The 55,742-nt window shown below is 56.9% G+C and carries 54 protein-coding genes (1 of these 54 running past the window's edge); 22 read left to right on the top strand and 32 right to left on the bottom strand.

The features are described 5' to 3' along the window. Positions 1–183, bottom strand: the 5' portion of a protein-coding gene (locus ACE3NW_RS09260) for a GIY-YIG nuclease family protein (protein WP_374282669.1). 147 nt of this gene lie to the left of the window's left edge; 183 of the gene's 330 nt are visible here — the first part of the coding sequence; the start codon lies at positions 181–183; its stop codon lies beyond the left edge, outside the window. 17 nt (positions 184–200) lie between these two features. After that, a complete protein-coding gene (locus ACE3NW_RS09255; RefSeq protein WP_374282666.1) occupies positions 201–773 on the bottom strand; it encodes a hypothetical protein in 573 nt (190 codons plus the stop codon). A 170-nt stretch (positions 774–943) separates the two neighbouring features. Between ACE3NW_RS09255 and ACE3NW_RS09250 the strand changes: the two genes are divergently transcribed. Continuing rightward, positions 944–1,618 carry a tetratricopeptide repeat protein gene (locus tag ACE3NW_RS09250; RefSeq protein WP_374282665.1) on the top strand — a complete coding sequence of 225 codons (675 nt, stop codon included), beginning with the start codon at positions 944–946 and terminating at the stop codon, positions 1,616–1,618. A 241-nt stretch (positions 1,619–1,859) separates the two neighbouring features. Further along, positions 1,860–3,956 (top strand): methyl-accepting chemotaxis protein, encoded by a 2,097-nt coding sequence (locus ACE3NW_RS09245; protein WP_374282664.1) that lies wholly within the window; start codon positions 1,860–1,862, stop codon positions 3,954–3,956. 123 nt (positions 3,957–4,079) lie between these two features. Here ACE3NW_RS09245 and recJ read toward each other — a convergent pair whose 3' ends face one another. From recJ to ACE3NW_RS09210, 7 genes are all read right to left on the bottom strand, one after another. Then, a complete protein-coding gene (gene recJ / locus ACE3NW_RS09240) occupies positions 4,080–5,813 on the bottom strand; it encodes a single-stranded-DNA-specific exonuclease RecJ (protein WP_374282662.1) in 1,734 nt (577 codons plus the stop codon). A 4-nt stretch (positions 5,814–5,817) separates the two neighbouring features. After that, complete coding sequence (locus tag ACE3NW_RS09235) at positions 5,818–6,663, bottom strand: tetratricopeptide repeat protein (protein ID WP_374282660.1); 846 nt, start codon at positions 6,661–6,663, stop codon at positions 5,818–5,820. Between the two features lie 19 nt (positions 6,664–6,682). Continuing rightward, complete coding sequence (pyrF, locus tag ACE3NW_RS09230; RefSeq protein WP_374282683.1) at positions 6,683–7,387, bottom strand: orotidine-5'-phosphate decarboxylase; 705 nt, start codon at positions 7,385–7,387, stop codon at positions 6,683–6,685. A 120-nt stretch (positions 7,388–7,507) separates the two neighbouring features. After that, positions 7,508–8,116 carry a guanylate kinase gene (gmk, locus tag ACE3NW_RS09225; RefSeq protein ID WP_374282658.1) on the bottom strand — a complete coding sequence of 203 codons (609 nt, stop codon included), beginning with the start codon at positions 8,114–8,116 and terminating at the stop codon, positions 7,508–7,510. Next, the gene (locus tag ACE3NW_RS09220; protein ID WP_291333140.1) at positions 8,116–8,370 is read right to left on the bottom strand and encodes a DUF370 domain-containing protein; all 255 of its coding nucleotides are present in this window, start codon (positions 8,368–8,370) and stop codon (positions 8,116–8,118) included. Before ACE3NW_RS09220 ends, gmk begins: the two co-directional genes overlap by 1 nt. 2 nt (positions 8,371–8,372) lie before the next feature. Next, complete coding sequence (locus ACE3NW_RS09215) at positions 8,373–9,254, bottom strand: YicC/YloC family endoribonuclease (RefSeq protein WP_374282656.1); 882 nt, start codon at positions 9,252–9,254, stop codon at positions 8,373–8,375. A gap of 115 nt (positions 9,255–9,369) precedes the next feature. Then, positions 9,370–9,630: a zinc ribbon domain-containing protein gene (locus ACE3NW_RS09210; RefSeq protein ID WP_374282654.1), complete on the bottom strand. Its 261-nt coding sequence runs from the start codon at positions 9,628–9,630 to the stop codon at positions 9,370–9,372. A gap of 290 nt (positions 9,631–9,920) precedes the next feature. On the opposite strand from ACE3NW_RS09210, the gene ACE3NW_RS09205 reads away from it, so the two are divergent. Further along, the gene (locus ACE3NW_RS09205) at positions 9,921–10,502 is read left to right on the top strand and encodes a DJ-1/PfpI family protein (protein WP_374282652.1); all 582 of its coding nucleotides are present in this window, start codon (positions 9,921–9,923) and stop codon (positions 10,500–10,502) included. 146 nt (positions 10,503–10,648) lie between these two features. Here ACE3NW_RS09205 and ACE3NW_RS09200 read toward each other — a convergent pair whose 3' ends face one another. After that, on the bottom strand, positions 10,649–12,163 hold the full coding sequence (locus ACE3NW_RS09200; RefSeq protein ID WP_374282650.1) for a MiaB/RimO family radical SAM methylthiotransferase: 1,515 nt from the start codon (positions 12,161–12,163) through the stop codon (positions 10,649–10,651). Between the two features lie 59 nt (positions 12,164–12,222). On the opposite strand from ACE3NW_RS09200, the gene ACE3NW_RS09195 reads away from it, so the two are divergent. After that, positions 12,223–13,362, top strand: coding sequence for a M15 family metallopeptidase (locus ACE3NW_RS09195; RefSeq protein ID WP_374282648.1), 1,140 nt, complete (start codon positions 12,223–12,225; stop codon positions 13,360–13,362). Positions 13,363–13,485: 123 nt separating this feature from the next. Here ACE3NW_RS09195 and pgl read toward each other — a convergent pair whose 3' ends face one another. The 5 genes from pgl to ACE3NW_RS09170 all read right to left on the bottom strand — a co-directional run bounded on the left by pgl (position 13,486) and on the right by ACE3NW_RS09170 (position 17,890). Continuing rightward, positions 13,486–14,232, bottom strand: a complete 747-nt coding sequence (pgl, locus tag ACE3NW_RS09190) for a 6-phosphogluconolactonase (protein ID WP_374282646.1) — start codon at positions 14,230–14,232, stop codon at positions 13,486–13,488. Between the two features lie 121 nt (positions 14,233–14,353). Further along, positions 14,354–15,412 carry a translation initiation factor IF-2 gene (locus ACE3NW_RS09185; protein WP_374282644.1) on the bottom strand — a complete coding sequence of 353 codons (1,059 nt, stop codon included), beginning with the start codon at positions 15,410–15,412 and terminating at the stop codon, positions 14,354–14,356. Positions 15,413–15,417: 5 nt separating this feature from the next. Further along, entirely contained in the window at positions 15,418–16,170 is a 753-nt protein-coding gene (locus ACE3NW_RS09180; RefSeq protein ID WP_374282641.1) for a class I SAM-dependent methyltransferase, read from the bottom strand. Positions 16,171–16,389: 219 nt separating this feature from the next. Then, positions 16,390–16,770 carry a RidA family protein gene (locus ACE3NW_RS09175; RefSeq protein ID WP_374282639.1) on the bottom strand — a complete coding sequence of 127 codons (381 nt, stop codon included), beginning with the start codon at positions 16,768–16,770 and terminating at the stop codon, positions 16,390–16,392. A 175-nt stretch (positions 16,771–16,945) separates the two neighbouring features. Continuing rightward, positions 16,946–17,890, bottom strand: a complete 945-nt coding sequence (locus tag ACE3NW_RS09170; protein WP_374282637.1) for a bile acid:sodium symporter family protein — start codon at positions 17,888–17,890, stop codon at positions 16,946–16,948. Positions 17,891–18,373: 483 nt separating this feature from the next. Here ACE3NW_RS09170 and ettA point away from each other — a divergent pair, with 483 nt between their 5' ends. Both ettA and ACE3NW_RS09160 read left to right on the top strand, forming a co-directional pair. Beyond that, complete coding sequence (gene ettA, locus ACE3NW_RS09165; RefSeq protein ID WP_374282635.1) at positions 18,374–20,056, top strand: energy-dependent translational throttle protein EttA; 1,683 nt, start codon at positions 18,374–18,376, stop codon at positions 20,054–20,056. Between the two features lie 158 nt (positions 20,057–20,214). Next, positions 20,215–21,741 carry a DUF4139 domain-containing protein gene (locus ACE3NW_RS09160; RefSeq protein ID WP_374282633.1) on the top strand — a complete coding sequence of 509 codons (1,527 nt, stop codon included), beginning with the start codon at positions 20,215–20,217 and terminating at the stop codon, positions 21,739–21,741. Positions 21,742–21,819: 78 nt separating this feature from the next. Here ACE3NW_RS09160 and ACE3NW_RS09155 read toward each other — a convergent pair whose 3' ends face one another. The 3 genes from ACE3NW_RS09155 to ACE3NW_RS09145 all read right to left on the bottom strand — a co-directional run bounded on the left by ACE3NW_RS09155 (position 21,820) and on the right by ACE3NW_RS09145 (position 24,813). Beyond that, positions 21,820–22,476, bottom strand: coding sequence for a LysE family translocator (locus ACE3NW_RS09155; RefSeq protein ID WP_374282631.1), 657 nt, complete (start codon positions 22,474–22,476; stop codon positions 21,820–21,822). 26 nt (positions 22,477–22,502) lie between these two features. Then, the gene (locus tag ACE3NW_RS09150) at positions 22,503–23,381 is read right to left on the bottom strand and encodes a helix-turn-helix transcriptional regulator (RefSeq protein WP_374282629.1); all 879 of its coding nucleotides are present in this window, start codon (positions 23,379–23,381) and stop codon (positions 22,503–22,505) included. Between the two features lie 103 nt (positions 23,382–23,484). After that, positions 23,485–24,813, bottom strand: a complete 1,329-nt coding sequence (locus tag ACE3NW_RS09145; protein ID WP_374282627.1) for a molybdopterin molybdotransferase MoeA — start codon at positions 24,811–24,813, stop codon at positions 23,485–23,487. Between the two features lie 527 nt (positions 24,814–25,340). Between ACE3NW_RS09145 and ACE3NW_RS09140 the strand changes: the two genes are divergently transcribed. The 9 genes from ACE3NW_RS09140 to ACE3NW_RS09100 all read left to right on the top strand — a co-directional run bounded on the left by ACE3NW_RS09140 (position 25,341) and on the right by ACE3NW_RS09100 (position 35,412). Continuing rightward, positions 25,341–26,252, top strand: a complete 912-nt coding sequence (locus ACE3NW_RS09140) for a formate dehydrogenase accessory sulfurtransferase FdhD (RefSeq protein WP_374282625.1) — start codon at positions 25,341–25,343, stop codon at positions 26,250–26,252. Between the two features lie 31 nt (positions 26,253–26,283). Next, positions 26,284–27,051 (top strand): 4Fe-4S dicluster domain-containing protein, encoded by a 768-nt coding sequence (locus ACE3NW_RS09135; RefSeq protein ID WP_374282623.1) that lies wholly within the window; start codon positions 26,284–26,286, stop codon positions 27,049–27,051. Between the two features lie 83 nt (positions 27,052–27,134). Further along, a complete protein-coding gene (locus ACE3NW_RS09130) occupies positions 27,135–29,243 on the top strand; it encodes an aldehyde ferredoxin oxidoreductase (protein ID WP_374282621.1) in 2,109 nt (702 codons plus the stop codon). Positions 29,244–29,256: 13 nt separating this feature from the next. Then, complete coding sequence (locus ACE3NW_RS09125; RefSeq protein WP_374282619.1) at positions 29,257–30,288, top strand: hypothetical protein; 1,032 nt, start codon at positions 29,257–29,259, stop codon at positions 30,286–30,288. 96 nt (positions 30,289–30,384) lie between these two features. Next, a complete protein-coding gene (gene hmcB / locus ACE3NW_RS09120; protein ID WP_374282617.1) occupies positions 30,385–31,386 on the top strand; it encodes a sulfate respiration complex iron-sulfur protein HmcB in 1,002 nt (333 codons plus the stop codon). Beyond that, complete coding sequence (gene nrfD, locus ACE3NW_RS09115; RefSeq protein WP_374282615.1) at positions 31,380–32,558, top strand: NrfD/PsrC family molybdoenzyme membrane anchor subunit; 1,179 nt, start codon at positions 31,380–31,382, stop codon at positions 32,556–32,558. The genes hmcB and nrfD overlap by 7 nt, the downstream gene beginning before the upstream one ends. Positions 32,559–32,571: 13 nt before the next feature. Then, positions 32,572–32,697: a hypothetical protein gene (locus ACE3NW_RS09110; protein WP_022658500.1), complete on the top strand. Its 126-nt coding sequence runs from the start codon at positions 32,572–32,574 to the stop codon at positions 32,695–32,697. 13 nt (positions 32,698–32,710) lie between these two features. After that, positions 32,711–33,283: a hypothetical protein gene (locus ACE3NW_RS09105; protein ID WP_374282612.1), complete on the top strand. Its 573-nt coding sequence runs from the start codon at positions 32,711–32,713 to the stop codon at positions 33,281–33,283. A gap of 35 nt (positions 33,284–33,318) precedes the next feature. After that, the gene (locus tag ACE3NW_RS09100) at positions 33,319–35,412 is read left to right on the top strand and encodes a cytochrome c3 family protein (RefSeq protein ID WP_374282610.1); all 2,094 of its coding nucleotides are present in this window, start codon (positions 33,319–33,321) and stop codon (positions 35,410–35,412) included. A 95-nt stretch (positions 35,413–35,507) separates the two neighbouring features. Here the strand turns inward: ACE3NW_RS09100 and ACE3NW_RS09095 are convergent, their stop codons facing one another. Continuing rightward, on the bottom strand, positions 35,508–36,587 hold the full coding sequence (locus tag ACE3NW_RS09095; RefSeq protein WP_374282608.1) for a 4Fe-4S binding protein: 1,080 nt from the start codon (positions 36,585–36,587) through the stop codon (positions 35,508–35,510). A 278-nt stretch (positions 36,588–36,865) separates the two neighbouring features. Between ACE3NW_RS09095 and ACE3NW_RS09090 the strand changes: the two genes are divergently transcribed. Genes ACE3NW_RS09090 through ACE3NW_RS09080 form a run of 3 tightly spaced genes read left to right on the top strand, consistent with a single transcriptional unit; the run spans position 36,866 to position 39,359 of the window. After that, positions 36,866–37,849 carry a methionine ABC transporter ATP-binding protein gene (locus ACE3NW_RS09090; RefSeq protein WP_374282606.1) on the top strand — a complete coding sequence of 328 codons (984 nt, stop codon included), beginning with the start codon at positions 36,866–36,868 and terminating at the stop codon, positions 37,847–37,849. After that, positions 37,842–38,537 (top strand): methionine ABC transporter permease, encoded by a 696-nt coding sequence (locus ACE3NW_RS09085; protein WP_374282604.1) that lies wholly within the window; start codon positions 37,842–37,844, stop codon positions 38,535–38,537. The genes ACE3NW_RS09090 and ACE3NW_RS09085 overlap by 8 nt, the downstream gene beginning before the upstream one ends. Before the next feature lie 45 nt (positions 38,538–38,582). Then, positions 38,583–39,359, top strand: a complete 777-nt coding sequence (locus ACE3NW_RS09080; RefSeq protein ID WP_374282602.1) for a MetQ/NlpA family ABC transporter substrate-binding protein — start codon at positions 38,583–38,585, stop codon at positions 39,357–39,359. A gap of 111 nt (positions 39,360–39,470) precedes the next feature. On the opposite strand, the gene ACE3NW_RS09075 is transcribed toward ACE3NW_RS09080, so the two are convergent. From ACE3NW_RS09075 to ACE3NW_RS09040, 8 genes are all read right to left on the bottom strand, one after another. Beyond that, positions 39,471–39,692: a YgdI/YgdR family lipoprotein gene (locus ACE3NW_RS09075; RefSeq protein WP_374282600.1), complete on the bottom strand. Its 222-nt coding sequence runs from the start codon at positions 39,690–39,692 to the stop codon at positions 39,471–39,473. 206 nt (positions 39,693–39,898) lie between these two features. Continuing rightward, positions 39,899–40,468, bottom strand: a complete 570-nt coding sequence (locus ACE3NW_RS09070; RefSeq protein WP_374282598.1) for a hypothetical protein — start codon at positions 40,466–40,468, stop codon at positions 39,899–39,901. Positions 40,469–40,572: 104 nt separating this feature from the next. After that, the gene (locus ACE3NW_RS09065) at positions 40,573–41,604 is read right to left on the bottom strand and encodes an acyltransferase family protein (RefSeq protein ID WP_374282596.1); all 1,032 of its coding nucleotides are present in this window, start codon (positions 41,602–41,604) and stop codon (positions 40,573–40,575) included. 129 nt (positions 41,605–41,733) lie between these two features. Continuing rightward, positions 41,734–41,976 (bottom strand): thioredoxin family protein, encoded by a 243-nt coding sequence (locus tag ACE3NW_RS09060; protein WP_374282593.1) that lies wholly within the window; start codon positions 41,974–41,976, stop codon positions 41,734–41,736. 16 nt (positions 41,977–41,992) lie between these two features. Then, positions 41,993–43,123, bottom strand: coding sequence for a permease (locus ACE3NW_RS09055; protein ID WP_374282591.1), 1,131 nt, complete (start codon positions 43,121–43,123; stop codon positions 41,993–41,995). A gap of 66 nt (positions 43,124–43,189) precedes the next feature. Further along, positions 43,190–43,540 (bottom strand): ArsR/SmtB family transcription factor, encoded by a 351-nt coding sequence (locus tag ACE3NW_RS09050; protein ID WP_374282589.1) that lies wholly within the window; start codon positions 43,538–43,540, stop codon positions 43,190–43,192. A 146-nt stretch (positions 43,541–43,686) separates the two neighbouring features. Then, on the bottom strand, positions 43,687–45,723 hold the full coding sequence (locus tag ACE3NW_RS09045) for a methyl-accepting chemotaxis protein (RefSeq protein WP_374282587.1): 2,037 nt from the start codon (positions 45,721–45,723) through the stop codon (positions 43,687–43,689). Positions 45,724–45,735: 12 nt separating this feature from the next. After that, positions 45,736–46,212: a multiheme c-type cytochrome gene (locus ACE3NW_RS09040; RefSeq protein ID WP_374282681.1), complete on the bottom strand. Its 477-nt coding sequence runs from the start codon at positions 46,210–46,212 to the stop codon at positions 45,736–45,738. 1,295 nt (positions 46,213–47,507) lie between these two features. Between ACE3NW_RS09040 and ACE3NW_RS09035 the strand changes: the two genes are divergently transcribed. After that, positions 47,508–47,843, top strand: coding sequence for a hypothetical protein (locus ACE3NW_RS09035; protein ID WP_374282585.1), 336 nt, complete (start codon positions 47,508–47,510; stop codon positions 47,841–47,843). Between the two features lie 662 nt (positions 47,844–48,505). Here the strand turns inward: ACE3NW_RS09035 and ACE3NW_RS09030 are convergent. Next, positions 48,506–48,772 carry an RNA recognition motif domain-containing protein gene (locus ACE3NW_RS09030; RefSeq protein WP_374282583.1) on the bottom strand — a complete coding sequence of 89 codons (267 nt, stop codon included), beginning with the start codon at positions 48,770–48,772 and terminating at the stop codon, positions 48,506–48,508. A gap of 304 nt (positions 48,773–49,076) precedes the next feature. Here ACE3NW_RS09030 and ACE3NW_RS09025 point away from each other — a divergent pair, with 304 nt between their 5' ends. Next, on the top strand, positions 49,077–49,373 hold the full coding sequence (locus ACE3NW_RS09025) for a hypothetical protein (RefSeq protein WP_374282581.1): 297 nt from the start codon (positions 49,077–49,079) through the stop codon (positions 49,371–49,373). Positions 49,374–49,486: 113 nt separating this feature from the next. On the opposite strand, the gene ACE3NW_RS09020 is transcribed toward ACE3NW_RS09025, so the two are convergent. Continuing rightward, positions 49,487–49,999 (bottom strand): phosphatase PAP2 family protein, encoded by a 513-nt coding sequence (locus ACE3NW_RS09020; RefSeq protein WP_374282579.1) that lies wholly within the window; start codon positions 49,997–49,999, stop codon positions 49,487–49,489. 1,010 nt (positions 50,000–51,009) lie between these two features. On the opposite strand from ACE3NW_RS09020, the gene ACE3NW_RS09015 reads away from it, so the two are divergent. Further along, positions 51,010–51,348: a Rha family transcriptional regulator gene (locus ACE3NW_RS09015; protein WP_374282577.1), complete on the top strand. Its 339-nt coding sequence runs from the start codon at positions 51,010–51,012 to the stop codon at positions 51,346–51,348. A gap of 234 nt (positions 51,349–51,582) precedes the next feature. Here ACE3NW_RS09015 and ACE3NW_RS09010 read toward each other — a convergent pair whose 3' ends face one another. After that, entirely contained in the window at positions 51,583–52,002 is a 420-nt protein-coding gene (locus ACE3NW_RS09010; protein ID WP_374282575.1) for a hypothetical protein, read from the bottom strand. A 101-nt stretch (positions 52,003–52,103) separates the two neighbouring features. Here ACE3NW_RS09010 and ACE3NW_RS09005 point away from each other — a divergent pair, with 101 nt between their 5' ends. Next, complete coding sequence (locus tag ACE3NW_RS09005) at positions 52,104–52,301, top strand: helix-turn-helix domain-containing protein (protein WP_374282573.1); 198 nt, start codon at positions 52,104–52,106, stop codon at positions 52,299–52,301. An 807-nt stretch (positions 52,302–53,108) separates the two neighbouring features. Here ACE3NW_RS09005 and ACE3NW_RS09000 read toward each other — a convergent pair. Then, complete coding sequence (locus ACE3NW_RS09000; RefSeq protein WP_374282571.1) at positions 53,109–53,750, bottom strand: hypothetical protein; 642 nt, start codon at positions 53,748–53,750, stop codon at positions 53,109–53,111. 1,381 nt (positions 53,751–55,131) lie between these two features. Then, positions 55,132–55,419, bottom strand: a complete 288-nt coding sequence (locus ACE3NW_RS08995; RefSeq protein ID WP_374282569.1) for a hypothetical protein — start codon at positions 55,417–55,419, stop codon at positions 55,132–55,134. Between the last annotated feature and the right edge of the window lie 323 nt (positions 55,420–55,742).

The following is a 55,742-nucleotide window of genomic DNA, read 5'->3' as shown; positions in this document are numbered from 1 at the left end:
CGCGCCACCGGGCAGCTGGCCGTTGTGCTGGTGCAGGCGGCGGTTCATATTGGTTGTAATACCGCAGTACAGGGAGCCATCGGCACATTCCAGCAGATACACCAGCCATGCGGAAGGGGTGGCGCTGTTGTCGGCGCTGTTGTCGGCGCTGCCGGTCGTTGTGCAGGGCGCGGGTTCGGTCATTGCGTATGCCGAAAAGCCTAGTGAAAGGCCCCTGAAATCCAGGCTGTAAGAAAGAAAGACACGGCCCAGTTACCAGCGCGCCACACCCAGGGGTTGGGCACGCGGCCCGTGCTGAACTGCCGCAAATCGCGCACAACGCCCACAACCGCGCCAATGGTGTGGAAAAAAACAAAGCCTATGCCTGCAAAAAAACCGAACTGGGCAAGGCAGACCATAAACAGGGCAAAGGTCACGCAGGGGGCAATGCAGCCGTTTTGATCCTGCGCGCCGCCTCTCCACACGCGGCCAAAATTGAAGGCCCCCATGTTGCCCGGCTGCCCAAAGCTGCCACGGTAAAAAAAGCTGCCCTGAAAGCGCCTTTGTCCGCCTGAAGTATCGTCACCTCCGCCAAACAGGTCAGAGGCGTCAAGCGGAGAATGGGCGCGCCAGGCGTTGTTGGTGCGGTTTTCACGCTGCGCGTCTTCGTGCCCATGCACAATTTCTGCATCTACCACACGGGCGCTATTTTTGTCGGCTGCGCCTTCGGGCAGGGCCGGGGTGGAGTGTTCAGAATTATCGGAATGGTCATGCCGTGATGGGGGAACAGCCATGCAAATCTCCTCGCGGGCTTATAAAAAGGGCCTGTGCAAGGCAGGCGCCTGCCGTGTTTGTGCCTTCTGCCCGCTGCTGCGTCAAGGGGCGGTCTTGCCATCTGCCTCTGGTGGTACTACTGTCTGGCAGTGCCGTATCGGAATCAAAACCGGTGGCAAAGGAGACTGTTATGAAAAAACTGAGTTCTGCAATTCTGCTGGCCGCAATGCTTGGCCTGGGGCTTTGCATGGCTGGTACGGTGCTGGCGGCCCCCGCCAAAACCGCAGATCAAACACTGGATGAAGCCTGGACTGCGTATAATATCGGACAATATAATAAAGTAGTGCAGATGGTGCAGCCGCTGGCCAGCGAGGGCAACCCCCGCGCCCAGGTGCTGCTTGCCCGCTGCTACGAAAATGGCCTGGGTGTTGCCCAGGACATGGACACTGCGGCCAAGTGGTTTCGTATCGCTGCCGAGCAGAACTATCCCGAAGCACAGGTGCAGCTGGCATACCTGTATGAGCTTGGCGCTGGCGTTCCCAAGAACGATGCCACCGTGGCCGATCTGATGGGCCGCGCCGCCACTGCGGGCAATGCCGAGGCCCAGTTCAACATTGCGCTGTATTTCAGCCAGGGGCGCTATGGTCTGGCCAAAAATCCCGAGCAGTCATTTGCCTGGGCCAAGCGTTCTGCCGATCAGGGCTTTGCCCAGGCCCAGCGTTATGTGGGCGCATGCTATGAATTTGGCGTGGGCGTGGGGCAAAATGTTTCCGAAGCCGCAGTGTGGTACGGCAAGGCCGCTGCCCAGGGGCTGGAAAAAGAAGGCAGCGTGTTCAATTCAGAGCGCGTGTACACCATGCCCTAGCCTCTTTTTGTTCTGTTAGTTCAAGCCCCTGCGCCGTATTGGCCGGGGGCTTTTTTTGTATTTGATAGCCTATGCTCCTACTCTTCATTGCCATAACGTGCGGATTTGGTAATGCTTGTTACCCATCCATATTTTTATTTTGCCGCAGAATTTTCAGCGACCTATTGAAAATTTCATTTGTGACGAATAAACGCACTAAGAGCCTTAGTATCCGGGTAAGGCGATAGCCTCGGGAGGAGCCATGAAGCTGGGTCTTTTGACAAAGATGTCGTTGTACATTCTTATTCCGTCCCTTTTGGGGCTCGGCCTTGTGGCGGGCGTAAGCCATCAGATGTCAGAAAACGCCCTGCGGCAGCAGACGCGGCAGGATATTGCCGCCATTCTGAAAGGGCAGGAGGTGGGCCTCAACGCCGTATTCCAGTCCATGAAGGAGGCCCTGGCCCAGATTGCCGAAAACCGCCGCCTCCGCCTTTTTTTGGAATCCTATGCCAAAAACCCCACCATTGACCACAACGACGAGCTTTTTCTCCACGCCATAGACGCCCTCAAAAATTTTACCGCCGTTAACAGCAACATTGCCACATGCGGGCTCATTGCACCGGATGGCAAGGTTATCGTTCACAGTAAAAAGGGTGATACCCAAAAATTCAGCAGCACCATTGGTGAGGATTTTTCCAAGCGCACCTATTTTATCAATGGCATAAAAGGCGAAACAAGCTCTGTGGGGCTGGTGAGTGTGGCGACCAAAAAAATGACCACCATCATCGGCATGCCGGTTATGGACAAGGGCAAGATTGTGGGCGTCATTTATGGCGGTACGGATAACGACAAGCTGGCCGCAGCCACCACCAACAAGATTGACATGGGCGATGTGGGCATGGCCTTTGTGCTGAATACCGATGGGGTCATTGTTCAGCACCCCGACCTCAAACTCATCGGCCAGAAAGAAGAAAACTCTTTATGGGTTGCCGAGGTGCTTAAAAACAGAAAAGGCAGACTGGAATTCGTAAACAGCGAAGGCCGTGAAAAAATACTGTATTACACAGACATGCCCGAAGAACGCTGGATACTCTGCCTTGAGCTGGACAAAAAAGTTCTGTTTGCGCCCATCAGCACCATGCTGGTCAACAATGCCCTGCTGGCCGTGGGCTGTGCCCTGCTGGTAGGTATTGTCATCTTTTTGATCGTGCGGGGCATAGTACACCTGCTTGGCGGGCTTTCCGGCCTGGCCGAGGCCATTGCAGGCGGGCGCCTTGAGTGTACGACTTCAGAAGAAAAACTGCTGCGCACAGCCGAAAACAGAGGTGACGAATTCAGTGTGCTTTCGCTTGGCATGGAGCGCATGATGGCCAATATCAAGCGTTTGCTGGGCGAGAGCGAAGAAAAAACAGCAGCCGCACAGCTGGCCACAGACAAGGCCCGCAAGGCCACCGAGCAGGCAGAAGAAGCCGCACGTCAGGCAGAAAGCGCCCGTCGTGAGGGCATGCTTGCGGCGGCCGGTCAGCTTGAAGGTGTGGCCTCTGTGCTTGCCTCTGCCTCGACCCGGCTTTCTGACCAGATTGGCCAGTCTGAGCAGGCTGTTTCTGAATCTGCCCAAAGACTTGCGGAAGCGGCCACGGCCATGAACCAGATGAATGCCACAGTGCAGGAAGTGGCCCGCAATGCCTCGGCTGCGTCTATTACCTCGGACGAAACGCGGGGCAGCGCCGAGAGCGGTTCAGAGATTGTGCAAAAGGCCTTGCAGAGCATTGGTGAAGTGCGTCAGGTTTCGCACGGGCTCAAGAACGACATGGCAGAGCTCAATTCCCACGCCCAGTCCATCGACCGCATCATGGGTGTTATTTCAGACATTGCCGACCAGACCAACCTGCTGGCGCTTAATGCGGCCATTGAGGCGGCGCGCGCGGGCGATGCCGGGCGCGGCTTTGCCGTGGTGGCCGATGAGGTGCGCAAGCTGGCTGAAAAAACCATGGCTTCAACCCACGATGTGGGCAATGCCATTTCGGCTATCCAGACCAGCACGGCCAAGAGCGTGGATGCCATGGAAGTTGCCCTGCGGCAGGTAGAGGTTGCTGCGGAATTTGCCGGTCAGTCTGGTGAGGCGCTGGTGCACATTGTAAACAGCGTCGAGCTGGCCGCCGATCAGGTGCGCGCCATTGCCACCGCCAGCGAGCAGCAGTCGGCCACCAGCGACGAGATCAACCAGACGCTTGTGAAGATCAACAACATTTCAGGGCAGACGGCCAGCGCCATGGATGAGGCTGCCAAGGCCGTGACAGAACTTACCCGTCAGGCGCAGGCATTGAGCGACCTGATTGCAGAAATGAAGCAGGGCTAGCAGAACGCCCGCACTGCGTTAAAGGGGCAGCCCGGCTGACAGTGGCCGGGCTGCCCCCTGGCATTTGTGGCAGATATTTGTGGCAGATCTGCGTGGCAAAATTGTGTGGCAGGATTGGGCGGTCTAGGCTGGCCGCCAGTCCTTGATGCCAATATCAACAGAGGCAACACCGTTATAGGTGTCGATACGCGGGGTGTAGGCAATGCGTATATGCTTGTTGACCAGCGATTCGTGCAGGCTGTCGGCCATGCGCCAGGCCTTGGCCGAAAGGGTGATGCCGCTGGCGCTGTCGGTAAGGCGCAGAAGCACGTGTTCCCTGCTGCGCCCAAGATACGAACGATCTTTGACCAGCAGCGGCGGCGACTGAAAAACAGGCTCCGGATTGCCGGGCCCAAAGGGCTGCAACAGCTCAAGTTCTTTCAAAAAACCGTGGTCGCTCGCCTGGCTGAACGGCAGCTCGCATTCAAGGGTGAGGCTGGGCAGCAGCGGTGTGGGGCCAAGGGCTTCTTCCACCACGGCATCAAAGCGGGCACGAAATTCCTCAAGCCGTGTAGGTTCAAGGCGCACACCGGCAGCCTGCCTGTGGCCGCCAAAATTCAGCAGGCAGTCGGCCACGCGTGTCAGGCCGCCGTGCAGATCAAATTCGCGCACCGACCGGCCAGAACCTTTGAGCTTGTCCTGATCTGTGCAAACGATGATGGTGGGTCGGTAGTAGTCTTCCACTATCCGCGAGGCCACAATGCCCACGATGCCGGGGTGCCAATCCTTGCCATACAGCACAAGACCCATGCTGGGCCCGCGTGAAAGCAGATCGGATGCCTGCTGCTTGGCCTCTGCGTAAATGCGTTCTTCTTCCTGCCGTCGGGCCAGATTGAGCTCGTCCAGTTCCTTGGCCATAACAGCCGCTGCGGCGTGGTCTTTTTCGCGCAGCAGCCGCAGGGCCAGTTCGCCCTTGCCCATGCGCCCGGCTGCGTTAATGCGCGGCGCGAGCCGAAATACCGCCTGCCCGGCGCTCAGGGCTGCCGAGGCGTTCATGCCGCCGGCAACCTTAAGGGCTGCCATGCCGGGGCGCAGCGCCCGCGCAATGCGGCCAAGGCCCCCGCGCACCAGAACCCTGTTTTCACCTGTGAGCGGCATGATATCTGCCAGCGTGCCCAGGGCCACAAGATCAAGGCAGTCGCCCATGATATGCCTTTTGCCCGTGTGTGGGGCAAGGGCCGCATTGACGGCTCCCATAAGGTAAAATGCCACGCCCACGCCAGCAAGGTGCGGATAGGGCAGGTCTTCTGCCGCGCAGACCTTGGGGTTGCAGATGGCATTGGCCGGGGGCAGCTCTGCGGGTGGCAGATGGTGGTCTGAAACAACTACGGTCATGCCCAGTTCTCTGGCACGCCGTACAGCCTCCACATCAGAAATACCGCAGTCTACCGTAAGCAGTATGCCGCACCCCTCGGCGGCAAGCGCTTCGATATGTGCCACGTTGAGGCCGTAGCCCTCGCTGCGTCTGTCGGGAATATGCCAGCTGGCGTTGATGCCGTGGCTTTCCAGCACATCCAGCACCAGGGTGGAGGCCGTTACGCCGTCCACGTCATAATCGCCCCACACTGCCAGCCTTTTTCCCGCCAGCAGTTCTGTTGCCAGCAATTGTGCGGCTTCGGGCAGTTGCGGCCACTTGTCTGGCGGGGTGAGCGAATCGAGCCGGGCGGTCAAAAAGGCGTCCATGGCTTCCCTTTCGGCAAGACCTCGACGCCATAAAATTTCCAGCAAAAGGGGCGAAATGGAGAGAGCGTCTGCCCATTGCCTTGGCGGCGCGGGGCAGACGTTTTGCTGCGGCTCACGAAACAGCCAGTTTTTCACTTGATTAGCCTGCGGTTTTGGGCTTTGCCGCAGCCCCGTTTTGCGCTGTTTTAAGAGCTGTGCGCACCCCTTCCAGCTTGTCGGCAGGTACAAGCTGCTTCTGGATGAGCCATGCAAGAAATTTGAGCGAGGTTTCGTGCCGGGGGGCAAGCTCAAGGGCTTTCAGCAGATAATCCACGCACTGCGAAATGTCTTTGAGCTCAAGCAGTACGCGGGCAATATTCATGTACAGGTTTTCGTCGTTGGGCGAAAGTTCCAACGCCCGGTTGTAATACTCTAGCGATTCCTGCAACATCTTGCTTTTGCGCAAGTTTATGCCAAATTCGTTGAACAGGTGCTTGTGCTCTGGCTCAAACGTGGCCTCAAGCTTGACCAACCGCTGAAAAATGTCCTGCGCCTTGGCATTGTCGCCACGCTCAAGATAGGTAAGGCCAATGCCAAAGTTGGCCCGCACGTTTTCTTCATCAATCTTGAGGGCGCGTGAATATTCATATTCGGCGGCAAAGGTTTCGCCCTTGTCGCGGTGCGTGTCGCCATTCTCCACATTGCGCTGCATTTCCTGCATCTTGGGAAACACGGAATTGAGATAGAATTCCGGCTCAGGAGAAAACTTGGCAATAAGCTCGTCAAGGGTAATCTTGCGCTTGGGGCCGCTGGGCACGTAGTTGGTGTTGAGCGGCTGGCAGTCGATTTCCTTGCCGTTCTGCTCAATAAACCAAAAAGTTTTTTGCACGGTTTTACGCGTGGTTGTACCCGTGCCGACCCGGCGTACTTCCTGCGTGGAAAAAACCCCGCGGACATCGGCTTTGCCGTTGGTATCGTGCGAAGTATGGGGGTTTTTGTCGGCCATGCTGTTCCTCAATACCGTTCTATGTGAGAGATGAGGCCATTTCGGCCACAATCTGCCTTGCTGTAGCCAGCGGATCTGCGGAGGCCGTAATGGGCCTGCCCACAACCAGATAATCAGCCCCTGCCGCCACCGCCAGGGCGGGAGTCATAACGCGGCGCTGGTCGCCTGCGGCAGAACCGGCAGGGCGAATGCCGGGGCAAAGGCAGCGCAGGCCGGGGCAGCTGACCTTGATGGCCGCAGCCTCATGGCCAGAACAGACCACGCCGTCGAGGCCCCACGGGCCAGCCTGACGGGCCAGCTCAAGGGCAAAATCAGAGGGTTGGGCCGTAATGCCGGGCATTTCACCCGGCGCAAAGCTTGTGAGCACGGTTACGCCAAACAGCAGGGGGCGCTGCCCTGCAAGACCAGCGGCGGCATCGGCGGCAGCCTCGGCAGCGGCCCGGCACATGCGTTCGCCCCCCTGGCAGTGCAGGGTCAACATGTTTACGCCCACCGCAGCCGCAGCCTTGACGGCCTGCGCAACGGTATTGGGAATGTCGTAAAACTTGAGGTCGAGAAAAACGCTGAATCCCATGGAAGAAAGCTCTTCCAGCAGGCCGGGGCCCACGTGGGTAAACAGCTCCATACCCACCTTGCACCAGGGAACCGTGCCGCGCAGCTGGCTGGCCAGAGCGAGAGCCCTTTGCTTTTCGGGTACATCAAGGGCTACCGCAAGTTGCGGCACGTGGTGCTGTGTTGGCATGGTGTTTTCTGTCATGTATCTGCCCGTTGCGTCTGTTTGCTTGCCTGTGCTGTGGCTGTTCGGTTCTTTTCTGGTTCAAAAGGGCAAGGCTGCCCGGCCTCATCAGCGGGCCAGAATTTCGTCCAGCAACTGCGGGTTGCGCCCGGGCGCAAGGCTGGCAGTCACATAGACCGCGCGCAGGCAGTCGTAGGCCTGATCAAGATTGTCGTTTACAATCACCGAATCATACCAGCGGGCCTGAAGAATCTCTGAATGCGCATTGACCAGACGGCGCGCAATGGTCGATTCGTCGTCCTGACCGCGTCCGCGCAGGCGGTTTTCCAGCTCTTGCAGGCTGGGCGGCAAAATAAAGGCAAATGTGGCCTCTGCAAGCGAAAGCTTGAGCTGGGCCGCGCCCTGCACATCAATATCAAAAAGCACGTCCTGCCCCTGATGCAGGCGATCTTTTACCGGGCCAAGGGGCGTGCCGTAAAAGTTGCCGTGAACCTCGGCCCATTCGGCAAAGTATTTTTGCGAGCGGCGCAGTTCGAATTCTTCGCGGCTCAAAAAAATGTAGTCCTTGCCGTCGATTTCTCCCTGGCGGGGTTGGCGTGTCGTACACGAAACCGAGTAGCCGATGTGCGGAAACTCTGCCAGCAGACGTTTGACCAGAGTGGTCTTGCCAGCTCCAGAAGGTGCGCTGAGCACCAGTGCTATGCCTTCGCGGGGCATCAGTCTCCATCCTCTTGCGCAAAGCGCTGACTGATTGTTTCAGGCTGGATTGACGAAAGGATAACGTGATTGGAATCTGTCACCAGAATGGAGCGGGTTTTGCGCCCCTGGGTGGCATCAATCAGTCTTCCCTCGGCCCGCGCGTCTTCACGAAGGCGTTTCATGGGCGAAGACGCAGGGCTGACAATGCCCACGACCCGGCCCGCCAGCACATAGTTGCCGAAGCCAATATTGATAAGACGTTCGCGAGGCATGCTTATTCCAGATTTTGAACCTGCTCGCGGCATTTTTCCAGTTCGTTTTTAAAATCAACCACCATGCGCGAAAGCTGCACATCGGGCAGCTTGTTGCCGCAGGTGTTGATCTCGCGAAAGCACTCCTGCAAGGTAAAGTCGAGCCGCCGCCCGGCATCACCGCCGGTTTGCAGCAGGTCGTGCAAGCGGGCCAGGTGCGTGTTGAGGCGCGTAAGCTCCTCGCTCACGTCCAGCCGGTCTGCCAGAATGACGGCCTCTTGCAAAAAGCGGCCTTCTTCCAGCTCCTGCCCGTTTTGCGAGAGGGCATCGCTCAGGCGTTCGCGCAGCGCGTTGGCGCGCTCTTCCTTGATATTGGGCGCACGCTCGGCGATAAGGCCCGTCCATTCCTCCATGCGCAGTATGCGGGAGTGCATGTCGGTTGCCAGCGAGCGGCCCTCGGCAGAGCGGGCTTCGTTCCAGTCTTCCAGAGCCAGGGCAAGGCCTTCTTCAAGGCAGCGGGCCATTTCTTCGTCCAGTTCTTCGCCGCTGTCGCCCCAAAGGGAGGGAATCTGCAACAGTGCGTTGAAATCCGGCACATAGGAATCGCCGCGTGCGTCGGCCAATGCCTGCAAATTATCAATCATGGCAGTGGCCTGCACCATGTCAAAACGCATGGCTGGGGTGTTGCCCGGTGCGTATTGCAAAACCAGGCTCACATCCACCCGCCCGCGCGAGGCATAGCGGCGCACGACTTTTTCAAGCCGTGGCTCAAGACTGCGCACAGAGAGAGGCAGACGCCACTTGAGATCAAGATGGCGACTGTTAACGCTTTTTACCTCCCACTGCTGGGTGGTGTAGTCATTTTCCACCAGGCAGCGGCCAAAGCCGGTCATGCTGCGGAGCATAGCTTCCTTCCTGCTAAAAGTATGCGACAGTGTAGAGCAAGGGGCGTGCGAATGCAACAAATGCCCATGGCCCGGCGCTGAGGATGATTATCTTTTTATTTTTTAAATCAGTGCGTTAACCATTTGATCCGCCAGAGTTTCCTCCGCAACCGCCGCAGCCGCCGCCAGCGGCGCAAGAGGGCGGCATGCCCTTGCCCATGGGGCGTACTGGCCCGGGCTTGTAGGGAAAGGCTCCGGTCTTCAGGGGGCTTGGCACGCACAGCTGCTTTTCGGTGGCGGCAGAGTTGCACTTGGGGCAGGCGGGAACTTCATCGCCAAAAACAAGGTCTTCAAATTTGTTGCCGCAGGCAGTGCAGACAAAATCATACATTGGCATGGTTTTTTCTCCTGAATCGTTGCCGTAAAGAGGCAGTTGCGGCGTTGCTCCGCCACAAATGAGCGTTAGTGTTCATGCAAGCTTTTGTTGCGCACAGGCCAAATTCCTCGCTTTTGCAGGCGCTGGGCGCATGCCGGGGCAGGGCAGCCCTGGGGCTTGCCCACATGCTTTGTGTGCATATATAAGTATATGTACGGTCAAGGCAAGGGCGGTGTTTTGCCGCCCGGCCGCCGTGAAACAATCGGTCGTCACGACCGCGTTAACGGGCAGCTACCCGTTTGGAGGAACATATGAAAAAAATTCTTGTGCTTGCTGGCGACTATGTTGAAGACTACGAGATCATGGTTCCTTTTCAGATGCTGCTGATGCTGGGGTATGAAGTGCATGCCGTGTGCCCGGGTAAAAAGCCCGGCGAAAGCGTGCGCACGGCCATCCATGATTTTGAGGGCGACCAGACCTATTCTGAAAAACGCGGCCACAATTTTGGCATCAACTTTGACTTTGATCAGGTAAAAACCGCCGACTACGCGGGGCTGGTCATTCCAGGAGGCCGCGCCCCCGAATATCTGCGCCTGAATCCGCGTATTCTTGAAATCGTGCGCGAATTCAACGATGCCAAAAAGCCCATCGCCGCCGTGTGCCACGGCCCGCAGATACTTGTTTCGGCTGGTGTGCTGAAAAACCGCAGCTGCACCGCCTACCCGGCGGTAAAGCCCGATGTTGTGGACGCCGGGGCCACCTGGTGCGATTTTAACGAAACCTTGTCCAGCGCCACGGTTGACGGCAACCTCGTTACCGCCCCCGCCTGGCCCGCCCACCCAGCCCTGATCGCCGAATTTGTCAAACTGCTGGGCGCGAAGATCAGTATCTAGCAGACACCGCTCGCTTGCCATATTCGTTGGCGTGCCGTGCTGGTACATAAAAAATAAGGAAAGGGAGCCTGGGGTTTCCTTTCCTTATTTTTGCATCTTCGATCAAAGGCTTTTTCACCGCACTGGCAGGTGGCATGCCCAGCCCGTTATTCTGATTCTATCAGCTCCACCACCAGGCCTTTTTCTGTAACCGCCACGGGCCGCGCGGGTAAAAGTCCCGCATCCGCGCCAGGGCGCTTGCCTTGCGCGGGCAGGCGTATGGAGCAGGCGGCGTAGTATTCGTTCACGCCCTTGACGGTATTTTTTTTCGGCTTGCCTGCGGCCTCTGGCGCGGGGGCCCCATTTGCGCCAGCGGGGGCAGCGCCTGTTGTGGCCGCGCCTGCGGCAACTGTGGCGGGCTCTGCAAATGCCTGCGGATTGTCTGCCGCCACCAGCATGCGGGGCAGCTTGAGCTGCTCTGCGAGAAATGCCTGCTGCTTGCTGGCCACGGCATCGCGCAGGCGGGCTGCCCGCTCAAGCTTGAGGCTGTGGGCAATCTGCCCGTCAAAGCGGTCTGCCGCCGTGCCGGGACGCCGCGAATACGGAAACACGTGCGCGTAGCTCATGGGCAGGCGTTCGATCAGCTCCAGTAACCGGCGCATGTCGTCTTCTGTCTCGCCGGGGAAGCCCGCGATAATATCCGCCCCCAGCCCCATGACCGGCCAATGGGCCGACAGCACGCTTACGGCATTTTCAAGCATGGCCGGGGTGTAGTGACCGCGCCCCATGCGTTTGAGCACCGCCTGGCTGCCGTGCTGCAACGAAATGTGCAGATGCGGGCAAAGCATGCGGCAGGCCATCAGGGCATCCAGGCCGTGCTGGTCGAGCTGGCCCGGCTCCAGCGAGCTGATGCGCAGGCGGGCCTGCCCGGCAAATTCTGGCGCAAGGGCTGCATCCAGAGTGCGCAGCAGGCTCCAGAAGTCGCCCGTATCCGTGCCACGGCCATACTGGCCCAGGTTGATGCCCGAAACCATTATTTCCGTATGCCCGGCCTGAAGCAGGCGGCGCGCCTCTGAAACAATTTCTTCCACCGGGCGGCTGCGCGGCTTGCCCCGCGTGGAGGGAACAATGCAGTAGGTGCAGCGGTGGGCGCAGCCATCCTGCACCTTCAGCGCCGGGCGCGCCCGCTTGAAGGCGGAAATCTGAAAGGGCGGAAAGGCCGTCTGAGCGGGGGCCGATGCCGGGGCTGGTTTTGCAAGCGCGTGGGTGGCGGTTACAGCTTGTTCTGCACAGTCACCGGCAAGGTCGCTGGCAATGTCGCCGTCCAGATCTGGCCAGGGGCCGTTGAGCAGGCGGCTTTTATCCTCTTGCGGAACCAGCAGATCGGGCGCAGCCCAGATGGCCCCGGGGCGCGGCTTGTAGTCGGCAAAAAGCCGTGCCGCGCAGCCGGTAAGAATCAGGCGTGCGGCAGGGGCCTCCCTGCGCAGTTTGAACACAGCGTTGCGCGCGTCCCTTTCACCCTTGGAGGTGATGGCGCAACTGTTCACGCATACCACATCCGCCAGCGCGGGGGCGTTGCATTCCACACCGCCCTGGGCAAGCCAGGCTTCGCGCAGAGATTGGGTTTCGTACTGATTGACCTTGCAGCCGAACGTGACCAAGTAGAATTTCCAGGCAGACATGGCGCAGATGTACGCAAAAGCGCTTGCCTTGACAAGCCGGGGGCGGCTAGGTTGTCTGCATGCCAAAATTATTGCTCTTTATTTTTTTGTGCTGCGCCACAGGTGCGCATGCCCAAACGGTTGAGCCCCCGGCCATGCCCATAACCGTGCCAGCAAACGGCACTGCTGCCAGCCAGCCTGCGGCGAATGCTGCCGGGCAGGGCGTGCCAGCCCCGGCAAGTTTGGCGCCGAATACGCCCGCCAGCCTGCCAGCAGATGTGCTGAAGGATCTGCCCGCAGGGCTGGACGACGAGGGGCGGGTGGATATGTACTGCCTGCGGCGGGCCTATCCCCAGATTGCAGGCATGGTTGCCGACGCGCAGGGCAGCCAGTGGCTGGTGCTGGCCGATGGCCGACGCGTGCTGTACGCGGCAGCGCCAGGCCATGCGTTATCCGGCCAAGCGTTACCCGGCCAGACACCCCCTGGCGGGCAGGAATCGGAATGGGTTGTGAGCGTGCGGGCCAGTATGGCCGAGCCCTATCCCTTGGAGCCGGAACGGCCCGAAACTCCGCTGGGCGTTTCGCCGGGGCGGCGGCGGTCATACGATCTGCTCGAAGCCCTGTACGGCGCAAGCCCCAAGGCCGTGGGCAGCCATCTCATGCAGGCCCGCCTGCTGGGGCAGCATCTGCATCTTTCGCCAGCGGCAGCGCAGGCCATGAACCGCGCCGATGCTGTTCTTGCCCCGCAAGCCGCCTACGAGCCGCGTCTTAAAACACTGCTCAAAATGGACGGCGGTTTTGCATGGCGGCGCATTGCGGGTGAAAACCGTTTGAGTCCCCACGCCTTTGGCATAGCCTTTGATATCAGCCCCGGCATTGCCACCTACTGGCGCTGGAGCAAGCTGCGCCCGCATCCGCTGCAAAAAAGTTATCCGGCCTCCATTGTGGCGGCCTTTGAAAATGAGGGATTCATTTGGGGCGGCAAGTGGCACGAATATGATCTTATGCACTTTGAATACCGGCCCGAAATAATCTGCAAGGCCCGCGTGCTGCACGGGCAGGAGCATTTGCCTGCAACGGAGATTGCCGGGCCGCAAGCGGTGCAAAGCCCTGCCCCGGCTGTCAGGCAGACAGAAAATTCTGCGGCAAATCCGGCGAGCAAGCCCGTACCCAATGCGGTGGGCAAGACCGAAACAAATGGCGCGGTTGGCGCACCCTAGCACACCACGCGGCGCATTTTTCCGCAATGGCGGCAAAACGAAAAAAGCCCCTCAAAAGAGGGGCTTGTCTATTATGGATAAGTGGCTAGCCAGTTGTAAACAACTGGTTAAGCAGTGCGGCAGTTATTCGCCTCTGGCTGCGGCTTCGTCCACAACCCAGATAAGTTCGCCAAAGCCGGGGCGAACCTTTTGCGCGGGCAGGGTGGGCTCGGCCAGCAGATTGAGCGCGCGCGAAAGCACGTCGTGCTTTTCCTTGCCGGTCACCAGAAACATGCAGCAGCGCGCGTTGTTGATGACGGGCAGGGTCAGCGTGAGGCGGTCGGCCTTGCGTTCGGGCACATACTGGTCGATGACCAGGCGCTTGCGTTCGGCCAGGGCGGGCGAATTGGGAAAAATGGAGCCGGTGTGCCCGTCTTCGCCCATGCCCAGCAGCATAAAGTCGAAGCGGGGCAGCTCGTGGTGGCCAAGGTTGAACTCGGCCCTGATCTGCTGCTCGTACTTGACGGCAGCTTCAACGGGGTCTTCTTCACCGCGCATGCGGAAAAAGTGGGTGGCCGGAACCATGCTCAGCAGCTCGCGGCGGGCAAGGCCGTAGTTGCTGTCCGCGTGGTCTGGGCCAACACAGCGTTCGTCAACCCAGTAAAAGGTCATTTTGTCCCAGGGAAGGCGGTCGGCCCAGTCTTTGCCCGCCAGCAGGCGAAAGAGCGGCGTTGGGGTTTGCCCGCCAGAAAGGGCGATGCGGAAAATACCCCTGTCGGCAATGGCTTCTTCGCAGGCAGCCGCCAGAATGTGGGCGGCGCGTTCGGCCATGGCTGCGGGGTCTTTATGGATATGCACCGTAAGGTGTATGGAACGGCTGAGGCCCGACATTTTGCGGCTCCTTGAGTTTATGTACGGTTGGCACGGGTCTTTTGCCCGGCCCGCCAACCGCATCACTATGACATATTAGCATGCGCTAGAAAAGGGCATTAGGGGCAGGTGATTGTGAAAATTACTGAAATTCTTCGAGCAGCGCGGGCGCCACGGCAAAGTGCAGCACCTCGCCGTTGGCCATGCCCAGGGTTTTCCACGAGGCGTCGCAGGTAAGCTTGCGGGCCGACAAAATGGCTTTGCCCAACGCGCTTTCGCCGTCAAGTTCAATGGTCCAGTTGCGTTCAAAATCTTCACCAGAAGCAGTGGGCTGCACGGCGTTCAGATACCGTTGCAACAGTTCTGTTCCGTCGGGCGCGTAGATTTTTGTAAAAAGATCCATGTTGCTGACCATGACACTGCTGTTATTCTTGCTCTTTACATTGACCACAACCAGCAGCGTTTTGCCGTCAGAAATAAGCCCCGCGCTGGCCGTACACGATCTGATGGGCAGGATATCTTCCATGCGTTTCTTTATGTTGGCATTTTTGTCAAGAATGATCTGCCGTTGCGCAACCATGCGTTCCATCTGGTATTCACGGAACTGGCGCACAATGTCTTCGGCATTGACAAAATCGTCAACCCGCCAGCCTTCTGGTGTTTTATCCATGCGCAGCAAGATCGAAAATTCCTTGTTCAGCACCGGGTGGCGCACCTTGGCGGCAATAAGTGCCGTGGTGTCGGTGGGGTTTTGCAGGGTAAGGGTTTCAGCCAGCTGTGTATAAAAGGTGGGCGGCAAAAGATAGAGAGGGGTTTTAAGCCTCGCGACTTCGTCGGTTTCTTCCTTGGCGGGTTCTTCCTTGATGCGGGCCTGCTTGAGCAGGCCAATCTGAATCATGTCGCTCAGGTCACGCGTTTGGTTGGGCCCCTGTTTGAGCGCGGGGTAGTGCTGCACCACGGCCTTGACCAGAGGTTTGGTGATGGCGGCAAAATCTACACGCACGGCCAGGTCTGCGGGTTTGACAGGGCGCAGGGCGTCCTTGAGTTGCGAAAAGGCAAATTCGGCAGTCTGGCGAAACTGATAGTGCCGCCAGCCGCTGTAGCCGCCCACGGCAGCAAGAATGACAAGCAGTATGGCGGCAAGCACAAAGGTGTGCTTGCGGGTAAAGGCAATAAGTGAGGCAACGGCGGGCAGGCTCATGACGTTTACCTTTCAGTGTTGACGGCTCTTGCCTGGGATTTGTGGCCGCATTCCATGGCCGGTTCCGGGCGGCGCATACGCCTGCGGCCAAGGCGCAGGGGTAACGGCGTAACCGGGCGCGACTTGTTCAGGTCAATGCGTATGATGCCCCACGCGCCCATGGGCAGCCAGGGCAAAACCCTGTTGCAGCGCGAGAGCCCGCACGCGGCGTTCCAGGTTCCCTGCGGGCCGGCAAGCACGCTTGCCCCGCTTATACTGCCTGCGGCAAGGCTTCTGAGGGCCCGCCACATCTGCCACCAGCAAAAGGCCGGGCCGTGCCACGGCTGTTTGCGGCCCGTGATGCAGTGCAGCATAAAGGGCAGTGAAGCCGCGTTCCAGAAGGTAAGGGCAACACCGGCAGAGGCCACGCGCAGTGCTTCTGTCATGGCAGCGCGCGCGCTTTGGGCACCGGGCGAAACAAGGTGCAGCACTACCCAGTCAAATTCGGCATCGTCAAAGGGCAGATGGTCGTCGGTGGCAGCCAGAACTTCGGCACGGTCGGCCATGCGGCCCGCCTCGGCCCGCAGATCGGGGTTTGACTCTGTGGCGGTCATGTCAAAGCCGCATTCCCACAGCAGCGGCAAAAAATCGCCGCCCCCGCAGTTTATTTCAAGCAGGGTGCGCCCCCGGCGCGGCCAGGCGGCAAGGCAGTGCTGCAAAAGCAGTTTCTGCATTTGCAGGGAAAACTGCCCTGCCGTATCCGCTCTTGGGTCATCCATGCCGTGCGCCTCGTATCTGTTGTTTAACCTTTGTATAGTCCACTATTTTATGATTTCTGTAAATCGGCAAGGCTCCTGTTCATGCCCGCTCAACACCAGCCAGCCGTGCCTGTGGGCAGCCCCCGCGCTTTTGTCTGGCCGTAAAAAAACAACGCGGCCACTTGCAGTAAGGGGCCGCGTTGCAGATGCGCGGTATTGCCGCCGCAGGGGGCTTTGTGGCTACAGGGAGGCAATGGCCTCGATTTCTACCTGTGCGCCTACGGGCAGCTTGCTGACCTCAACGCACGAACGCGCGGGGTAGGGAGCCGTAAAGTATTTTTTGTACACTTCGTTCACCAGAGCAAAGGTACTCATGTCGGTAATAAACACAGTGGTTTTAACCACGTTGTCGGCAGTGAGGCCCTGTGATTCAAGTACTGCAAAAACATTTTTGCAGGCCTGTTCTGCCTGGGCCGCCACATCGCCCTCCACCAGTTTGCCAACGGCGGGATCAATGGGTGTCTGGCCGGAAATAAAGAACAGGTTGCCGATTTTGATACCCTGGCTGTAGGGGCCCACCGCCCCGGGGGCGTTGCTGGTGCTGATGACTTCCTTGCTCATGGCGTTTCCTTCATCCCTCTTGCGGGTAAGTGGTTGAACGTGAAAACTGTTGTGCGTTGCCATTGCCTGCGGTCTGCTACTGGCAGCCTTGCCAACAAACTGGCACAGGCCCGCGCCAGAGTCAAAGCCGTTGTACCCCGGTGTGTTCCGCAGTGCACCCATCGCGTGCGCGGGATCAGGGTTTGTTCTGCCCGGTTTGCCTGCCGTGAAAATAGTTGGAAACCAGCGCGCCAGATATGTTTTGCCATACGCTGAACAGCGCCCCAGCAATGGCCGCAACGGGCGAAAAGTGCGCCAGGGCCAGGGCCGTGGCAAGGCCGGAATTTTGCGTTCCCACCTCAAAACACAGGGCACGGCAGCGGGGTTCGTCAAATTTCCACATGCGCCCGGCTGCGTAGCCGAGGATCATGCCCAACAGGTTGTGGCACACAACCACAATAAAGATTGCTGCGCTGGCCTGAAGGATGCTCTGCGCGTTGATGGCAATGATGCCCGCCACCACAACTGTAATGGTAAGCGCTGAAAGCGGGGGCAGGAAGGGCAGGGCGCGGCTGGTCAGCCCCGCGCAGTAGCGGTGCGCCACAATGCCCAGCAAAACGGGAATGACCACGATTTTGAGAATGGAAACAAACAGGCCAGCCATGTCCACAGGAACCCATACGCCGCCAAGCAGCCATGTGAGCACGGGCATGAGCACCAGCGCAACAACCGTGGCAAGCGAGGTGAGCGCCACCGAATACGGCACGTCACCTTTGGCGATGAAGGTAAGCACGTTTGAGGCCGTGCCGCCGGGGGCCGTGCCCACCAGTATGACGCCCATGGCCAGATCGGGCGGCAGGGCAAATATGTGGCACAGCGCAAAGGCCAGCAGTGGCATGCACACGAACTGGGCCAGCAGGCCCAGCAGCAGGGCACGCGGCTGAGAAAAAACAAGGCTGAAATCCTTGAGGCGCAGGGTCATGCCCATGCCAAACATGATACAGCCCAGAAGCGGTGTCACGTAGGGTGCTACCCACTGAAATATTATGGGTTTCCACAATGCAAGGGCAGAGCATGTGAGTATGAGCACGCCCATATACCGGGTAATGGCGTTGGCAGCGCGCAGTATAAGACTGGTCAACGTAACCTCCTGATGCGCGGCCATTTTTTGTTCGCGCGGGGTGCTGCGCATACTGGCAGAGAGCGTGCATCCTTGCAAGCGGCGGCTTTTTGCCGTGAGCCGTGAGCAACTGCGACGCGTGCGCAGGCTCTTTTATGACGCAGGGCACGCCCTTGCCCCAACGCAAGGGCACTTGAAAAAGAACCCGCTAACGGATAGGCTCATATATTACACGCACGCCCAATGCGCCACCGGCCCGCCAAGTAGCCGCCCGGCAAAATATTTAGGCAAGCCGCGCCCTGCCAATGGCAGAACCCTGCCGGTTTTGCTGGCACAGTGGGGTGTTTTTCCGCCTTGAGGCGCTGCCTTTTGGGCGGCGCAAATCTGGGGTCTGCCTGACCGCAGGTTTGTCATCACTACCAGCGCGCCCATTTGGCGCGCGCTTCTCCCGGCCCGTGAACGTGCTGCCGGGGCAGGAAGCGTCACCAAATTTTGAGGAGCATCATGAGCAACGAACCGGACAAGATTATTTATTCCATGATCCGCGTCACCAAGCGCCATGGCCAAAAGGAAGTGCTGAAAGATATTTCGCTTTCCTATTTTTACGGGGCCAAAATCGGCGTGCTTGGTTTGAACGGCGCGGGTAAATCCAGCCTGCTGCGCATTCTGGCAGGCGTGGATCAGGCCTTTGACGGCAAGACCGTACTGGCCCCCGGCTACACCATCGGTTACCTCGAACAGGAACCGTTGAAGGAAGAAACCCGCACCGTGCGCGAGGTTGTTGAAGACGGTGTGAGCGAGCTCACCGCCATTGCCCGCGAATTTGAAGAGATCAACGCCAAGTTTGCCGAGCCCATGGAAGCCGACGAAATGGACGCGCTGATCACCCGCCAGGCCGAAGTGCAGGAACTCATGGACGCCAAGAACGTGTGGGATCTTGATTCGCGCCTCGAAATGGCCATGGACGCCCTGCGCTGCCCGCCCGGCGACATGCCCGTTGCGCAGATTTCTGGTGGTGAACGCCGCCGCGTGGCCCTGTGCCGCCTGCTGCTCGAATCGCCCGATATTCTGCTGCTCGACGAACCCACCAACCACCTTGACGCCGAATCGGTGGCCTGGCTCGAACGTTTTCTTTCCACCTTTCCCGGTACGGTCATTGCCGTCACCCACGACCGTTACTTTCTCGACAACGTGGCGGGCTGGATTCTGGAACTGGACCGTGGCCGGGGCATTCCGTGGAAGGGCAACTATTCATCGTGGCTGGAGCAGAAGCAGAAGCGCCTTGCCAACGAAGAAAGAACCGAGGCCGACCGCCAGAAGACCCTGCAACGCGAACTGGAATGGGTGCGCATGTCGCCCAAGGGCCGCCACGCCAAGGGCAAGGCCCGTCTGAACGCCTACGAAGCCATGCTCTCGCACGAGAGTGAAAAGCGCGCGCCCGATCTGGAAATCTACATTCCGCCGGGACAGCGCCTGGGCAAGGTTGTCTTTGAGCTTGAGGGTGTGAGCAAGGGCATGGGCGACAGGGAGCTGATGGAAAACGTCAACGCCATCATCCCCCCCGGTGCCATTGTGGGCATTATCGGCCCCAACGGCGCGGGTAAGACCACCCTGTTCAAGATGCTCGTGGGCCAGGAAAAGCCCGATACCGGCACGCTCAAGGTGGGCGAAACCGTGCAGTTTGCCTATGTGGATCAGGGCCGTGAATCCCTCACCCCCGGCAAAACCGTGTACGAGGTTATCAGCGACGGCGCTGAAACCATCAAGCTGGGCGGCCGCGAAGTCAACGCCCGCGCCTACTGCACGCGTTTTAACTTCCACGGTGCAGACCAGCAGAAGAAGGTGGACGTGCTTTCGGGTGGTGAACGCAACCGCGTACACCTGGCCTGCATGCTCAAGTCTGGCGCCAACGTGCTGCTGCTTGACGAACCCACCAACGATATCGACGTAAACACCATGCGCGCCCTTGAAGACGCGCTGGACAACTTTGCAGGCTGCGTGCTGGTTATCAGCCATGACCGCTGGTTCCTCGACCGCGTGGCCACGCACATCATGGCCTTTGAAGGCGATTCCAGCGTGGTGTTTTACGAAGGCAACTATACAGACTACGAAGAAGACCGTAAAAAGCGGCTCGGCAAGGATGCCGATACACCGCACCGCATCAAGTACCGCAAACTGACGCGTTAGCCGCCCGCCGCCGCGCCGCATCTTGTGGCGCGGCGGCTTTATTTGCGGCGGTTATCGCCGGAGGGCCGATGTCACACGCACGTATTGCATCCCCGTTGTTTTTCCTGTCCCGCTCCGTGAAATGCCAGCGGCGCGGCGGGCGGCAGACTGTGCCTGCCATGGCGCTGCTGCTTTTGCTGTGCGCCATGACAGGCTTTTTTTTCACCAGCGCGCATGCTGCAAGTCTTTCAAACGCGCCAACACCGCCCCGCACGGCCAGGCTTACGCCTTCGGGCGGCCTGCTTGAGGTAGAGCAGCAGGCTCCCGTGCTCACAGCCAATGGCACAAGTCAGGTACGTTTGGTGCTGCCCGCCGGGGCTGAAAATTTTCAGATTTCCGTTCCGGGGCACACCATCGTGCGCTGGGCCAGTTTGCCGCAAACCCTTGATCAAAGCGGTGATCTTGCCAAAATGCGCGAGGATCGCCAGCACGCCCTCATGACCCTTGCGGGCAAGCTTGAGGGCGTAAAGGCCCAGCTGGCCCTGTGGAAGGGCGAGGGCGCAGAGGGCAGTTTTCAGGATCTGGCGCAACGTGAAAAGAAAATGGCCGAGGTTGTGCCTGCCCTCAATTACGAAAAGGCTGATCTGGAGCGCCGTCTGGCCCTGCTCAAGCAGGAGTTGCAGCAGCTGCCCCCAAGCCCCGAGATGGGCCAGAGCGTGCTGATCACCCTGCAAAAAACCGTTTCTGCCGCAAGCCTGCCGGTGCGCTACAGTTACACCCTGCGCAACTGCGGCTGGCGTGCCGCCTATTCCTTTGACGCCCAGCCCGACAAGGGCAAGGGCGACACCACCCATGTGCGCTTTATGGCCGAGGTGTGGCAGTTTTCGGGCATGGACTGGGCCGACACCCAGCTGATGCTGGTTTCTCGTGGGCAAGGCCCGCGTGAGCCCGCGCCCCTGCCGCGTTGGGTCATTGATTCGCAGCCGCAGCCTGTGGCCCAGCCATTGGTAAAGGCGGCCCCGCGCATGATGATGGCTGCCGATGCCGCCATGCCCGAAGCCGCCCCCGCGCCTGCCGCCCCCGTGGTGGCCGACACCACCGGCGTTTACGCCAGCTGGACGCTGGGCGAAAAAGGGCTGCCCGAAGGCCGCTCGCGCCTGCTGGTGCTGGAATCGGAGTGGAAGGCCCCCCTGCAATGGCTGGCGCGTCCCTCGGCGGGAGAAAGCCGCGTATGGCTGATGGCGCGTCCTACACTGCCCGAAGGGCAGATATGGCCAGACGGCCCTGCCGAATTCAGTGTGGACGGGCAGGGCGTTGGTACCGGGTCGTTCCACGCCAACGGCAACGAAACAACCCTGTATTTTGGCGCAGACCCGCGCGTGCAGGTCACTGCCACGGCAGACGTGCGCCAGCGCGGCGAAAAGGGATTTATTGGCAAAAGCCGCACCTGGACCTGGGGCTGGACATACACCGTGCGCAACACGCGCGACAAGGCCGTGACCGTGCGGCTTGAGCGGCCCATGCCCATGGTGGTTGACCAGGGTGTTACCGTGACCTACCGCGACAAACCGCAGGCCCAGCAGGATGCACAGGAACATCTGCTGTTCTGGAATGTGGATGTGGCGGCGGGCGGCAAGGCCGAGGTCAAACATGAACTGACCCTCACCTCGCCGGTGGATATCCAGCTTGATCCCTATGCGCCCTAGGGCGAAATTTGCAATAATTATTTCATAAACTGAGGCCCGCGTTGCACTAACGCGGGCCTTTTCGTCCTGGATGCTTTTTCAGTCAAACAATGGCCGAAGCGCCAGCCAAAGCGCTATGGCCGTCAGTGTCAGGCCCGCCAGCCCCTCGATAAGCGGTATACGTTTTTCCAGCGCCCGCTGCGCGCCGGGCAGGGATATGGCTGCGGCCAGGGCGGCATCCCAGGCAAAAACCAGCAGGGTCATCCAGATTCCGGCAAATGCCTGCTGCGGCAGGGTGGCGGCGGGCCCCAGAATGACCGTCATGAGCGTGAGATAAAAAACCGCGTTCTTGGGATTGAGCAGGGCCGAGCCAAGGCCTGTGAGCAGTTGTTTTGCAGGCGAGAGCGGGCTGGTCGCTTCTGTGGCAAGGCTGGTTGCCCCGATTGCAGACTGGCGGCTTGCCCGCAGCAGCAAAAAGCCAAGCCATGCAAGGTAGGCAGCGCCTGCCAGCTCCATAAGCCGGTACAGCGCCGGAATTTGCCGCATGACAGACCAGCCGGAAACCGCAAGGCAGATGTACAGGGCGTTGCCAAGGGCTATGCCAAGGCAGATGAACAGCGCCCCGCGCAAACGGTGGCGTACAGCGTGACCGAGGATGAGAAAAAAATCCGGCCCAGGGCTGAGCAGGGCAAGAAAGTGCGCCAGGGCCAGCGCGGGAAAGGCAGCGGGGATAAGTGAGGGTACGGAAGCAAGCATGGGGATCTCCTTGCTGGCAGATCACCCTATTTTTTTTTGCGCGTATTGTACGAATGTGACCGCCCCCGTTGATAGCAGCCCGGCGTGACGCAATAAAATTTTACAAACATGCGGTGAAAATGGCTTTGATCGGCATAGCCCGCCGCAAGGGCCGCCTCGGCTATGCTTTTGCCCTGCCGCAGCAGTGCGCGCGCTTTTTCAAGCCGCAGGCAGTGCAGCCAGGCCTTGGGCGGCAGCCCTGCCGTGCGCCTGAATGCCCGCGAAAAACTTTCGCGCCGCAGGCCAGCCCTGCGGGCAAGGGATGTAACGGGCGCGTGACTGTCTGACAGGCCTGGTTCGTCGGCTGCCTCGTCGTGAGTGTCCAGCAGGCGGCTAGCGGCGACAATGGAAAATTCTGCTTTACTGCCAGGCTGTTGTGCATCCGCAAGGCAGCCATGTTTTTTTTGCAGCAGGGCAAAAAAATCCATAAAGAGCCTTTCTGCCTCATCCTCGCCTTTGCAAAAAGCCTCCAGAGCGGCAAGCCCCTGCTGAAACAGCGCGGCATCGCGCACCACGGGTTTTGTGACTGCATATTCGCCAGCAATGCCCAGGGGGCGGCAGATGTGTTGCGCAAACCACGCGGCGTCAAAATAGGCCATGTGGTAGCTGCGGGCTTGCCCTTGCAGTGGGTTGCAGCTGTGGGGCAGGCCGGGGGCGATAAGGGCCATGTCACCCTTGAGGGCCTCGTGTGGCTGCCCCATCAGGGTAAAGCACGTGCCGCCCTCCAGAATAAGGCCAAATGAAAAAGCCGCGTGAAAATGCTCGGCATAGGGCAGGGTGCTTTGCAGGGTGGTGCGCACCTCAAGATACGGATATTTGTCCGGCAGGGTGAATGTTTGCTGTATGGCCGGAAGGCGCGTGGGCATGGCTTTTACCGCTTGGGGTTGATTTTGCGCCAGTGTAGCCACGGCCCTGCACCAGTGCAAGCGGCGCAGCGGAAAGGGAAGGCTGGCCGCAGCCATGTACGTATCAGGCAAAAAGCCGCACGCGCAGGGCAGCGCCCCGCCGCAGGCCGCCCCTGTTTGCAGCAGCGCTGCCGGGCATGGTTATCCAGCCGTGCATATCGCGCAGCACGGCGGTTTTGCCTGTCCCCGCGTCAACGGGCCAGGCGGTCAGCCGTCCGTTTTCGGGCCGCAGCATAACGGGGTAGTGGGTGGGGGCAGTTCCTTCTACCGGCAGGGCCAGACCAAGGCGGGCCAAAACGGTGGGCTGGCTGCCCGTAAACTGCTGGGCGGTCTGCTGCCCGCCAAGCCTGCGCAGCAGGGGGGCCAGAAAAACCTGTGCCGCCAGGGCCAGGCTGAGCGAATGCCCCGGCAGGCCCCATATGCTGGTCTGCCCCACTCGGGCAAGGGTAAGCGGGCGGCCACTGCTCACGCGCTGGTCGTGCCCGAAAATATGGCAGCATGGCAGCCCGGCAATGGCCTGTGCGGTGAAGTCACGTTTGCCACCCGATGATCCGCCAATAACCACTATCACATCACAGGGGCTTGGCCCGTCTGGCAGGGCCGTGATCAGATACCGTTTCAGGGCGTCAATATTGTCCGGCACTGTGCCAAGGTGCAGGCAGCGCGCGCCAAGGGTGGCGGCCAGCGCCTCCAGCAGCAGGGCATTGGTGCTGGTCTGGCGCGCGGCAAGGCTGGTGGCGGATAAGGGGGCGCAAAATTCATCGCCAGTGGCAAGAATGCCCAGCACCGGCTGCCGGTGTACCGGCACGTGCTGAAAAAACTGGGCCAGCAGCGCAAGCTGGTGTGCGCCCAATTTTGTTCCCGCCTTTGCCAGCAGCGCTCCCTGAGGCACATCCGCCCCACGGGCCAATACATGCTGACCGGCGGCGCAGGGGCGGCTAACAGCCACCAGCGTCTGCTCGTCGAAGGGCGGCGGCGTGTTCGTCTGAAGGGAATCTTCACGCTGTGCGTCTGATTGCGGGCAGCACTGCACCGTGTGTTCCTGCATGACCACGGCATCCGCGCCGTTCGGCAGGGGGCCGCCGGTGTACACCCGCCATGCCTCGCCCGCATGCAGATTGCCGCCACAAGCCTCGCCCATGCGGCATTCGCCAGCCAGCCGCAGCTTTGCGGGCTTGAGCGGGCTGGCCACGGCCACATCGGCAGCCCGCACAGCGTAGCCATCGCGGGTAGAACGATTGTCGGCAGGGCAGGGCAGGGGCGCGCAGTTATCCTCGGCAAGCACCCTGCCAAGAGCCGCAGCTATGGACACCGATTCTGCGGGCAGGGGCGCAGCCTCGGCAATAAAAGCGGCAAGCTCCGCTGTTTCCCGCAGGCAAAAAAAGTGGGACACGGGCAAACCTTCCTTGTTGCACCGGCCTCAAAAAAAGATAGTGCCGACTTATGTAATTATAGTAAGTTGCGAGGTTTTTGTAAATATTGTTTTATTTAAGTGTGTTACGAATTATCCTGTTGAGTGAAAAATTGCACATTCGCTTGACGGCAGGGCGTGATTTTTCTAAGCTTTGATCACGCAAACAATAAAAACCATGCAAATTTATTGAAAAGTTTAATGTGTAATCAGCACGTTACACGAGAAGAATAAATTTCAAGCGGCAGCCCCCCCACCGCTCATGGCAGCAGCTGGTTCAGGTATGTATCTTCACCTGTCCCCAGGTACAAGGCATTTGGCAGAATGCGTACGCTTGGGAAGCTTGTTGCGGAAGAAATGTAAAAAAATAAAAATATTTCAGCGTACAGGTTTTTGCCTTGCGGGGTGAAACCCATTGCCTGAAAACCTTCGCGCTGCCCGTTGGCCGCACGCAGGGAACGCCCGTTTCGCATGGCCGAGGCAGGCACATATGATAAGGAAGGGGTTTTATGGCGCTGCTCAAAAACAGACCGGCTGGTGAGGTGTTGCCCCTGGCATCGCCCCCAGCCACTGTGCGCAAATATGATATTTTGACCTACAGCAATGGCAAGGTTGCCCCCGCCGTCTTTTTGTCGTGCCGGGAGCAGACGCTGACGGTACACGTCAACGGCGTGCCCTTTGTGCGGGTGGCCTGTTCGGGCCAGCACTTGCGGTATTTTGTGCCGGGTTTTCTCTATTCGTGCGGGGTCATCAACAGTCTGCACGATCTGGCCGGGGTGGATGTAACGCCCCTGCCCGCTGCCACCGCAGATTGCGGAGGCGAGGCCAAGCTGGCTGATAAGGCTGATACTGCAGAAGAAGTACGGGTTGATGTGCTGCTGCGGGGGGCCTGCTGTAGCAAGGCGGCCAGCTCTACAGGGCAGGCCGCCCCAAGGCTCACCATCACCTCTGCCATGGGCTGGAACATTCCGCTCTCTGCCCGCCATCTGCCCGTCATGCCGCGTGCGCAGGTTCCCACCTGGGATCCGCAGGTTATTCTGCGTGGTGCGCACGAGCTGGAAGAACGCTCAGAAATATTCCACCAGACCGGCGGCTGCCACAATGCCGCCCTGCTCAACAGGCAGGGCATGGTATTTTATTGCCTTGATATTGGCCGCCACAACGCCATCGATACCCTTGTGGGCTACATGCTGGTTGAGGGGCTGAACCCCGCTGACCACATGATTATCAGCAGCGGGCGTATCGCTTCTGAAATAGCGCAAAAGGCCGTGCGCATCGGCGTGCCGGTTTTTGCCTCCCTTTCTCGCGCCATGTCGCGCGCCGTTGATCTGGCGCGTGCAAGCGGGTTGACTCTGCTGGGCAATGTTAAGTCTGGCAGCATGCACATATATCATGAAAACGGGCAGCTGGTGCTGCCGTGATGCCATTGTCGATCATGACAAGGAGCGCTGTATGGCTGATATGTTGAGCAAACTGAAACGTGCCGATGAAGATCTGCTGCTCGAAAACCTTTCGCGCCGTGGTTTCATCAAGGTAACGTCGTGTGCGGCACTTGGGCTGGCCACCTTGCGGGCCTCTGAGGCCCTGGCCACCATGAAGGCTTCGCCACTGGTGATTATGGAAAAAGCGGCGGGCATGATTGTGGGCGACCCCACCCTGTGCGTGTGCTGTCAGCGCTGCGAGCTGGCCTGTACGGAATTTAACGACGGCAAGGCCGACCCCAAGCTTGCGCGCATCAAAATAAGCCGCAACGCCATGTTTGGGCCCGAAGGCGGGCTCGAAAACACCACCAAGGGCATCTACGGCTCTGGCTCGCTGGTGATTCAGGATACCTGCAAGCAGTGCCCGCACCCGGTTCCGTGTGCCACGGCCTGCCCGCAAAACGCCATTGTTGCCCAAAGGGGCACGGGCACGCGCATGGTGCTCAAAGACCGCTGCGTGGGCTGCCGCCTGTGCCAGAAGGCCTGCCCCTGGGGCGTGATGACCTTTGATGAAGAGCAGGGCAAGGCCGACAAGTGCTTTTTGTGCAATGGCGCGCCCAAGTGTGTGGAAGCCTGCCCCGCAGCCGCCCTGCGCTATGTGCCCTGGAGCGACCGCACCCGCGAGGCCACCACGCGCGGCTCGTTCTCGATGATGATTCCCGATGACCGCCGCGCCGCCTGCAACGCCTGCCATGTGGAATCGCCCGGCGGGCCGCGTAACCTCAAATACGAGCAGTAGCGCACACCCTTTGCGCCGCACAGATTACGGCGCAGAGCGGGCATTCACAGGAATTACGCTCCATTTGCGAGCTGGAGGAATTTATGGCCAGAAAATTCGGCGGCTATCAGGGCAAGGGCCTGCGGGTCAACCTGAGCACGGGCCGCATCACTGTTGAGGACACCTACAAGTATCTTGATGTCATTGGCGGCACGGGCCTGGGCTACAAGGTGTTTTGGGACGAAGTTGCGCCCAAAACCAAGGCCTATGACGAAGCCAACAAGATCGTATTTGCCGTGGGGCCGCTGGCCGGCACGGGCGCGTTGTGCAGCGGGCGTACCGCTGTTACCACCATCATGCCTGTTTCGTGGCCGCAGCACCTTATCGGTTCGGGCCACATGGGCGGCAACTTTGCCGAACACCTGAAATACGCGGGCTACGACTTTCTCATTATCGAAGGCAAGGCCGACCGCCCCGTGTGGCTGCACGTGCGCGACGGCAAGGCCTGGCTTAAAGATGCCAGCCATGTGTGGGGGCAGGGTACGCGCCGCACCACCCGCGTGATCAGTGAAGAAGTGGGCGCGGACGGCACTGTTGCCGCCATCGGGCCCGCCGGTGAAAATCTGGTTCCGTATTCCGTGGTGGTCAACAGCCGTGCTCACACGGCGGGCTGCGGCATTGGTGCTGTCATGGGCTCCAAGATGCTCAAGGCCATTGCCCTTCAGGGCAGCCAGCCCGTACACATTGCGGGCGACAAGGCCGAGTGGGAAAAGCTCATCAACTACCACCGCACCATCATTGGGGCCAACAACCAGCATGTGGTTCCCAGTTTTCCCAGCCCGCTCTTTGAGTACTGGGATGCCGGTTCCCGCTGGGTGGGCGCGCCGGGCAAGCGCTGGGGCGCGTCTGAGGCTCCTGTTACGCTTACGGGCGACGTGCGTTCGCTCAACCGCATTTCGTACCGCACCAACAATGCCGCCTACTTTTTGGGTGACAACGTGTGGCAGTACACCGTGCGCAACAACGGCTGTTTTTCCTGCCCCATCCGCTGCTACACCGTGATGAAGGACGAAGACACGGCGGCCAAGTTTGGCGTCAGCCCCATCCAGTTCAACACCTGCGTGGGCATGTTTGGCGGGCGCGAGTGGTTTCCCAAGCTTACCCGCAAAAAGAACGATCTGGCGCGGCAGGCCGGTTTTGTGGGCATTGAGCTCATGGATGATCTGGGCGTGTGGGAAAACTACGGCCAGCTGTTCCGCGACTTCAGCACCATGTACGAAGACGGCATCTGGAAGCAGAAGCTGGGCGCAGACGAATACAAGTCCATTCCCTGGGACATGGTGGACGCCTGCAACCCCGAATTCATCAAAACTGCCGTGCATCGCATTGCCTACAAAGAGGGCGAGTTTGGCCAGCTCTTGGGCATGGGCACTGGCTATATGCTTGAAAAAATGGGTATTCCTGAAGAAAAGTGGAAGGACGACCACCGTACCGTCTACTGGAAGATGGGGCATCCCAAGCACCACGCCAACGAGGACGATGGTCAGGCCGGGTGCGTCATCAATACCCAGTACAACCGCGACCCCATGTGCCATTCCAACTGCAACTTTGTGCGCAGCGGTTTGCCCATTGATGTGCAAAAGCGCCTTGCCGAGCATTTCTGGGGTTCTGCCGACGCGGTGGATGCCATCGGCGATTACAAGCCCACCAACAAATACAAGATGATCCGCGCCAAGTGGTCCATCGAGCGCAAGGAACTGCACGACATGCTTTCGTTCTGCAACTGGATGGGGCCGTGGATATCCACCCCCAACAAGCAGGATGGCTACATGGGTGATAACAGCCTTGAAAGCAAGTATTATCGCGTTCTTACCGGCCATAATCTGGACGTCAAGGAACTGGACCGTTGCGCCGAGCGTGCCTTTAATCTGCACCGTGCCTACACCGCGCGTCAGATGCAGACAACAGACATGCGCAAAAAGCACGACCAGTACCCCAACTGGCTGTTTGAAGACAAAAAAGACAAGGCCCCCTTCACCAAGGGTACCATTCGTATGGACAAGGCCGATATCGAAAAGAGCCTCGACCTCTTCTACGAAGTGCAGGGTTGGGACGTGAAGACCGGCCTGCCCGGGGCGAACCATTACCGTTCGCTGGGCCTCAACGATGTGGCCGATACCATGACCAAGGAAAAGCTGGTTCCCGGCGCGTAACCTTGGAGAATCTATGAGTAACCAGAATCAGGGCCAGAATCAGGCGCAGCTTGCCGCCCCCCTTGACGGGGGCGGCGAAGCCGCTGCGCAAACAGGGCAGACCGGCGGCCATGCCCCCGCAGTGGAGCAAACGGAGCAGGCCGGTGATCAGCAGCTGGTAAACCAGCGCAAGGCCGACACGGTGCTGCTGGTGGAAACGCTGGCCGATTTCAGCAGTGACGAGCGCCTTGTAACCGCCGACGAACTGCTGGCAGCCTTTATGGAGCGCGCGGCGGCCACGCCGCCCGTTACCGTTGCCCAGGTGCGCCAGGAGCTGGAAAGCCTGCCCGACCCCCGTTTTGAAGGGCCGGATTCGCAGACCGTGGCCGCAGACATGGCCCGCATCAAGGCCATGGAAAAAGCCCAGCCCGGATCTGCTCCCGACCCGGAAGTGCCGGGCCTGCGCAAAACACGCCGCCTGCTGAGCCGCAGGCAGTTGCTGAGTTCGCTGCTGCACCCCGCAGAGGCTTTGGCTGTTCCGGCTGAGGCTGGGGAGCCGGTGGCCGGGCTGGCTACAGAAACGGCCACAGAAACGGCTACAGAAAAGGCAGCACAGGCCGCAGCCGCCCCGCGCGTGATTGAGCGCGAGTATGCGGCGGCCCTGCTGGCCGGGCTGCTGGCCGAAAACGAAGATGTGGCGGTTTTTACCGCTTGGGATAACAGGGAATACTACCACTACAAGCCGCAAATGAGCAGCCTGTATGCCCGTATTCTTTCCACGGGCAATAACAGAATGGTGCAGATCGCAAGCGTGGTGCGCGAGAGCTCACGCGACTACCCCCGGCCTGTACCCCTTGAGATATTTGAGTATCCGCCCTTTCTTTTTGAGGCAGAGGCCTTGCAGCAGTGCCTGCGCGACATGGCTGAAAATGCGGAATACGCCGACATCAGGTTTACAGAAAGCTCTGTGGGCACGGTGTATCTGTATTCCGCGCAGTATCTTGATGAGGATTACGCTGCCTTTCTGGCAGAAAATGAGGATGTGGGCGCTATTGCCAGCCCATAGCCGCAGGGTGCGTGTTTACGGCGCCGCCTTGGCGGCTTGCCCCATGGCAGAAATGGGGCATGAAGTGATGCAATGCGCAAGCAGGGGAGGATCGCCATGCGGCGCAGACAGTTTTTGAAAATATTGGGCATGGGCGGCGTGGCCGGAGCGGCGCTTCCCGGCACTGCCGGGGCCGCCCGCTTTGCCCTGGATGGAAGCCCAGATGCCGTGGGCGTGCTGCACGATTCGGTACGCTGCATTGGCTGCCGCAAGTGCGAGGAAGGCTGCCAGAAGGTCAATGCCGACGTGCTGCCCCCGCTGGAAAAGCCCGCTGACGACAGCTCTGTTTTTGAGCAGACCCGCAGGCCGACCTTCAGGGCCTACACGGTTGTCAATAAATATGAACCTCAAGGGCACGCGCCCGTGTTCCGCAAGTTGCAGTGCAATCACTGTCAGGAACCGGCCTGCGCCTCGGCCTGTTTTGTCAAAGCCTTTGTGAAAACAGAGCAGGGGCCGGTGGTGTACAATCCCAAGCTGTGCGTGGGTTGCCGCTACTGCATGATGGCCTGTCCGTTTTACGTGCCGGCTTACGACTACAACAATGCCTGGAATCCGCTGGTGTACAAATGCACCATGTGCGCCCCGCGCCTCAAGGAAGGCAAGCTGCCCGGCTGTGTGGAGGCCTGCCCCAAGGAGGCCCTGGTTTTTGGCAGGCGCAGCGACCTCATAAAGCTGGCCCGCCGTCGTATCATGGACAACCCCGGCATGTACGAAGACCACATTTACGGCGAGCTTGAAATGGGCGGCACCAACTGGCTGTATCTTTCGCCCGTGGCGCACGCCGAGCTGGGGCAGCCGGATGTGCCCGCTGTTTCCGCGCCGGAGCTTACACGCGGCATGCTCGGATCCATCGCTGTAATTGCGGGCGTGTGGCCGGTGATACTGGGCGGCGCGTATTCCATGAGCAAGCACTATAAAAAAATGGTGGAGCAGGCCCGCCGCGAGGGCGCGCAGCAGGCACAGGGGCAGGCTGCCCCTGCCGACAGCCAGGCACAAGCAAGAGGCTGCACACCCGCTGACGATAATCCCGATAAGGGCCAGGGAGGCGGAAAATGCTGAAGCCTTCGGAACTGCTGAAAAATACGCTGGGCCTGCTCAACACGCCGGGCAACATCATTACCGCCGTCATTCTGTTTTGCGGAGCAGTGGCCACGGTCATGCGCTTTGGCTGGGGCATTGGCGCGGTTACCAATCTTGACGACTACTACCCCTGGGGCCTGTGGATAGGTTTTGACCTGTTGTGCGGGGTGGCTCTGGCTGCTGGCGGTTTTACGCTGGCGGCGGGCTATTACATCTTCGGGTTCAGCAATCTGCGCTCCATGTGGCGGCCCGCGCTGACCACGGCGTTTTTTGGCTATGCCTTTGTCATTGCCGATCTTTTGTACGATGTGGGCCAGCCGTGGCGGCTGCCGTACCCGGTCTTTGTATCACAGGGTACTACCTCGCTGCTGTTCACCGTGGGCGTGTGCGAGTTCTTTTACCTCTGCGTCATGGCCGTGCTGTGGTTTGTGATTCCCTGCGAGTGGCTTGGCTGGCAAAAACTGCGCGCCATGCTCATGAAGCTGGTCATGCCGCTGGTGGCGCTGGGCATCATACTTTCCACCCTGCACCAGTCTTCGCTGGGCGGGCTGTATGTGATGGTTCCCTCAAAAATGCACCCCCTGTGGTATTCATCGTGGCTGCCGGTGTATTTTTTTGTTTCAAGCCTCTACGCCGGGCTCAGCATGGTGATTTTTGAGGGCACGCTGGCCCACGCTGGAATGCACAAATATATGGATGACAACCACGCCAAAAGCTTTGACGGCGTGAGCCTGAGCCTTGCACGCGGCGCATCGCTGCTGCTGATGGGCTATTTTGTCATAAAGATAGGCGGTCTTACGCTTGACAACGGCTGGAAGCATGTGTTTAGCGGTTACGGCCTGCTGTGGCTGCTTGAGATGGCGCTGGTCATTGTGCCTGCCTTCATGTTTGCCGTGGGCGTGCGTGAACGGCGTTACGGCCTTATCCGGCTGGCGGCGGGGCTTGCTGTTTTTGGGGTCATGCTCAACCGCATGGATGTGAGCCTTGTGGCCTACAACTACAATCTGCCATCGCAGCTCAAGTATTTTCCCTCGCTGGGTGAAATTACGCTTTCGCTGTTCATGCTGGTGGGGCTGGTGACCGTGTACCGCTTTGTGTGCGCCAAAATGCCCGTGCTGCGCGATCACCCCGATTACAAACCCGAAGCCTGACAGGGAGAATGCCATGCAGACGGTATTTTACTCGCTTTACGCCTCCCTCATGTCCGGTACGGGCTGGATGTTTATATTCATCTGCTTTGCCCTGTTCGGTCTGCTGGGCTTTTACCTTTTTCTGAACGGCAAGGATTAGGCTGGAGCAAGCAATGACAACGCTTATTTCATTTCTTACCGGCTGGGGCCTGTTTGTGTCCCTGTTGGGATGCCTCGCTGGGTGCGTGTTGCGTCTGCGCCAGTGCAGGGCCAACGGTTGCGCTACCGACCATTTTGTGGCCCGCTGGCGCGCCCGACTTGTGCCCCTTGATCTGCTGCGCGGCCAGTGGCCCGTGCATGTACTGGTTAATGACGTAATATTCTGGCTGCTGTTTATCGCCCTTGTGGTGGTGCTGTTTGCCCCCGGCCACGCTGTGCTTATCGGGCGCGGCATGGGCCTTGACTGGCCGGGCATGGCCTTTCGCTGGGCCGACGGCCTTGCCATGGTGCTGCTGTTTGGGGCGCTGGCCCTGCCGTTGCGTCACCTGTTGCTGGCCGATCTGCGCACCTCTGCCACAAAGGCCGACTGGCGGCTCATGGGCCTGCTGGTGATGCTGCCCCTTACCGGCCTGCTGGCTCGGTCTGGCATGCCGGGCTATGGATTATGGCTGTTGCTGCACCTTGTTGCCGGGCACATCATTTTGTGGTGTGCGCCCCATTGCCGGTTTGCACGGTTGCTGCGCTGATGGTTTTTTTGATCAAAGTCCCCAGGGGGGAGTTAATGCGAACCACATGTAGTACAGCCCTGGTTTCTGTTTGCGCCCGGCGGTTTATGGCCGTCAGCGCGCTGCTTGCCGTGGTGCTGTGTTTTGCCGCGCCCGATGTACGGGCGGGCGAATCTGCGCCCCTTGCGGGCAATGTTGTGTACCTGGGCGGCCAGCGTGCCAAAGAACTCAAAATGCCCGTTGTGGCCTTTGACCACGCGGCCCACGCCAAGGCCAACGCCTGTGCCAGCTGCCACGCGGCTGCCCCCGGCGTGGAGAAAAACAGTGCGGGCCTGCCGGTCAACATCATGCAGACGCCTGTGTTCAGCGCCTTTGCCGGTGTGGCCTCCAGCGACAAGGACGAGCGCAAGATGGCCTTTCACGCTGCCTGCGCCACGTGCCACGCCCAAAAGGGCTCTGGCCCTTCGCTGGCCCAGTGCCGCAACTGCCACAGCGTTGACGACACGGCCCGGCTGCCCGTGCAAAAGCCCTTCAAGCCGCAAATGGATGCCTCGCTGCACCAGCGGCATCTGACATCCGGGGCTTTTCCGGCCAGGCCGCAGGCCGGGCTGGCAGCGGGAGCCATTATGGCGGAAAATGATCCGCAGCGCTGTGTGGCCTGTCACCATGCCAAGGGTTTTGCGCCCAGCCTGCCGCCCACGGTGGATGCCTGTCGCACATGCCACGCCAGTGGCCCCGGCACGGCGCTTGCCACCAGGGATGCCGCCTTTACGCCGCCGCCCCTGCGTGCCGCCGCGCACGAGGTGTGCATGAAGTGTCACGCCGCTCTTGCAGAGCAAAAGCAGCCGCACGGGCCGGTGGATTGCGCCACCTGTCACGACAAGGCGCGTTTTGAGGCTTTGCCCCGATTTGAGGCAAGCCCCTCCATCATGACCATGGACAGGCCCACCGGCGTGGTACTCAGCGACAAGGTTACGCCGCCACAGGTTCCGCTTGCGCCCATATACCCCAAGGGCTCCAAGTGGGCCACGGCCATGCCTGCCGTGCCCTTTGATCACAGCCTGCACGAAAGGGCGCTGAACTGTGTGGATTGTCACCACACCAGCGTCAAGCAGGCCTGCATTACCTGCCACACGCCCAACGGTGATCCCAAGGGCAAGAACATTCCTCTGGCGCAGGCCATGCACTCGGTTACGTCCAAAAACTCCTGTGTGAGCTGCCATACCAGCCTCACAACCGCTGCGCCGGAATGCGCAGGCTGTCATACGCCCCGGCCCGTGAGCAAGAGCGGCAACAACTGCGCCTTCTGCCACCGCGCCGCCCCCGGCGTAAAGGGCACCATGGGGCTGATGCTGCCGAGCAATCTGCCCACGGCGCGGCCCGCAACCGCTGAAGCTTCAGGCTCGGTGGCTCTGGAAACCCCGGCACTGCCGCAGACCCTGCCCGCGCCCTCTGCGCAGGCAGCCCAGCAGGATGCCAAGCTCGCGTCGTCGGCCATCCTGCTGCCTGTGGAAGCCTCGGTTAAGGCTGCTGCCAAGCAGGCTGCCGATTCCGAAGTTCTGCTCGCGCCTTCGGCCATTCTTTTGCCGCCGCCGGACAAAAATTCCGCAGCAAAGCCCGACCCCGTAGCCAATGCCGCTGCGGCAAAGGTGCTGCAACCAGCGGGTTCTGTTCCCTCTGTCTCTGCTGCCAATGCTGCCCAGCCTGCCGCTGACGTGTCCGAAGCGCCCAAGCTTGGCCCGGTTTCTGACGGTCTGCCCGACAAGGTGCGCATAGAGCTCATGAGCAGGGAATTCCGCCCTGTGGATTTTGCCCACGGCCAGCATCTGCAAAAGCTGCGGGCAGCCATTGGCCGCAAGGCCCCTGGCTTGCAGGGCATGCACGCCAAGGATGGCCTTGAATGCGCGGCCTGCCACCACAACAGCCCGCGCCTCAAGCCGGGCATGACGCCGCCCAGATGCGTTTCGTGCCATCCGGCAAGCCTGCCCACCGGCACAACCACCATGCCCGACGGCAGGCCCCTGCTCAAGGCGGCCTACCACCAGCGCTGCATGGACTGTCACACCCGCATGAAGGTTGAAAAACCCCGTGCAACCGATTGCCAGGCCTGCCATATCAAGCGTGATCCGGCAGAAGCGCCGGTATGGTAAGATAAAGGGTTAGAGCCCGATCAAAGAATAAGACATGGCGGCAAAGGGAGCACCTTTGCCGCCATGTCTGTTTTGCCTGTCAGCCGTAAAGCCCGCTACCCGCCAAACTGGATCATATGAAAGCGCCGCAGCATGGCTGGGGGAATTTCGGACGTCCAGTGCCCGGTGTACACTGCCCATACGTATGCGCCCAGCAGCACCACAAGGCAGCCAGCTGCAACAGTCCAGAACGGTACGCGGCTTCCCCCCGCCGAAAGATGGAGGCAGTCTTGTTGCGGGCAGGCTTCAATACAGGCTGTGCAGCCGAGGCATTCTGGCGAATTGACGCGCAGCTTCTGGTGTACGGCAATGGCCGAGGGGCAGACGCGCTGGCAGCGGCGGCAGGTAGTACAGGTTGCCGCATTGCGGCGTACCGCTATGGGGCTAGCCAAGGCAAGAATGCCCAAAAAAGCGCCATAGGGGCATAAAAATCTGCACCACGCATTGCGCACCACAAGCGAGGCCGCCACAATCACGCCAACCACCACAAGGGTTGTGGCCGAGGCGTGCAAAAAGAAAAACAGCATGCTTGAATCGGCCACCATGTTGAAGGGCGCTCCCATGAAGGCATTTATTTCGTCCACGCCCATGGCAATCAGGCTGAAGTAGCACAGCAAGGCCAGCGGAATATACTTGAGCGCCTGTAGGGCCAGCTCGACCCTGCGCGGCGGGGTGCGGCTCAGGCCCAGCCGCTGGCCCAGGCAGCCCAACAGATTGGAAACAAAGCCCACAGGGCAGATATAGCCGCAAAAACCCTTGCGGAACAGCAGGGCCATGAGGGCAATGGCCAGAAAAAGCGTGAGCCCGGCGGGGTGTACGGCGTCCCACTGGCCGGTTTCAAACAGGCGGCGGGCTGCCATAAGCTCGCTGATGGGCAAAAAGCCCTCCACAGAGGGCGGCTTGGGCGTGAAGGTTTGGCTCTGCCCGGTAGCCCACAGCACGTAGAGGTAAAAATTATAGCCCACCCAGGCGAGAAAGACGGCAAAGGCCCCCTGGATACCACGCCGCAGCAGGGTGGGCGTAATGCGGCGCTGCCGGTGGGCGGAAGAAGGGGCGTGGTGTGCGGGCGTGTTGGTACTGGCTGGCGCGGTGGAATGGGAATCGGGAACAGAGGGGGATTCGGGGTTGTGTGGCATATGGAAAAATCCTTTCAGACTGTTCAGGTAAACAATTGCGCCACTGGTTGTGTCACCATTGCGGGCAGCTGTCCATGCCTGCGGTCACACCTCAAACATACCCGCTCAAACATACCCGCAAGCCGCCGCTTGCGAGGCCCCGGCAGGCGGCTTGATTTTGCTCTGCTCCTTGAGGTATAATGCCGGGTTATTCATGCTGTGCCTGCGTGAATTCTTTACTTTCGCTGGCAAATATCGCATTGTCTGGCGACACCGAAAACAGGCTCAGGAACCATCGCATGATTCAGGTAACCAATCTTGGCAAGTTCTACGGAAGCCACCTTGTGCTGCAAGACATCAATATGCATGTGCATGAGGGGGAAATTTTTGGCATTGTGGGACATTCTGGCGCGGGCAAGTCTACCTTGTTGCGCTGCCTTAATGGTCTTGAACCCTATCAGATGGGCAGTGTCAAAGTGATGGGTGTTGAAGTTGCCTCGCTTGAGGCAACGGCCCTGCGTGAGCTGCAAAGCAAGATGGGCATGATTTTTCAGAATTTTAATCTCATGTCGCGCAAAAACGTGTTCGACAACGTGGCCTTTCCGCTTTCGCTGTGGGGCAGCCCCAACCGCGAAGAACGCGTCATGGAGCTGCTGGAGCTTGTGGGCCTGGCCGACAGGGCCAAACAGCGGGTGCAGAGCCTGAGCGGCGGGCAAAAGCAGCGTGTGGGCATTGCCCGTGCGCTGGCGCTCAACCCCCGCGTGCTGCTGTGCGACGAAGCCACATCTGCCCTTGACCCCAAAACCACGTCGTCCATTCTTGATCTGCTGGAAGACATCAACAGGCGGCTTAACCTCACCATCATCATGGTTACGCACCAGATGGAAGTGGTCAAACGGCTGTGCCACGGCCTGCTTATGCTCGACGGCGGCAAAACCGTGGCCATGGGCAAGACGGAAAACCTCTTTCTGTCGCCCACCAAGGAAATGCAGGCCATGGTCGAGGACGAGTACACGCTCATACCCGGCGGCACCAATATTCGCCTCATGTTTCCGCGCGAGATTTCGCAGCAGAGCGTTATCACCCAGATGGCGCGCGCCCTGGGTATTGATTTTTCCATCGTTGGCGGCAAGCTTGAGCGCTATCTTGATGATGTTTTTGGTTTTCTTATCATCAACGTGCAGGATAAAGACCTGGACGCGGTGTTGCACTATCTGAAAACGCAGAACCTGTTCTGGGAAATTCTGGCCTATTCTGAAGACGCGGGTGAACAGCATGATTGAGAACATGAGCGGCCTTGCGGCCTACTACCCGCTGTGGGAGCGGTTTCTTGAAAAATTGCCGGAAATTGTCACGGCAACCTGGGAAACCCTTGATATGGTGCTGCTCTCCACGCTGTTTTCGCTGCTGTCGGGCTTTTTGCTGGCGATTCTCATGATTGTGACCAATCCCATTGGCCTCAAGCCCAACCGCTCGGTGTATCAGGCTGTGGATTTTGTGGTGAACCTGCTGCGCTCGTTCCCCTTTATCATTCTGCTTATCGCCCTTATTCCCTTTACCCGCTTTGTGGTGGGTACATCCATCGGCAGCGCGGCGGCCATTGTGCCGCTGACCATCGCGGCAGCGCCCTTTGTGGCGCGGCTGATCGAAACCTGCTTTCTTGAGGTGGACAGGGGCGTTATTGAGGCGGCGCGCTCTTTTGGGGCCAGCAATACGCAGATCATCTTTCGCGTGCTGATTCCAGAGGCTTTGCCTTCCATTGTGCTGAATGTGGCGGTTATTGCCATTACGCTGCTGGGGTATTCGGCCATGGCCGGAACCGTGGGCGGCGGCGGGCTGGGCGATCTGGCCGTAAAATACGGCTACAACCGCTTTCAGGTCGATATAATGGTGTATTCTGTCATTATTCTTTGTCTTCTTGTGCTGCTCATACAGGGCGTGTGTAATTTTCTTTACAAGATATTGCGCTAGGCCTGTTGGCTATTTTCTACCCCCTTTATCCTTGCAGGAGCGCTTATGAAACGTCTGCTTTTGTCTCTGGCCATGGTTCTGGCGCTGGCCGCCCCTTCGTTCGCCGCTGAAGACATCGTTGTCGGCGTGACCCCCTTCCCGCATAAGGACATTATGCTGGCGGCCAAGCCCCTGCTGGCCAAGGAAGGTTACAACCTGGTCATCAAGGAATTTACCGACTACGTGCAGCCCAACATGGCCCTGGCCAGCAAGCAGCTGTTCGCCAACTTTTTCCAGCACGAGCCCTACCTTGACAACATGAACAAGGAAAAGAAGCTTGACCTTGTTTCCATCGGCAAGGTGCATATCGAGCCCCTGGGCGTGTACTCCAAAAAGATCAAGAAGCTTGCCGACCTCAAGAAAGGCAACAGCATCTCTGTGCCCAACGACCCCACCAACGAAGCCCGCGCCCTGCGCCTGCTTGAAGCCAACGGCGTTATCACCATCAAGCCCGGTGCCCTCGTGACCGTGGCCGACATCACCAAGAATCCCCTGGGCCTCAAGTTCCACGAACTGGACGCCGCCCAGCTGCCCCGCACCCTGGACGACGTGACCGCCTCGGTCATCAACACCAACTTTTCTGGCGAAGCCGGCCTTGTTCCTGCCCGTGACGCCCTTGTGATGGAAGGCAGCGAATCTCCCTACGCCAACATTGTGGTTGTGCGCAGCGAAGACAAGGACAGCCCCAAGGCCAAGGCCCTCATGAAGGCCGTGCAGTCTCCCGAAGTGAAGGCGTACATCCAGAAGAATCTGGTTGAACGCGGCATCGTGCCCGTGTTCTAGCCGATACGCTACAGCATAAAACAAGGCAGCCGCCTTACGGTTCCCAAGTGTGGGCTGTAAGGCGGCTGCTCTTTTGTGCCTGCGCCGCGCGGGCGGTCAGGCAAAATGCCATTAAGCCAGGGGGCGAACCTGCTTGAGGTCTTCGCGGGGAATGGTGTGGGTTTTGCCGGTTTCGTCCTCAAAGCTCACGGAATCGTTTTCGGGATTGATAACGGGCTTCTTGGTGCCGATGTAGACAGAGTAGTCCTTGGTAACGGCAATGTACTTGGAGCCACAGGCGGTGAGCATAAAGGTGCTCATCAGCAGGGCAAGGATCAGGGCGATTTTCTTCATGGCGTAACATCCTCGGCTGTTGCAAAAAAATGGGGCCTGCAAGCAGGCCCATGCATGACGTGTTAAAGCGCATGCTCTCCTTCGCGCCGCTTGTCAACATGCAACATTCTTTTGCAAGCCATGCAGGCATGTTTTGCATGCGCAGAGGCCCGCAGCCGTAGGATGAAATAAAATTAAATTTTTTGAACGGTTGCGACTTGCATGGGTCAGGCTGCCGCAGAGCTGGCTGCACGTTGACGCCGCAGGTAGGCGGGGTACCACTGCGTGAACACAGCCACGCCAATGAGCAGTGCGTAGGAAATCAGCTCAAAGGTCAGCTCTGAAAAAAAGAGCTGCTTCATTTTGAGCCAAGCCAGCAGGGCATTGCACGTAAACGCGCCCCCCCACACAGAGGCGATGATGTTGTTGGTGCGCATGAACAGGGGAGAATTCCACAGGGAGGGATCGGTGTGATCTCTGGCGTAATCTGCCGTAAAAGGTTTGCCAATGGCAATGCCAGCCCAAGTGCCAAGCGCCAGCGATCCGTTAGCCAGAACGCCCATATACTGCACTGTCCACATGTTTTTGAACACAACCACAAGCACTGTGGCTGCTGCAAAAAAGGCCAGCCCCACCCAGAGAATGATTCCTCGGTGAAGCTTGAGCACACCCATGAGAATACTGAGCCCAAGGGCCACGCACAGGCCAAGTTGCAGCCGAAACAAGCTGCCATGCGCAATGATCAAAAACGACAGCCAAGGGGCGAATGACACCAGCAGTTTCAAAAATCCCATCATGGCAGATATCTCCCGTCATAGTGGTTTGGCTGCGCCGCAACGCGCACGTCAGATCAACGGCAGGGGGGTAAGCGCCACAAAAGTTGCTCTCTCTCAATCTCTCTCTACAGTTTTATGCCCAGCCGGGCCTCCAGCTTGCGGCTGGCCGCCACAATGGCCGCCGTTACCGCCAGTGTTATGACAATATTCAGCAAAATAAAGGCAGCGGGCGGCAGTTGCAGGGGCTTGTACAGCCACATGAATACCAGCAGCGGTGTGGGCAGATGGAAAAGATACAGGCGAAAGCCGTTGCGCTCAAACCATGCGTAGGGCGCAAAGGCCAGAAGCCTTGGGTAGATGCCGCCAGCCAGCAAAAAAAGATGGTAGCCGAGCAGGGCGCACAGCAGTGATACGGCCCAGCCGCTCACCGGGGCGAAGGCGTAGGGCCACAGCAGCACTATCAGGGCCAGCAGCCCCGCGCCCAGGGCGAGCGGGTGCTGGCGGCACAGGGAATCAAGCGCTTCGTGGTTTCTGAAAATCACAATACCCAGATAGTAGCACAGAATGAAGGTGGGCACTTCCCACAGGCAGTACCATGTCATCCACTGTCCATAGTTCTGCACGCACAGGGCGGAGATCAGGGCCACCATGGAGCCTGCGGCCACAGTGTCGCGCCCGCATTTTTTCAGCACAGCCAAGGCTGCAATCCAGAAAACGGTAACCCAGAACAGCACCAGCAAAAACCACAGGTGGTCGTTGAACAGGCCGAGAGCCACGGACTTCCACGTTTCCACAAGTGTGGCGTCTGCGGGGTGGCCAAAGGCAGGTACAGAAAAAAGCCAGTACAGCGGCGCTACCCACAGCATGCCCACGCCAAACCATGGCAGCAGCAGCCTGCGACCACGGTGCAGCAGATGTTGCAGGGGGGTGCGCTTGCCAGAATCCCACGCCGCAGCAAACAGAAAGCCAGAGGTCATCATGAAGCACTGGATGATAGTTGTGCCGGAAATGGCCGTGAGCAGATCGGCAAAGGGCTGCGGGGCTTCGGCGTACAGCTTCCAGAAAGGAAAGGGCGTGGCAAAAAACATGACGCAATGCATGGCCACAACCAGAAACAGGCTTACGGTTTTAAGCAGGGCAATGTGGGGATAGTGCATGGGTTTGGCCTTGGTGGAAGTGTGCGAAATAGCACCCTGAACAGCGCCCGATAATAGCTTGGCCCGCCACGCAGGGCAAGCATGTTGCCAGGCGTGGCGGGCCAAAAATTTCGATACAGATTTGTAGGGCTAGCCTTGGGCTTCCCTGATCCATTGGGCAACTTCGTCGCCGCTCGGAACCCTGCCAGTACACTTTATGTCGCCAGCAACCATTACCGCCGGGGTGGAAATAATGCGTGCGGCCATTATTTCTCTGAAATCAGAAATTTTGAGCACGGTAATTTCACCTTCAGCCTGCGCTGCGGCCTGCCGCACCACGCCCTCTGCCTCAACGCAACGGGGGCAGCCCGGGCCGAATACCTTGATTTCCATAGTTCGCTCCTGAATTTTAAATCAATACTGAGCCAAGCATGTTGAACAGCCAGCCCACAAGGGTGAACATGACCAGCAGATAGCCCACAAATACTGCCAGCAGGCGCACTGTCATAACCTGTCGTAGCATGACCATTTCTGGCAGGCTTACCACAACGGTACTCATGCAGAATGCCAGGGTTGTGCCGATGGGCAGCCCCTTGCCCAGCAGGCTTTCCATCACCGGAATGATGCCCGTAACGCTCGAATACAACGGAATGCCCAGCAGCACAGAGAGCGGTACAGACCACCATTCGCCAGCGCCGAGGTTCTGCGCAAACCAGTTGTCTGGCACAAAGCCGTGCAGTCCGGCCCCCAGCGCCACACCAATGATCACCCACTTCCACACTCGCCTGAAGATGGAAGACGTTTCTGTCCAGGCAAAGTTGTGCCGCTCACGCACAGAAATTTTGCGCGCTGAGGAAGAAGCCGTGATAACAGCCGATTGCGCGGGCATGCTGGCAATGGCCTCCAAAATGGCGGGGTGCAGCCAGCGCTCGGCCTTGATGGCGTCCATAAGGAAGCCGCCGATAATGCCCGCCACCATGCCCACAATCACATAGGCCACGGTGATCTTCCAGCCCAGCAGGCCCCACAGCAAAACCACAGCCAGCTCGTTGATAAGCGGCGAGGTAATCAGAAATGCCATGGTTATGCCCACAGGAATATTGGCAGTGGTAAAGCCGAGAAACAGCGGAATACTGGAACACGAGCAAAAGGGCGTTACCGCGCCAAAGGCAGAACCCAGAAAATACCCCAGCCCGCGCGCCTTGCCGCTCAGATAATCGCGCACGCGCTCAACATTCAGCCCCGCTCTGGCCCAGGCAATGGCGTAGATGAGCGATACCAGCAGAAGCAGAATTTTTGCGGTGTCATAAAAGAAAAATTCTACCGATTCTGCCGCAGGGGATCCGGGCGTCAGGCCAAACAGGCTTACCGCCAGCCAGTGGGCCGCAGGCTGCATGGCAGAGTACGCCAGCCACCACAAGAGGGCCAAGGCGGCAACGCACAGCGCGTACCTGATATTCCAGTTGCGTGCGGGTTCTGTGGTGGAGTTTTTTAAACAGCTTGTGCCGCAACAGCATTGTTGTTCTGTGGGCTTTGTCATATGTGCGCCTATTTAATATTTGTTGAATAGTTGAAATATTAAAGCCAAAAAAACAGCCACGAGTTGTCACTTTTGCGGCAAAATTCCTGGCAATATCCCGCTCTCTGCCCTGAATTTTTGGCATTCGCACGGATTTTCAGAGCAGCACTCTGATGTAAGGTAGGCAATGACCTCCAGCATCAGGGGAATATTGGCCTTGTAGCGCATAAAGCGCCCTTCCTTCTCAACCGCCACAAGCCCGCTGTGTACCACAGCCTTGAGATGGAAAGAAAGGTTGGTAGGTGGAATGTCGAGCTGCCGCGCAATTTCGCCAGCCACAAGACCTTGCGGGGCGTTTTTGACGAGCACCCTGAACAGGTCAAGGCGTACCTCGGAAGCCAGTGCTTCAAAAATACTTGCGGCAGTTTTGCTTTCCATAAAATGTTATTTCAACATTAATTAAAATGTGTCAAGGGCGGGCAAGCTGTCCAGAATGAAAGAAAGGCGGCAAACCGAAGTTTTGCCGCCTTTCTATATGGCTACGCTGGGGTCATGGGCACGAATACGCGTTTGAAACGGGCGCGCTAGGAATGCCCGTTACCGTTTCCGTTGCTCATGGACGCAATGGTTGTGCGCAGATCTGCGGCCATTTTGGCCACCTCTCGGGCAGTTGTGCCAAGCTCGGCCATGGCGTTGGAGATATCCATGGCGATGGAATTTACGTTGCTGATATTGCCGTTGATTTCTTCAGAGGCCGCCGATTGCTCATCGGCAGAGGCGGCGATGACGCCGATCATGTCGGCGGTTTGCATGACCTGGGTTACAATTTCCTGCAAGGCTTCGCCAGCCTGACTGACCAGGGTAACACCCTGCTGCACGCTGGCGTCGGTTTCGTCCATCAGCGAAATATTGGAGTGCGCACTGTCCTGAATACCCTTAACCGCTGCCGAAACCTCCATGGTGGCCTGCATGGTTTTTTCTGCCAGCTTGCGCACCTCATCGGCCACAACGGCAAAACCCCGGCCAGCTTCGCCTGCGCGGGCGGCTTCTATGGCGGCATTGAGGGCCAGCAGATTTGTCTGGTCGGCGATGTCGCTGATTATGCCAAGAATTTTGCCCACATCCTGAGCCTTGTTGCCAAGATCATGCAGGCCTGAGCTCATGGTTGTGGTGTGCCTGCGCACGTCGGCAATGGCAGCAATGGACTGGTCGGTGATTTTTTGGCCGCTCTGAGCCCGCTGGCGGGCCTGGCCTGCGTTGCCAGAGGCATCGGCAGCGTTGCGCGCCACGTCGAGTATGGAGGCATTCATGGCTTCCACAGCCGCTGCAGTTTCGCGAATTCTGTTCTGCTGGCTGGCCGTGCCCTCGCTGGTCTGGCCGATACGCTCAAGCAGATGGTCAGATATCTGGGCCAGGTGCGAGGCAATTTCGCCCGCGTTTTCGGCCACTCTGGCAACCATGGCTCCGTTCTTTTCAATCTGCCGCTGGTTTTTCTTGATTTCGGTAATATCGTTCCAGAATGTCACCGAACCCATAAGGGTATTATCCATGTCAAAAAAAGGCGTGGCCGTAACCGTTACATAGCGCAGATTGCCTTTTTCGGTCGGCAGCTCACGCTCGGCTACAAATTTTTTGCGGTGCAACACGGCGCGTACTGCCGTGGTTTCGCGCGCATCGTCGTTCCACAGAATTTTGCCCGACGTCTGCCCGATAAAGCTTTGGGGCGGCTGCGATTTTTCAAGCAGATCACACAAGTGCTGGTTGAGCCAAAGCGTTTTTTTATCCGCGCCTATGATCAGGCAGGGGGCGGCAATGCCGTTGAGCACGCCTTCTGAAAATCCCAGTTTGTCCTTGAGTTGCGCAACCATGGAGCCGATGTCGGTAGAGAGGCGGGCGAGTTCGTCCTTGCCTTCCTGCTCAAACGACACGCTCAGGTTGCCAGCGGCCACATGCCCGGCATTTGCCACAAGACGCGAAATTCTGCGGATAAGAAAATGGCGGATGGCCAGTACGGTAAAGCCGATGAGGGCAACAAGCCCCGCAACGCCCATGATGGCAGTTTGCAGCAGCTGGTTTTCCATGGCGTCCCAGGCCGTGGTGACATCAAGTTTCATTACCAGCTGGCCAAGAATGGGTTCCGAATCACCGTGGCAGTGGTGGCAACGACGCTGGTTTTTTATGGAAAAAACGCTGCCCAGAATTTTTTTGCCGTTCTGGTCGATGAAAACGGCTTCTTCCAGGGGTTCCTTGAGTCCACGGGTGTGCAGGCTTGCCAGCTCTTTATTTTTCTCTACTGCACTGTAATCCTTGCGCAGGATACCTTCATCCGTGCTGTAGGTGATGTTGCCCGCATACGATGTCATGTAGGCAGAAATATGATTGAATTTATTTTTGATCTTGGTGAATTCTTCTGCCGTGCCCTTGTTGTCTCCCACGATCATGGGTTTTTCAATGCCCATGTAGATGAGGCCGGTCTCCATGTGTGCGCCCGCACGAATTTCGTCGGTCATCATTTTTTTTACGCCCACATATTCAAGGGCTACAATGCAGCTGATTACCAGAAAGGTAATGGCCACAATGGACATGGTAATTTTGAAGTTAAGCGATCTGGATAAAAGCATTGCTACCCCCGACTAGTGCGCGCCAGAAAAAATCAGTGGCTTGAATTTGAAATCCTGGATCCGCTCCGAGCTGTGGCATGCCGTGCAGGTTTCTACGGCAGGCTTGCGCGTAATGGACTGTGGATCCTGGGTTTCGGCATGCTCGCTGCCGGGGCCGTGGCAGGTTTCGCAACCCACATCTGCCAGATCAGGCGTGCTCTCTATGCTTTTAAATCCGCCTTTGTTGTAGCCTGTGGTGTGGCACTCGTAGCATTTTTGCAGCTCATGCTCCTTGAGCTTGGGCTTCATGACGGCTACAGAATTCCAGGAGTGGGCTTTTTTTGAATGCTTTATAAACGAATTATATTGGTCTTCGTGACATGGAGCACAGTTTTTTGAACCAATGTAGGTTTTTTGATCTGCCGCAAAGCTGAAATTATAAGCAAAAAACAGCTGCAATATGCAAATTGAGAAAAAAAGTTGCAGTTTTGTTGAACATAAATATGTCATCATGCACGTCTCTTGAATGGTTGTTTCTGCCTGTGCCGTTATTTATGGCAGAGGTCATTGTCAGTATGTTTTGCTGATAAGCAGAATCCGAAATCCGTGCGAAACTTGAATTGCAATTTCTTTATTTGAGCCGTGTTGTCGCTCAGTGCATAACGGCCTGAGTGGCGAAAAGATTATGGTTTTTTGCAGTGTTGTGAAAAAAATAGCCGCCCCTGTGAAAAGGATAGCAGGCTAACATTGTTAAACAACTACCATTTTGGGGTGAAAAGGCGCCACTACAAACTTCCTGAACATCATTTACGTAATTTTGAGAAAATGGCAATCATTGAGCAAGCAGTGAACAACCAGATGTACGATAAAAATCAAGAGCAACAAATAATAAAATATAAATGTATGGTGTCGTAATTTCGCGATTCAGGACATGATGCTGCCTTGGGTGAAGGCAAAAATCTGCTGTCTGAAACAGTTAGCGCAAAATAATCACAATGTGAACACTTTCACGTTAATGGAGGGCAGCGTGAAGAAAGTATTGTAACGTGCCTATTGCACTTGTGTGTTATAATACTACATCTTTAATAAATTGTAATCAGTAATACTTTGTTGTCTTTTGAGTAGGCTTATGCTTTAGTTGCTGTGTGGAAAATGAAATTCTCTTTTATCTGTATTTGAAAGTGTTAACTAGCTGTAAATATATGTAATTCTCGTATGACAAAATTTTGAACTGGTATTACAAGATAGTTGATTGCATCAGTATAAATTATTGGCGCGCTGTCTGCCCTTTGCCAGTATTCGCAAAAAAGGGGTGAATCTGCGCTGGTTGGCGCGCACCATATCGTAGGCGCTGATTGTGGCAGTGTGCGGCAGGAGCAAACAGAGGGCGTTCGGTATCTTGTCTGCGGAAAGTTGTGTGATCCAGCCCTTATGCATGGTATGCGGTGGCCGTTTGCCTTGGCCGTATTTATCGTTGTGATTGCCCTTGCTGGTCATTGTACGAGTTGAGTGGCGGGGAGGCCCGCTGCTGGTGTGGATGCCACTTTGGCTTTTATTTCAGCTACAGCGGTTTGTATTGCCAAAAGCAAGAAAAAGTCTGGCTTGTCCATTCAGAACGCTTGAAGCGCCGACTGTCTGGTTAGAGATAGTATGCTTAGATGTGTAGATAGTTAAGAATAGCTAATGAGCGTTGTATGATTGTATAAGTGCTATATAAAATTGCAAATTTTATTTTGTATAATTGTAAAGACAGAAGTGGTTTATAATGCTAATATATATTTTGTAGTAACAGAAGGGGATGGATTATGAATTATCTGTATGAGCTGGCATCTGTGGCGCTCATGAGTAAGGGTAATAAAAAATTCACCATTCAAGATGGCCACGAAATGACGATCACGTCTGCTGGCGATGGAAAAACGATGAGCATCAACATTGATGACGGCATGTCATATACAACAAAAGGAGTTCGAAATTTTATTAAAAAAATTGAGGCGATTTTAAAAGACAGATGTGTCGCCGGATGGGGAGAAACGCCCGAAGGGCATGACACCCTTGGTCATGTTCTTTCCATGTACCAGAATGTTGAGGGCGTTCTTGGTAGTTCGGTGCATACAGCTGCGGGTAGCGGTAATTACCAATAATTACATTGGTTTTATTTATACAACCTATAACCAGTTTTTTGCACTGGTTTCTGTTTTTTTGTCAGTGCGAAGGAGGTATCTTTTTTTGAATAGGAACAGGAGAATGGATTTTGCGGATTAACTCAAAACAACGTGCTGAGATTGAACGAATTTTGTCTGGATGGAATAATTATCTTGATAGTCTGCCACCAGCATCGGATGATTTGAAATTGCATAAATGGCTTGGAATGAATACGTCGTTAGTAAAAAGAGATGATTTTAGTAATAAGTTGCGATCATTTGCTAATGAATTAAGGGAGCGCCTCGACGCGACACCCTGTTAAAACATAATCATACATCTAAGGGCCGTAATCATTACGGCCCTTTTGTATAATGGCTGTCGGCTGTATGCCCTCCGCAAGCCTGGTCATATGGGCAAGCACAGCAGATTCAGAGCGCAGCAGGCTTATATTCAGATATGGCAGCAGGGATTATGTGCTGCATGGTTGACCTGGCATGAAGCAAAGGGCTCTATGATAAAAATACCCTCGTTCAGCTGGCTGCATTTGTTCTGATATACAGTCTGCAATGTCGATGCGCGGTCGCACTGGCAGTGTTGGCCATATATAAAAAAAGAGGCCGTGATTGCTCACGGCCTCTTTCAAAGTCAGTGCTGCTTGGGCTTACCAGCGGCGGGCGGCGGGCTTTTTGGGCTCGGCCTTGTTCACGCGCAGGTTGCGGCCGTCAACTTCCTTGCCGTCAAGGGCAGAGATGGCGTTGAGGGCATCGGCTTCGTCCATTTCGACAAAGCCAAAACCACGGGCGCGGCCGGTTTCGCGGTCAGAGATCAGGTTGACGGAATGTACGTTGCCAAAAGACTTGAACAAGGATTCAACGCCTTCCTGAGTAGCGGACCAAGAGAGATTACCAACATAAATAGAAGTAGCCATGTGAGACTCCAAGGGGTTACGGGAGGTAGACTTTCTGCTTGAAGCCTTACCCATGTAAAGTCTCTGGCGAAAAATTTACTATACCCAATCAGTGATGTGTATAAGTAGGGCTGGTGCTGTGATTTGTCAACAAATATTATTTTAAAAATTTGGCAGACCTTGAGCAAAAAGCGCTCAGGTTAGAACTATACTGTGGTGGTTTAGCCAGATATGAGGGATAAAATATTTTTTTGAAAATTATTTTTACACGAAAGTTATAAATTAGTAGTATGTTTGGTTGATAGTGCAAAAAAATGGAGCAATTATGAATTATAAATTACGTCTCGTCTTAAATGTTCTTAAAAGTAAGGAAGAAAAAGTATTTGTACTTTATGATGGGCAGGAAATGTTGCTTTCGCCCGTTGGCGACGGAAAAACAGTCACTATCTCGATAGGAGACGAAGAATCCTACAAGACAAAAGGGGCCGATGCTTTTTTAAAACGCACAGAAAAGATTCTTAAGCAGCAGGCCGATGCAGCACAGGACGAACTTGCGCAGATACAGAATGATATTTTCAAGGTGCTTGCCTTGTACGAAGGCAGTGGCCCGCGCCGCCGTTGATGTCACAACTCTTGCGTCAGGGGCGTGCGCACCTTCTTGCGCAGACAGTCGCAACCAGCCTTGATGCTCAAGGCGCCCCCGTTTTTTCTGCCTCCAGGCCTGATTCGCCGTCTCTATTGCGGCGTGCGCTGCTTAAATACAGCACAGGCTGCCACGGCGGCAATGCCAGCGATAATGAATGCCCCCGCCATATCAAGTGGGTAGTGTACGCCCACAAATATTCTTGCCCAGGCGATGGCCAGCCCCAGCAGCAAGACGGCAATGGCTGTGTCGCGCGCACCATTTTGCGCAACGAGCGGTAATGCCAAAGAAAAAAGAAATGTGGCGTGAAGGCTGGGAAAGGAAGTTGTTGCATCGTGCTCGATCAGCATGCGGCCAAGGCCCAGTACAAAGGGGCGGGGATTGTAGAAGCTGCACCGTATGGCAAGGGCCAGCCCCATGGCCAGAGCCGTGCCAAAAACGGTGCGCAGGGCAAAACGCTTGCGGTCATTCTGCCGATAGCAGGCAATGGCCACAAGCAGCAGGGCGATGGGCACAGGCCATTCGGCCAGCGTGCGGCCAGCCCAGATGCTGAAGGAAGAGGCTTGCGCGTCGGCATTGAGCAGCAAAAAAATGTGTTGGTTCAAGGAATTCATTTGGTGCGCGGCAGGAAGCTGTATTGAAAGAATGTATATGGTTGCGCCCTTTGGCTGTTGCCACAGACAGCCCGGCGTGCAGGCTGACTGCAACCGGTGGCACGATGGCACAAAAACAGAAAGGGGTTACTGTTTTCCAGTAACCCCTTGAAATCTGGCGGAGAGGGGGAGATTCGATCAAGGCCAGCTTTATCATGCTGAAATAATTGTATTTTAAGCTTCCAATTTTTTGCTATGTGTAGCAGTTGTGTGTAAGAAATTTAGGCTCATATTCCCAAGAAGTAAAGCCATCAATCCGGCAAACTAACAGGGTAGGGCAGGGCTGAAAGTTTTGGCTTTCCCTGTTGTCCTCCTAGCCACACTTCCCCAATCTCCCCAAGAATACCCTTAGCAAACGGCACACATAAACCGTAAGCCAACGGAAGCCGAGAATTGGCCGTAAGTAGCTCGTCAGAGGCTGAAGGCGGCTTCGGTTTTTTGTGGGCTGTTTGCGTTTGGCTGTTTCAACCTCGCTAAAGAGGTTGGGGGGATGAACGCCGCTAGGCGTTCGGGGGCCGGGAGCATCGAGCGTAGCAAAGGGAAAAGAGCAGCTTTCATGCCAGCCAGCCAGGGGCGAACTAAGGCCATCTGTAAGCCGCTGCTGGGTGGCATGAAAGCTGCCCCTTTGCGGAGCGGAAAAGGTGCGGGGCGGAACCGCCTCATTATACCCCTGCGCTCACCCCCCCTTTCAAGGGGGGATAGTAAGCAGGGGTTGCTGACAGATAGAAGGGGGGATAGCAAAACCTGACGGAGCGACCAAAGGGAGCGACACCCAAAGCGGCCCCGAAGCGCGGCAAAGGGTGGCCGGGGTATGGTTACTGATAGTCTGCCGCCAACGGGCGGCTAGACCCTCCTTTTCCCCCGGTCACGCCAAGCGGAAGGGGCCATTGTGACACGCAAAAAACGAACAATCCCCCCCTATCTGGCAGCGCCATAGGCTGTTGGGTTAGCAAGCTTTTGATATGAGCAGCAATTTGCCTGTGGTTCGGGTAGCTGTCCATGAGGGCAAGCCCACCGTGACCAGCCTTCAGGTGGCTGAGGCGTTCGGGAAAGAACACGACAGAGTTCCGAGAGACATTCGTAACCTGTCGGTTTCAAAGAGTTTCATTGCCGCCAATTTTGGTGCCAATGAATATATCGACTCAATTGGCCGCTCCCTTCCCATGTACCACCTCACCCGTGACGGCTTCATGATCTTGGCAATGGGCTACAACGGGGCCAAGGCAATGGCCCTGAAGGAAGCTTACATAGAAGCCAACATCATTAATAGTGATGCTCAGGGCGGGCTGCTGCCAAAATAAAGACCCCTCACGCCATAGCGCAGGGGCCTTGCCCCTTTTGGGGGGCTTCTGAGCTGATACACAGCCTTGCCTCTTAGCTACCAATCCATAAGGCCAGCGTCAACGGTAACGGCCCCTGGCCCCTCCCAAGGTTTTTTCCAAAGGGGCATGGGGGGAAACCTGCGGGCCTTGGGAGCCGTAAGGCTTTCACATTTTTCTACCAAAACTGCCCCTGGCTCCCCTTTAGCCTTCCCTTTATGCTTCACTAAAAACCACCTCTTTAGCATACGGCTGAGGTTCTTCTTCCATATTGTTCTTGTAGCCCACAGGCTCCAAGCAGCTAGGCCAATGAGCAACCATCTTATAAGGTACATAGACAACATCGGTATTGCCTGTTGAGCCATCATCCGTATTCACCAGAACAAGCACGTCGCCAAGCTTAAACCTGTAGCCCCAGCAATACGGGGGAAACTCTGGGTCGTCTGGGATAAAGAGCATGTGTGGCTGGATGATTATTTTTCCATAGAACTCTCCCCCGAACTCATGCCATGAAACACCGTAAGCCTTACCCACGGCGGCGAAGGCTGCTTCATGCGCTTCTTCAAGGGTATCGTAGTTGCGGCTGTCGATGGCTATAAGAGGACGCTGGGGGTCTCTGCGTGTGTAGATAGGCATATTGGGTTACTCCTTGTTTGGCTTCATTTACGAAGTCAGACTAGATTATTGAGGTGGCATGTGTCAATATACGAAGTCAATTTTTATGGGAGTGATGAAAGATGAAAAGCCGAGTAAAAGAAGTTTTAAATGAAAAAGGGATAACTGTTCGGGAGCTTATGAAGCTCACAGGGCTTTCTTCTGCAACTATCCATCGGGCTAAGACGGATTCCCTATTTACTGCTTGCACTCTTGAAACATTCATTTCTATCGCTCGTGCCTGTGGCTGCCGGGTCAAAGACCTCTTCACAGAAGAATGATTTTATTGATAATCATTAACAGTAAAGTAGCCCCAGACTCACGGGAGGCGTGTTCCGGCCTCTCCTGCTGGGGCTTCGTTCTGAAAGGGCTATAGGGCTGCAACTTTCTGGCCCTTTTGCCGCTGATTTTGATTCATTATTAATGACGTGAGCCAATGTTCAGCTTTGAGATTTTCAAGGCTGATTTGAGCTAAACTTGGCGTTGGCTGGGGGCTGCCTTAGCTGCTATGAGATGCCCCGCCCTGCCTTTCATTCTCGCTCTGGCTTCCTGCGAGATATTGGGGCTTCTGCCCATGCGGAACTTGTAGAGCGGGCAAGGGCCGACCACCCAAGTATTCCCCTGACACCCTGGCACTTGGCTGGCCTGTTCTGCTTGGCATTCATCCACGCAGAAGCAGCGGCAAGCCTTAAGGGGTCTGTGGGGTATTCCTTCGGCTGGCCGGGTTCCCATTCGGTAGGGCCAGAGCGGGCAAGCTTTGTACTCGCATGTCCTGAGAATATCCCGGTACAGGGATTTGAATTGCCCCCGCTGGCCGTCTTCGGCTGCCTTCTTGAAGTGGGGGTAATCCTCAGGGCTGCAAAGCTTGAGCCTGTCCACCACTTCGGCCCTGGACAAATCAGCCGAACCCCCGGCCCCGTATTCGTATCCCTTAGTTATGGCAGACCGGGCCGACTCTTCCCGTTGCCATTGCAAGCGGGTGTGTGAACGGGTCTCGGCCTTGAATGATTTGTCTGTTTCCTGCTCTTCAAGCTGCTCAATGCCTTTGGCAATCCCCGGCTGAGACATGAGGTTTACTTTCTGCCCATTCACGTCAACCGTGGTTGCCTGGGCAAGCTGGCGGGCGGTTCTGGCTGAGTGGTTGCCATGAAGCACCACTTTACCAAGGAAGCCAACAATGCGGTCTTGCGAGTATCGCCGTATTTGTCTAGCCCTTGCTGCTGCATGTACTGCTTACGTTGTTCTTGCGCCCAAGCCATGACCTTTTGTGGGTCACGCTCGTTCTTAATTCCGCTGGTGCTGTAAGCATCCTCAAGGGAGCCTGCAAACTGGCTGGCGTTGTTCTTGAGTATTTCGCCTTCAATGGCTTTTTTCACATGAGGCGAGAGGTTCAATATGTTGGGGTCAGCAAGCGCGGCCTGCCGGAATGCCTCAATGTTCTTGGTCATTTCTGGGTTTTCAGCGGCGAAGCGTTTCCCTGAGGCGTGATCTTCCAGTATTTTCCTGTCAATGTGGGCTTCCCACGCTTTGGCTATGGCTTTGTCAAAAGGGCGCAAAGCGTCCACAAGACGCCCCATGTCAGAGCCAACAAGTGGGTCTCTATCAATGCGGTTGGGCTGCGCTGGTGTGTAGGTGTTTATGCTGCCGCCACCTTGCATGGCTGGCCTGACGCCTACGGCTTCCCCCAGCCTTTCCATAATTGTTCTTGGTTGCTTGTTCCTGTTGTCCATGTACTAAGGTTCCTCTCTCATGCGGTGGTTAAATGTGGATATTTCAAGCCCTCGGCCCATGATGAAGAAAGCCCCGCCTGCGTGGTCTTCATAACCAGCACAAGCGGGGCAGCATGAGGGAGGGAGATATGGGAAAAATGGGGTTTATGGACTATAGGTTTTTATTGTTTATTAATTATGGATAATTATTTCTTTAGAGAACCTAAAGTAAATAGTCCATAATGATAAAACATAAAGAAAGAAACTTAAGAAATATATTTAATCAAGAAAACCTTAGAATAAATTTTAATGTATTTAGATAAAGGAAGAAAGCTTTATGGGAGTTTTAAGTATTTTCTTAGGGGAGCTTTAGAGTAATCTTTAGTTGCCCCCCCTACCCCCCAAAGGGAAACCGAAAGAAGCCCCCTAGCCTCCTTCCGGTTGCGGTAGCTTTTTCAAGCAACCGTCTTTCTTCCTCCTAGTGTCACCTAATTCCAACTAGCTAATTTTATTATCTTTTCAAGACATTTGAACCTGCTTTTCAATCTACATAACTAACTGAATTTATTCATCTCTCATTAGACCAGAAATCCATTTGAGCTATCCATTTGGAGGGTCTTACCCCGTAGGGGGAAAGCTGAAGGTTTGCGCTTGATGGTCTAAAGAGTGGTGATTGATTGGCTGTGGGTAAGCCTGATGAATGGGCAGGGAAAGACCGCCTCTTTCTTCCGATTGATGCAACATATTTACAATATGCTGAAAATATTGAAAAAGAGCTGGGCTGAAATTTCAGCTCAGTGAAAGCGGTAGGCCGTTGCTTCTCCCGCCTAGTGCAACCTAATTTCAATGTGCTGAATTTGCAGAAGAAAACAGCTTGAAAAGCTTGTGGTGCGTTTGGTGCTCTCTCTATGGTGGAAGGTAATTCGGAGCGACTTCTTCCGATTGATGCAAGGTAATTGCTAATAGGCTGAAATTGTTTAAAGTCCCTGCTTTGGGGCCTTTTCAGCCCTGGCCTGAATTTGGCGGGCCTCTTCCGATAGGTGGAACCTATTTGCTAATAGGCTGAAATTATTGAAAGGCCCTGTTTTGGGGCCTTTGCCGCCCTGCCTAGAACTGGGTGCTCTTCTTCCGATTGATGGGCCATAATTCCAACATGCTGAAATCATTAAAAGGAGATGAAACGCCTCCTTTGCCCCCCGGCGCATGCTGGCGCTCTTCTCTCTATTACTGGAACCTAATTTCAAAGCCCCGGTTTCCGCTGCCTTCCGGCCCCCAGCCAGCGGGGCTTTTTGCTGTCTTTTGCGGGTCAAAAGGGGCTAAGGCTGGCAATGGGTCGGGCTGGAATTTCGTGCGGGATTTGGGGAGAAATGGGGTGTGGGCTGGGGAGGGCTAGGGTACACAGCTAGTGTGCATCCTCTTCAAAATCAGCAGGGTCAAGGATAAAGCATTGCTCACAAAAGCCATTATACTGTTGTTCATCTACTGATAGTGGAATTTTACATGCCTTACAATTTTTGTATTTCAATTCATATTCACATACAGGGCATAAGCCTTCTTCAGCTATAAATGTTTCTCTTAAGCATTCAGGGCATTCTGATAGTGAAGATTCACAGCCATCAAAAATTGCTTCAAAATCATGGCTATCATAATATTTAATTACAGCGGCTTCAATTACATCTTCATAATCCATACTTTCGTTGCAAGCAAGACATATAAATTTTATGTCTGCTAACGGTGTTCTCAAATTTGGCTTGATTAATTCTGACTGGCAGTGGCAGCACTCAAAATGTTTTATAAAAAATTTAATTTCATTGTGTTTATAATTTATCTTTTCGCTTTCTGCTCGGCACTCTTTACGCATAGCGGTATAGAACGAATCTGTTTCTAAAATGTGGCTATTGCCTTAGCTCAGTGAACATGAGAAAAGTAATTAATTCGGTGAGATCAAGGAGTAGTGGCAATGCGCAAGCCGTATACTGAGATGGATCTGATCACCTTCCAGCGTAAATTCGG

Source organism: Desulfovibrio sp. (genome assembly GCF_041907885.1).
Classification (GTDB): domain Bacteria; phylum Desulfobacterota; class Desulfovibrionia; order Desulfovibrionales; family Desulfovibrionaceae; genus Desulfovibrio.
The sequence above is the reverse complement of the archived record's forward strand: the minus strand, read 5'-3'. Positions and strand labels throughout refer to the sequence as shown.

What these genes read in the sequence shown, in the direction of transcription:
- ACE3NW_RS09055 (WP_374282591.1), bottom strand. Translation starts at nt 43,123, where the DNA reads ATGACAAAGCCCACAGAACAACAATGCTGTTGCGGCACAAGCTGTTTA.
- ACE3NW_RS09005 (WP_374282573.1), top strand. Translation starts at nt 52,104, where the DNA reads ATGAAAAGCCGAGTAAAAGAAGTTTTAAATGAAAAAGGGATAACTGTT.
- ACE3NW_RS09130 (WP_374282621.1), top strand. Translation starts at nt 27,135, where the DNA reads ATGGCCAGAAAATTCGGCGGCTATCAGGGCAAGGGCCTGCGGGTCAAC.
- ACE3NW_RS09210 (WP_374282654.1), bottom strand. Translation starts at nt 9,630, where the DNA reads ATGCCAATGTATGATTTTGTCTGCACTGCCTGCGGCAACAAATTTGAA.
- ACE3NW_RS09015 (WP_374282577.1), top strand. Translation starts at nt 51,010, where the DNA reads ATGAGCAGCAATTTGCCTGTGGTTCGGGTAGCTGTCCATGAGGGCAAG.
- ACE3NW_RS09140 (WP_374282625.1), top strand. Translation starts at nt 25,341, where the DNA reads ATGGCGCTGCTCAAAAACAGACCGGCTGGTGAGGTGTTGCCCCTGGCA.
- pgl (WP_374282646.1), bottom strand. Translation starts at nt 14,232, where the DNA reads ATGTCGGGCCTCAGCCGTTCCATACACCTTACGGTGCATATCCATAAA.
- ACE3NW_RS09000 (WP_374282571.1), bottom strand. Translation starts at nt 53,750, where the DNA reads ATGGACAACAGGAACAAGCAACCAAGAACAATTATGGAAAGGCTGGGG.
- ACE3NW_RS09010 (WP_374282575.1), bottom strand. Translation starts at nt 52,002, where the DNA reads ATGCCTATCTACACACGCAGAGACCCCCAGCGTCCTCTTATAGCCATC.
- ACE3NW_RS09030 (WP_374282583.1), bottom strand. Translation starts at nt 48,772, where the DNA reads ATGGCTACTTCTATTTATGTTGGTAATCTCTCTTGGTCCGCTACTCAG.
- ACE3NW_RS09040 (WP_374282681.1), bottom strand. Translation starts at nt 46,212, where the DNA reads ATGACATATTTATGTTCAACAAAACTGCAACTTTTTTTCTCAATTTGC.
- nrfD (WP_374282615.1), top strand. Translation starts at nt 31,380, where the DNA reads ATGCTGAAGCCTTCGGAACTGCTGAAAAATACGCTGGGCCTGCTCAAC.
- ACE3NW_RS09180 (WP_374282641.1), bottom strand. Translation starts at nt 16,170, where the DNA reads ATGGATGACCCAAGAGCGGATACGGCAGGGCAGTTTTCCCTGCAAATG.
- ACE3NW_RS09255 (WP_374282666.1), bottom strand. Translation starts at nt 773, where the DNA reads ATGGCTGTTCCCCCATCACGGCATGACCATTCCGATAATTCTGAACAC.
- ACE3NW_RS09235 (WP_374282660.1), bottom strand. Translation starts at nt 6,663, where the DNA reads ATGGCCGACAAAAACCCCCATACTTCGCACGATACCAACGGCAAAGCC.
- ACE3NW_RS09245 (WP_374282664.1), top strand. Translation starts at nt 1,860, where the DNA reads ATGAAGCTGGGTCTTTTGACAAAGATGTCGTTGTACATTCTTATTCCG.
- ACE3NW_RS09035 (WP_374282585.1), top strand. Translation starts at nt 47,508, where the DNA reads ATGAATTATCTGTATGAGCTGGCATCTGTGGCGCTCATGAGTAAGGGT.
- ACE3NW_RS09105 (WP_374282612.1), top strand. Translation starts at nt 32,711, where the DNA reads ATGACAACGCTTATTTCATTTCTTACCGGCTGGGGCCTGTTTGTGTCC.
- ACE3NW_RS09135 (WP_374282623.1), top strand. Translation starts at nt 26,284, where the DNA reads ATGGCTGATATGTTGAGCAAACTGAAACGTGCCGATGAAGATCTGCTG.
- ACE3NW_RS09025 (WP_374282581.1), top strand. Translation starts at nt 49,077, where the DNA reads ATGAATTATAAATTACGTCTCGTCTTAAATGTTCTTAAAAGTAAGGAA.
- ACE3NW_RS08995 (WP_374282569.1), bottom strand. Translation starts at nt 55,419, where the DNA reads ATGGATTATGAAGATGTAATTGAAGCCGCTGTAATTAAATATTATGAT.
- ACE3NW_RS09155 (WP_374282631.1), bottom strand. Translation starts at nt 22,476, where the DNA reads ATGCTTGCTTCCGTACCCTCACTTATCCCCGCTGCCTTTCCCGCGCTG.
- ACE3NW_RS09110 (WP_022658500.1), top strand. Translation starts at nt 32,572, where the DNA reads ATGCAGACGGTATTTTACTCGCTTTACGCCTCCCTCATGTCCGGTACG.
- ACE3NW_RS09095 (WP_374282608.1), bottom strand. Translation starts at nt 36,587, where the DNA reads ATGCCACACAACCCCGAATCCCCCTCTGTTCCCGATTCCCATTCCACC.
- ACE3NW_RS09220 (WP_291333140.1), bottom strand. Translation starts at nt 8,370, where the DNA reads ATGCCTCGCGAACGTCTTATCAATATTGGCTTCGGCAACTATGTGCTG.
- ACE3NW_RS09175 (WP_374282639.1), bottom strand. Translation starts at nt 16,770, where the DNA reads ATGAGCAAGGAAGTCATCAGCACCAGCAACGCCCCCGGGGCGGTGGGC.
- ACE3NW_RS09215 (WP_374282656.1), bottom strand. Translation starts at nt 9,254, where the DNA reads ATGCTCCGCAGCATGACCGGCTTTGGCCGCTGCCTGGTGGAAAATGAC.
- hmcB (WP_374282617.1), top strand. Translation starts at nt 30,385, where the DNA reads ATGCGGCGCAGACAGTTTTTGAAAATATTGGGCATGGGCGGCGTGGCC.
- ACE3NW_RS09160 (WP_374282633.1), top strand. Translation starts at nt 20,215, where the DNA reads ATGGCGCTGCTGCTTTTGCTGTGCGCCATGACAGGCTTTTTTTTCACC.
- ACE3NW_RS09150 (WP_374282629.1), bottom strand. Translation starts at nt 23,381, where the DNA reads ATGCCCACGCGCCTTCCGGCCATACAGCAAACATTCACCCTGCCGGAC.
- ACE3NW_RS09205 (WP_374282652.1), top strand. Translation starts at nt 9,921, where the DNA reads ATGAAAAAAATTCTTGTGCTTGCTGGCGACTATGTTGAAGACTACGAG.
- ACE3NW_RS09065 (WP_374282596.1), bottom strand. Translation starts at nt 41,604, where the DNA reads ATGCACTATCCCCACATTGCCCTGCTTAAAACCGTAAGCCTGTTTCTG.
- ACE3NW_RS09080 (WP_374282602.1), top strand. Translation starts at nt 38,583, where the DNA reads ATGAAACGTCTGCTTTTGTCTCTGGCCATGGTTCTGGCGCTGGCCGCC.
- ACE3NW_RS09060 (WP_374282593.1), bottom strand. Translation starts at nt 41,976, where the DNA reads ATGGAAATCAAGGTATTCGGCCCGGGCTGCCCCCGTTGCGTTGAGGCA.
- ACE3NW_RS09200 (WP_374282650.1), bottom strand. Translation starts at nt 12,163, where the DNA reads ATGTCTGCCTGGAAATTCTACTTGGTCACGTTCGGCTGCAAGGTCAAT.
- ACE3NW_RS09050 (WP_374282589.1), bottom strand. Translation starts at nt 43,540, where the DNA reads ATGGAAAGCAAAACTGCCGCAAGTATTTTTGAAGCACTGGCTTCCGAG.
- ACE3NW_RS09045 (WP_374282587.1), bottom strand. Translation starts at nt 45,723, where the DNA reads ATGCTTTTATCCAGATCGCTTAACTTCAAAATTACCATGTCCATTGTG.
- ettA (WP_374282635.1), top strand. Translation starts at nt 18,374, where the DNA reads ATGAGCAACGAACCGGACAAGATTATTTATTCCATGATCCGCGTCACC.
- ACE3NW_RS09090 (WP_374282606.1), top strand. Translation starts at nt 36,866, where the DNA reads ATGATTCAGGTAACCAATCTTGGCAAGTTCTACGGAAGCCACCTTGTG.
- ACE3NW_RS09085 (WP_374282604.1), top strand. Translation starts at nt 37,842, where the DNA reads ATGATTGAGAACATGAGCGGCCTTGCGGCCTACTACCCGCTGTGGGAG.
- ACE3NW_RS09250 (WP_374282665.1), top strand. Translation starts at nt 944, where the DNA reads ATGAAAAAACTGAGTTCTGCAATTCTGCTGGCCGCAATGCTTGGCCTG.
- ACE3NW_RS09195 (WP_374282648.1), top strand. Translation starts at nt 12,223, where the DNA reads ATGCCAAAATTATTGCTCTTTATTTTTTTGTGCTGCGCCACAGGTGCG.
- ACE3NW_RS09075 (WP_374282600.1), bottom strand. Translation starts at nt 39,692, where the DNA reads ATGAAGAAAATCGCCCTGATCCTTGCCCTGCTGATGAGCACCTTTATG.
- ACE3NW_RS09125 (WP_374282619.1), top strand. Translation starts at nt 29,257, where the DNA reads ATGAGTAACCAGAATCAGGGCCAGAATCAGGCGCAGCTTGCCGCCCCC.
- ACE3NW_RS09185 (WP_374282644.1), bottom strand. Translation starts at nt 15,412, where the DNA reads ATGAGCCTGCCCGCCGTTGCCTCACTTATTGCCTTTACCCGCAAGCAC.
- gmk (WP_374282658.1), bottom strand. Translation starts at nt 8,116, where the DNA reads ATGCCCCGCGAAGGCATAGCACTGGTGCTCAGCGCACCTTCTGGAGCT.
- ACE3NW_RS09100 (WP_374282610.1), top strand. Translation starts at nt 33,319, where the DNA reads ATGCGAACCACATGTAGTACAGCCCTGGTTTCTGTTTGCGCCCGGCGG.
- ACE3NW_RS09070 (WP_374282598.1), bottom strand. Translation starts at nt 40,468, where the DNA reads ATGATGGGATTTTTGAAACTGCTGGTGTCATTCGCCCCTTGGCTGTCG.